Origin of the sequence: Ramlibacter sp. (assembly GCA_019635435.1) — a bacterium.
GTDB lineage: Bacteria > Pseudomonadota > Gammaproteobacteria > Burkholderiales > Burkholderiaceae_C > JAHBZM01.
The window spans coordinates 3,885,513-3,943,183 of the sequence record JAHBZM010000001.1 but is presented as its reverse complement, the minus strand read 5'-3'; the positions used below and the strand labels follow the sequence as shown (position 1 = coordinate 3,943,183).

The 57,671-nt window shown below is 66.1% G+C and carries 44 protein-coding genes (2 of these 44 cut by a window edge); 20 read left to right on the top strand and 24 right to left on the bottom strand.

Features of this window, described 5'->3' with window-relative positions:
- The 3 genes in view from KF796_18985 to KF796_18975 are tightly spaced (at most 38 nt apart) and all read right to left on the bottom strand, a layout consistent with a single transcriptional unit that may run on beyond the window.
- Positions 1–1,685, bottom strand: the 5' portion of a protein-coding gene (locus KF796_18985) for a hypothetical protein (protein MBX3588722.1). It extends 226 nt beyond the left edge of the window; the window shows 1,685 of its 1,911 coding nt (coding positions 1–1,685); its start codon is at positions 1,683–1,685; its stop codon lies off the left edge, out of view.
- A 38-nt stretch (positions 1,686–1,723) separates the two neighbouring features.
- The gene (locus tag KF796_18980) at positions 1,724–2,446 is read right to left on the bottom strand and encodes a VTT domain-containing protein (GenBank protein ID MBX3588721.1); all 723 of its coding nucleotides are present in this window, start codon (positions 2,444–2,446) and stop codon (positions 1,724–1,726) included.
- Entirely contained in the window at positions 2,446–4,293 is a 1,848-nt protein-coding gene (locus KF796_18975) for a TonB-dependent receptor (protein ID MBX3588720.1), read from the bottom strand. The genes KF796_18980 and KF796_18975 overlap by 1 nt, the downstream gene beginning before the upstream one ends.
- Positions 4,294–4,799: 506 nt before the next feature.
- Between KF796_18975 and urtA the strand changes: the two genes are divergently transcribed.
- The 5 genes from urtA (at position 4,800) to urtE (ending at position 10,709) form a co-directional block, all read left to right on the top strand.
- Positions 4,800–6,059, top strand: a complete 1,260-nt coding sequence (gene urtA / locus KF796_18970) for an urea ABC transporter substrate-binding protein (GenBank protein MBX3588719.1) — start codon at positions 4,800–4,802, stop codon at positions 6,057–6,059.
- 149 nt (positions 6,060–6,208) lie between these two features.
- Positions 6,209–7,780, top strand: coding sequence for an urea ABC transporter permease subunit UrtB (gene urtB, locus KF796_18965; GenBank protein ID MBX3588718.1), 1,572 nt, complete (start codon positions 6,209–6,211; stop codon positions 7,778–7,780).
- A complete protein-coding gene (gene urtC / locus KF796_18960; protein MBX3588717.1) occupies positions 7,777–8,886 on the top strand; it encodes an urea ABC transporter permease subunit UrtC in 1,110 nt (369 codons plus the stop codon). Before urtB ends, urtC begins: the two co-directional genes overlap by 4 nt.
- Positions 8,883–9,758 carry an urea ABC transporter ATP-binding protein UrtD gene (urtD, locus tag KF796_18955; GenBank protein MBX3588716.1) on the top strand — a complete coding sequence of 292 codons (876 nt, stop codon included), beginning with the start codon at positions 8,883–8,885 and terminating at the stop codon, positions 9,756–9,758. The genes urtC and urtD overlap by 4 nt, the downstream gene beginning before the upstream one ends.
- A 258-nt stretch (positions 9,759–10,016) precedes the next feature.
- Positions 10,017–10,709, top strand: coding sequence for an urea ABC transporter ATP-binding subunit UrtE (urtE, locus tag KF796_18950; GenBank protein ID MBX3588715.1), 693 nt, complete (start codon positions 10,017–10,019; stop codon positions 10,707–10,709).
- Positions 10,710–10,805: 96 nt separating this feature from the next.
- Here urtE and KF796_18945 read toward each other — a convergent pair whose 3' ends face one another.
- Positions 10,806–12,062 carry a tryptophan 7-halogenase gene (locus KF796_18945; protein MBX3588714.1) on the bottom strand — a complete coding sequence of 419 codons (1,257 nt, stop codon included), beginning with the start codon at positions 12,060–12,062 and terminating at the stop codon, positions 10,806–10,808.
- Between the two features lie 8 nt (positions 12,063–12,070).
- On the bottom strand, positions 12,071–13,978 hold the full coding sequence (locus KF796_18940; GenBank protein MBX3588713.1) for a LodA/GoxA family CTQ-dependent oxidase: 1,908 nt from the start codon (positions 13,976–13,978) through the stop codon (positions 12,071–12,073).
- Between the two features lie 180 nt (positions 13,979–14,158).
- Between KF796_18940 and KF796_18935 the strand changes: the two genes are divergently transcribed.
- Complete coding sequence (locus KF796_18935) at positions 14,159–14,761, top strand: gamma carbonic anhydrase family protein (GenBank protein ID MBX3588712.1); 603 nt, start codon at positions 14,159–14,161, stop codon at positions 14,759–14,761.
- Positions 14,762–14,855: 94 nt separating this feature from the next.
- Here the strand turns inward: KF796_18935 and KF796_18930 are convergent, their stop codons facing one another.
- From KF796_18930 to KF796_18920, 3 genes are all read right to left on the bottom strand, one after another.
- On the bottom strand, positions 14,856–15,578 hold the full coding sequence (locus KF796_18930; protein ID MBX3588711.1) for a haloacid dehalogenase type II: 723 nt from the start codon (positions 15,576–15,578) through the stop codon (positions 14,856–14,858).
- A 113-nt stretch (positions 15,579–15,691) separates the two neighbouring features.
- On the bottom strand, positions 15,692–17,203 hold the full coding sequence (locus tag KF796_18925) for a tripartite tricarboxylate transporter permease (GenBank protein ID MBX3588710.1): 1,512 nt from the start codon (positions 17,201–17,203) through the stop codon (positions 15,692–15,694).
- 13 nt (positions 17,204–17,216) lie between these two features.
- A complete protein-coding gene (locus tag KF796_18920; GenBank protein ID MBX3588709.1) occupies positions 17,217–17,705 on the bottom strand; it encodes a tripartite tricarboxylate transporter TctB family protein in 489 nt (162 codons plus the stop codon).
- A 148-nt stretch (positions 17,706–17,853) separates the two neighbouring features.
- On the opposite strand from KF796_18920, the gene KF796_18915 reads away from it, so the two are divergent.
- Entirely contained in the window at positions 17,854–18,552 is a 699-nt protein-coding gene (locus tag KF796_18915) for a response regulator transcription factor (GenBank protein MBX3588708.1), read from the top strand.
- The gene (locus KF796_18910; GenBank protein MBX3588707.1) at positions 18,542–19,963 is read left to right on the top strand and encodes a sensor histidine kinase; all 1,422 of its coding nucleotides are present in this window, start codon (positions 18,542–18,544) and stop codon (positions 19,961–19,963) included. Before KF796_18915 ends, KF796_18910 begins: the two co-directional genes overlap by 11 nt.
- A 5-nt stretch (positions 19,964–19,968) precedes the next feature.
- Here the strand turns inward: KF796_18910 and KF796_18905 are convergent, their stop codons facing one another.
- The 4 genes from KF796_18905 to KF796_18890 are packed head-to-tail and all read right to left on the bottom strand — an operon-like array spanning position 19,969 to position 23,474.
- A complete protein-coding gene (locus KF796_18905; GenBank protein ID MBX3588706.1) occupies positions 19,969–20,799 on the bottom strand; it encodes an urease accessory protein UreD in 831 nt (276 codons plus the stop codon).
- A 4-nt stretch (positions 20,800–20,803) separates the two neighbouring features.
- Complete coding sequence (locus tag KF796_18900) at positions 20,804–21,574, bottom strand: ABC transporter permease (GenBank protein MBX3588705.1); 771 nt, start codon at positions 21,572–21,574, stop codon at positions 20,804–20,806.
- Positions 21,571–22,389 (bottom strand): ABC transporter ATP-binding protein, encoded by an 819-nt coding sequence (locus KF796_18895; GenBank protein MBX3588704.1) that lies wholly within the window; start codon positions 22,387–22,389, stop codon positions 21,571–21,573. Before KF796_18895 ends, KF796_18900 begins: the two co-directional genes overlap by 4 nt.
- A gap of 47 nt (positions 22,390–22,436) precedes the next feature.
- Positions 22,437–23,474: an ABC transporter substrate-binding protein gene (locus KF796_18890; protein ID MBX3588703.1), complete on the bottom strand. Its 1,038-nt coding sequence runs from the start codon at positions 23,472–23,474 to the stop codon at positions 22,437–22,439.
- 875 nt (positions 23,475–24,349) lie between these two features.
- Between KF796_18890 and KF796_18885 the strand changes: the two genes are divergently transcribed.
- The gene (locus KF796_18885; GenBank protein ID MBX3588702.1) at positions 24,350–28,753 is read left to right on the top strand and encodes a hypothetical protein; all 4,404 of its coding nucleotides are present in this window, start codon (positions 24,350–24,352) and stop codon (positions 28,751–28,753) included.
- A gap of 20 nt (positions 28,754–28,773) precedes the next feature.
- Positions 28,774–29,229 (top strand): hypothetical protein, encoded by a 456-nt coding sequence (locus tag KF796_18880; GenBank protein MBX3588701.1) that lies wholly within the window; start codon positions 28,774–28,776, stop codon positions 29,227–29,229.
- Between the two features lie 140 nt (positions 29,230–29,369).
- On the opposite strand, the gene KF796_18875 is transcribed toward KF796_18880, so the two are convergent.
- Positions 29,370–29,936 carry an ORF6N domain-containing protein gene (locus tag KF796_18875; GenBank protein ID MBX3588700.1) on the bottom strand — a complete coding sequence of 189 codons (567 nt, stop codon included), beginning with the start codon at positions 29,934–29,936 and terminating at the stop codon, positions 29,370–29,372.
- Positions 29,937–30,792: 856 nt separating this feature from the next.
- On the opposite strand from KF796_18875, the gene KF796_18870 reads away from it, so the two are divergent.
- The 3 genes from KF796_18870 (at position 30,793) to KF796_18860 (ending at position 33,264) form a co-directional block, all read left to right on the top strand.
- Positions 30,793–31,155, top strand: a complete 363-nt coding sequence (locus KF796_18870; protein ID MBX3588699.1) for a hypothetical protein — start codon at positions 30,793–30,795, stop codon at positions 31,153–31,155.
- Positions 31,156–31,519: 364 nt separating this feature from the next.
- Positions 31,520–32,977 carry a hypothetical protein gene (locus KF796_18865; GenBank protein MBX3588698.1) on the top strand — a complete coding sequence of 486 codons (1,458 nt, stop codon included), beginning with the start codon at positions 31,520–31,522 and terminating at the stop codon, positions 32,975–32,977.
- A gap of 14 nt (positions 32,978–32,991) precedes the next feature.
- Positions 32,992–33,264, top strand: a complete 273-nt coding sequence (locus tag KF796_18860; GenBank protein MBX3588697.1) for a hypothetical protein — start codon at positions 32,992–32,994, stop codon at positions 33,262–33,264.
- A gap of 172 nt (positions 33,265–33,436) precedes the next feature.
- Here the strand turns inward: KF796_18860 and KF796_18855 are convergent, their stop codons facing one another.
- Together KF796_18855 and KF796_18850 are read right to left on the bottom strand one after the other, a co-directional pair.
- The gene (locus KF796_18855; protein ID MBX3588696.1) at positions 33,437–34,519 is read right to left on the bottom strand and encodes an ionic transporter y4hA; all 1,083 of its coding nucleotides are present in this window, start codon (positions 34,517–34,519) and stop codon (positions 33,437–33,439) included.
- Positions 34,520–34,521: 2 nt separating this feature from the next.
- Positions 34,522–36,582 carry an acyltransferase gene (locus tag KF796_18850; protein ID MBX3588695.1) on the bottom strand — a complete coding sequence of 687 codons (2,061 nt, stop codon included), beginning with the start codon at positions 36,580–36,582 and terminating at the stop codon, positions 34,522–34,524.
- A gap of 188 nt (positions 36,583–36,770) precedes the next feature.
- On the opposite strand from KF796_18850, the gene KF796_18845 reads away from it, so the two are divergent.
- A complete protein-coding gene (locus KF796_18845) occupies positions 36,771–38,423 on the top strand; it encodes an FAD-dependent oxidoreductase (GenBank protein MBX3588694.1) in 1,653 nt (550 codons plus the stop codon).
- Here the strand turns inward: KF796_18845 and KF796_18840 are convergent.
- The 4 genes from KF796_18840 to gcl all read right to left on the bottom strand — a co-directional run bounded on the left by KF796_18840 (position 38,416) and on the right by gcl (position 44,377).
- Positions 38,416–40,713, bottom strand: a complete 2,298-nt coding sequence (locus tag KF796_18840) for an NADP-dependent malic enzyme (protein ID MBX3588693.1) — start codon at positions 40,711–40,713, stop codon at positions 38,416–38,418. The two genes, KF796_18845 and KF796_18840, sit on opposite strands and share 8 nt — an antisense overlap.
- A 132-nt stretch (positions 40,714–40,845) precedes the next feature.
- Entirely contained in the window at positions 40,846–41,748 is a 903-nt protein-coding gene (locus tag KF796_18835; GenBank protein ID MBX3588692.1) for a 2-hydroxy-3-oxopropionate reductase, read from the bottom strand.
- 25 nt (positions 41,749–41,773) lie between these two features.
- The gene (gene hyi / locus KF796_18830; GenBank protein MBX3588691.1) at positions 41,774–42,550 is read right to left on the bottom strand and encodes a hydroxypyruvate isomerase; all 777 of its coding nucleotides are present in this window, start codon (positions 42,548–42,550) and stop codon (positions 41,774–41,776) included.
- Positions 42,551–42,586: 36 nt separating this feature from the next.
- Entirely contained in the window at positions 42,587–44,377 is a 1,791-nt protein-coding gene (gene gcl / locus KF796_18825; GenBank protein MBX3588690.1) for a glyoxylate carboligase, read from the bottom strand.
- 105 nt (positions 44,378–44,482) lie between these two features.
- Here gcl and KF796_18820 point away from each other — a divergent pair, with 105 nt between their 5' ends.
- Positions 44,483–45,397 carry a LysR family transcriptional regulator gene (locus tag KF796_18820; protein ID MBX3588689.1) on the top strand — a complete coding sequence of 305 codons (915 nt, stop codon included), beginning with the start codon at positions 44,483–44,485 and terminating at the stop codon, positions 45,395–45,397.
- A 12-nt stretch (positions 45,398–45,409) separates the two neighbouring features.
- Here the strand turns inward: KF796_18820 and KF796_18815 are convergent, their stop codons facing one another.
- The gene (locus KF796_18815; GenBank protein ID MBX3588688.1) at positions 45,410–46,891 is read right to left on the bottom strand and encodes a purine permease; all 1,482 of its coding nucleotides are present in this window, start codon (positions 46,889–46,891) and stop codon (positions 45,410–45,412) included.
- A gap of 161 nt (positions 46,892–47,052) precedes the next feature.
- Between KF796_18815 and KF796_18810 the strand changes: the two genes are divergently transcribed.
- Entirely contained in the window at positions 47,053–49,440 is a 2,388-nt protein-coding gene (locus KF796_18810; GenBank protein ID MBX3588687.1) for an ATP-dependent DNA helicase, read from the top strand.
- Here the strand turns inward: KF796_18810 and KF796_18805 are convergent.
- The 4 genes from KF796_18805 to KF796_18790 form a co-directional block, all read right to left on the bottom strand.
- A complete protein-coding gene (locus KF796_18805; protein MBX3588686.1) occupies positions 49,406–50,629 on the bottom strand; it encodes an ArgE/DapE family deacylase in 1,224 nt (407 codons plus the stop codon). The two genes, KF796_18810 and KF796_18805, sit on opposite strands and share 35 nt — an antisense overlap.
- A 7-nt stretch (positions 50,630–50,636) precedes the next feature.
- The gene (uraD, locus tag KF796_18800) at positions 50,637–52,418 is read right to left on the bottom strand and encodes a 2-oxo-4-hydroxy-4-carboxy-5-ureidoimidazoline decarboxylase (GenBank protein MBX3588685.1); all 1,782 of its coding nucleotides are present in this window, start codon (positions 52,416–52,418) and stop codon (positions 50,637–50,639) included.
- Positions 52,415–53,374, bottom strand: a complete 960-nt coding sequence (gene puuE, locus KF796_18795; GenBank protein ID MBX3588684.1) for an allantoinase PuuE — start codon at positions 53,372–53,374, stop codon at positions 52,415–52,417. Before puuE ends, uraD begins: the two co-directional genes overlap by 4 nt.
- Positions 53,375–53,478: 104 nt before the next feature.
- Positions 53,479–54,153: a GntR family transcriptional regulator gene (locus KF796_18790; protein MBX3588683.1), complete on the bottom strand. Its 675-nt coding sequence runs from the start codon at positions 54,151–54,153 to the stop codon at positions 53,479–53,481.
- Positions 54,154–54,847: 694 nt separating this feature from the next.
- On the opposite strand from KF796_18790, the gene uraH reads away from it, so the two are divergent.
- The 4 genes from uraH to KF796_18770 form a co-directional block, all read left to right on the top strand.
- Entirely contained in the window at positions 54,848–55,201 is a 354-nt protein-coding gene (uraH, locus tag KF796_18785) for a hydroxyisourate hydrolase (GenBank protein MBX3588682.1), read from the top strand.
- Positions 55,202–55,236: 35 nt separating this feature from the next.
- Positions 55,237–56,037, top strand: a complete 801-nt coding sequence (xdhC, locus tag KF796_18780) for a xanthine dehydrogenase accessory protein XdhC (protein MBX3588681.1) — start codon at positions 55,237–55,239, stop codon at positions 56,035–56,037.
- A gap of 146 nt (positions 56,038–56,183) precedes the next feature.
- Entirely contained in the window at positions 56,184–57,431 is a 1,248-nt protein-coding gene (locus KF796_18775) for a urate hydroxylase PuuD (protein ID MBX3588680.1), read from the top strand.
- Positions 57,432–57,473: 42 nt separating this feature from the next.
- Positions 57,474–57,671, top strand: partial view of an isocitrate lyase/phosphoenolpyruvate mutase family protein gene (locus KF796_18770; protein MBX3588679.1) — the 5' end (the start) only. Its footprint extends 630 nt past the window's final position; only the first 198 of its 828 coding nucleotides appear in the window; the start codon lies at positions 57,474–57,476; its stop codon lies off the right edge, out of view.

Here is a 57,671-nt window from a genome sequence, read left to right as displayed (position 1 = left end):
GCGTTGGGGTTGGCCGGGTCCAGGCCAAAAGCCAGCAGGAGCAGGCCCGCGTGGCTCACCACGGAGGTGTAGTCGCCCAGGTTCAGGAACCGGTTCATGACCGGATACAGGTTGGCGTATTGCTGGAAGATCGGCTGCAGGTCGTTCCAGGTCACCGGATTGGCCGGGGTGAAGCCACTCCACAGCAGGACGCTGATGAAGTTCCACTGGTTCACCGGGCCCGAGTACTGCGGGTCGGCGAGAGCCGGGCGAATGCCGTACACCTGACCGTCGATGCCATAGTCCTGGCCGTTGTTGAACCAGCGGGGGGTTCCCGGGTCGCTGGCGTCCAGCACCAGCGTGGCGCGGCCCGTCGCATCGGTCAGGGCCGTGGTGTTGAAGCTCAGGGCGTCGGCGGGTGTGGCAACGGGGGGGCTGGGACATACATAGGGGAAGCCGCTGCCGGGCTGGAGCTGCGACGGATCGGCGCTGAAACTCACGGCAGCCCCTGCCAGCGGTTCGCCCCATTGCATGGCCACCACCGGAATCGCCACGGTGTCCCCCGGGCTGAGGCGGTAGACAAAGGTGTCGGCCCGCACAAAGGTGCCACTGTCCCATTCGCTGATGGCCACCGATGCGTTGCCTGTCAGCACCAGGGGCGACCCGCCAACGGCCTGCAGCTGCGCCGGCTTCAGGGGCAGGGCCACAATGCCCGCGGTCCGGCTGTACCACTGGGCGTCGCTGGCGTAGCCGCCGCTGCCCTGTGACGGGATGGTGCCCAGCGGCACCACGCTGCCCGCGGGGCTGCCGGGCAGGGCGATGGGGTCATAGACACCCAGCGTCAGCGGCCCCAGGTCATTGAGCTGTCCGCCCGGTGACGAGGTGGTGAGCGCATTGCCCAGGTCCAGGTAGATGCACCCGGCCGTGCTGTCCACCACCCCCGCGCAGAAATTGATGCCACCCACGGGCGTGAAGAAATTGCCCCCGGCCGCGGCCGAGGCCATGAACTGGCGGCCCATCAGCAGGTGCCGGGGCTCCGTTTCGGTTGCCGGGCCGATGGTGCCCACGATGCGGCCGCACATGAAATCGGGCGAGGTGAAGTCCATGTTCAACCCGTCCACGTTGAACTTGATCGACAGTCGCCCGGTGGCAGCCGCCGCCTTCAGCGCGACCAGGAACGGCGAGGCCGACACGTCACCCCATTCAAGACGGGTCAGCACCGACTGGTACATGGCGCCCGCGCCGATGTCGCCGCCCGCGCCCGAGCCTGTGGCCCGGTCCCAGATGTCGGCAAATGCCGCGGGCTCGAAGTCGCTGCGCAGCAGGGTGTTGCCGCTGGCATCGGCAATCCGGACCTGGAGCCCCCAGATTTCGGAGACCAGTTGCTGCTCGCTGTCCAGGTCGACCAGCTTGGCGGGCACCTGCCCGTCCGAATCGGCCACGATGCATTGCAACACCGGGTCGCTGCCCGATACCGCGCCCGAAGGCAGCCATGCCGACGTGACCTGGCAGCCCAGAAAGCGCCACGCTGCGTCACCTTGCGGGTTAAACCACCCGTTGGGCGGCAACATGTGGTTGCCTTCCATCTTCTGGTAGTCGGGCTTGAAGGAGGCGTTGTCAAAATGCCCCGGGTCGTTGTTGACCGTCGACACATTGGCCTGGAACTGGCCGGCGAAATGCAGGCGCATGGAGTTGAGGTAGCTCATGTCGGTCTCGCTGTGGGGAAGGTGAGGGGTCGGTGGGGTTATGGGCAAGGGTCTGGCGCGGCGGGCCCGCCGCGCGAACGAAGGCGCCGCACGACAAGCCGGTGAACGCCCCAGGTCAACACGGGCAGCGCCGTGGTGGCGACCAGCGTGGCGGCGAGACCTGGCGCGTTCAATCCCAGCCAGGTGCTGCCCGCGTACAGTGCCGCGGTGCCGCACGACGACAGGCCGGCCATCAACAGCGCCTGAGGCGCTGGCACGCGCCAGACGCCTGCCAGCAGCGCGCTCATTTCGGCAAGCAACGGCAACGGCCGCGCGACCACGATCCACCACAGCGCCTGGTGCCGCGCGCGCTGGCGAACGCCGTCCCACAGCGGCTGCCCGACCCAATGGCGCAGGCGCTGTTCCGGCACGCTCCGGCCGAGGGCATAGCCAAAGGCAAAGGAGAGGGTCAGGCCGAGCGCGATGCTGGCACCGCCCCATACCGGTCCCAGCGCCCAGCACAAGGCCATGCCCACCACGCTGCCGGGAACGGGCAGCAAGACGTCGGCCACCAGCAGGGCGATGCCCACGGCGGCAATCCATGCGGCCTGATCCGGACGCCCCAGCCAGACGGAAGCCGAGCGGTCCATGGCGTCGCCCCACAGCGCGAATGGCACGAGGATGCACAGCATGAGAAACGCCAATCCGGCGCCCAGGCGCAGCCAGGGCCCGGCACGGCCGGGAAAGGGGTTGGTGGGGGGCAGGCGCTGGCTTGAGGTCATCACAGCGTCCAGTCAAGGCCCAGGCGCAGGCGACGGCCCGCAACGGGCGTGCCAATCGTCTCGGCGCTGCGGCTGTTGGTCAGGTTGTCAACGGCCAGGGTGGCCATGGGGCGTCCCATGGCCGCGCCCAGCGGCATGCGGGCCAAGACGTCCAGCGTGTTGGCCGCTGGCAGCCACTGGTCGCCCGTGGGAATGGACGAGTCCAGCCGGCGGCCCGTGTGGCGGGCCAGCACCGTGAGTTCGCGCCGCGGTCCCCAGGGCAGGGAGAGCCTCGCATTCCACTGGCTGTGCGGCCGCTGGCGCAGGGTGATGGCGCCGCTGGGGTCGCGCACCCGCATCCAGGCGCCATCGAGTTGCAGTTGCCAGCCGTTGGCCCAGGTTCTGCCGGTGCGCCATTCGAGGCCGTCCGCGTTGATGCGGGCGCGGTTGACCAGTTGCGGTGGCGGGCCGGCGTCGAAGTCGATCAGGTCCCTGTAGCGTGCACTGAACAGCGTGATCCGCGTTGGCCAGGCCGACTCGGCGGGGCTCGCGTAGTACAGCTCACGGTGGGTGGCGCGCTCGGTCCGCAGCTGCGGGTTGCCGACCAGCGGATGGCCCAGCGCATAAAAGCTCGGGGCTTTGGCTGCCCGTGACAGGGAGGCGCCCCATTCGCCCCACCGGCCCAGCGTGTGCTGAACCGACAGCATGGGGTGGGTGGAGGGACCGCCGTCGCTGCGGCTCTCATGGCGCAGGCCGCCCTGCAGTGCCCAGTCGCTCCACTGGTAGCGCGCTTCGGCCATGAGGCTGGTGGTTCTCCGGCGCTGGGAGAAACTGGCGGGCAGGGCAAAGCCCCCGAACTGGATCTGGCTGTCCAGATCGCCACTTTCCTGCTGATGCTGCAGGCCCAGCGTCACCAGCCAGTCCTGCCCGACCGGGGGCATCCACAGCGCCTGCAGTTCATGGCGACGGTAGCGGGTTTGCGTGTTCATGGCCGGCAGGCCCGCCGGGTCGCGCAGGCCCGGTGCCACGCCCGGCGTGGCCTCGTCACCATCGCGCGACAAGGTGGTTGCCTGCAACCCCACCTGACCGGAGTCAATTGTGTTGAAGACCCCGCGGGCCGTTAGCTGGTGGGCATTGGCGCTGCGCGACTCCAGCGTCCGGCGCACCGCCAATTGCGGGCCGCCGCTGTCGTCGGGAAACGCAAGGTTGAGGCTGCTGGACAGGCGCGCGGCGAGGGTGACAGAACCCCGCCGCTCCAGCGCCTGCTCCCAGGCGCCGTTGACGCTTTGCGTGCGGTTGAATCCCTGGGATGCGTCGCCCTCCTCACGGTGGCTGACACTGCCGCGCAGCTGCTGGCCGGCAAAGCCGGCCTGGGCTGACCACAGGCGCGAGCCACCGGAGGCCACACCCGCGTAGCCTGTGCCTGGCGCGCGGCGCGTGAAGATGTGGATCAGGCCCGCCAGGGCCTGCCCATGCACCACGCTGACGTTGCCGCGCACGATCTCGATCCGCTCGACATCGCCGGTGGACAGCGTGTTCAGGTCCACGGCACTGCCGCGTGAGGACAGGGGATCGTTCTGCCGTACATGGTCGATCAGCACCACCACGTGGCTCGGATCGGCGCCGCGCAGGTAGATCGAGCCGTAGCCGCCGCTGCGCGGGCTGCGGTCCACGACCACGCCGGCCTGGCGCGCCAGAACCTGAGCCACACTCATGCCTCCAAGGGCCGCGAGTTCGTCCCGGGTCAATACGGTCACATGCTGGCTTGCCGCCGCCGCCGTGACCGGCAGCGAACTGGCGCTGATTTGCACCGTGGGCAGGCTTGGAATCGGCTGGGCGGCGGCCGTGGCGAGGAAGAAAGGGGTCATCCACGCCGGGCTGCGGGTCCAGGACCCTGCCAGCCACGGCGTGTGACCGCAACGATGGGCCCTCCAGCCCTCCCCCCTCTTTGGCGCTTGCTTCACCCGCAGCTCCAGTTACCTTGTGTGACGAGTTGGATTGTCTGGAGCCGTTTGCGTGGCATCAACCTGTCAAGCCTGACAGTGGCCCCCCTGCCAAGCCGCGGAAGAAGCCGGTGCAAAGGCATGGACAACAGGCGGGATTCCGTAAAAGTCTTTTGAAATCAAAGGCTTGCTCCTGGTGTCCGCGCCAGGGGGCTGGACTGCGCAAATTACCAGTCGGCCCCGCATGGCGTCGGGGCCGGGCTCAAAAAAAGATACGTCCGAGCGGCGCAGCTGCATACGCCATGCGGCGTATTCCCCGGGCTTGGGGTTCTCCCTAGGATCAAACCGTCCGCATCAGAGGCGTTCCGCAAGGGGCGGGGATGGGGCGATTTCAGGTTTGTCTCAGGTTTTGTCTCACTGGAGAAGCACACATGCAACGTCGTTTTACTCTCAAGGCGCTTACCGCCGCCGTCGCCCTGGCAGGCCTGTCGGTCGTGCCAGCCCATGCCGCCGACACCATCAAGGTGGGCGTGCTGCACAGCCTGTCGGGCACCATGGCCATTTCGGAAACGGTCCTCAAGGACACGGTGCTGATGGCCATTGACGAAATCAACGCCAAGGGTGGCGTGATGGGCAAGAAGCTCGAGCCCGTGGTCGTCGACCCGGCCTCCAACTGGCCGCTGTTTGCCGAAAAGACCAAGCAGCTGCTCACGCAGGACAAGGTCGCCGTGATCTTCGGCTGCTGGACCAGCGTGTCGCGCAAGTCGGTGCTGCCGGTGGTCGAAGAGCTCAACGGCCTGCTGTTCTATCCCGTTCAGTACGAGGGTGAGGAGCTGTCCAAGAACGTGTTCTACACGGGCGCAGCCCCCAACCAGCAGGCCATCCCCGCGGTGGACTACCTGATGAGCAAGGACGGCGGCGCCGCCAAGCGCTGGGTCCTGCTGGGCACCGACTACGTCTACCCCCGCACCACCAACAAGATCCTGCGCGCCTACCTCAAGAGCAAGGGCGTGAAGGAAAGCGACATCGACGAGAAGTACACCCCGTTCGGCCATTCTGACTACCAGACCATCGTGGCTGACATCAAGAAGTTCAGCGCCGGTGGCAAGACCGCCGTGGTGTCCACCATCAACGGTGACTCCAACGTGCCCTTCTACAAGGAACTGGGCAACGCCGGCCTGAAGGCCAAGGACGTGCCGGTGGTTGCTTTCTCGGTGGGCGAGGAAGAACTGCGCGGCGTGGACACCAAGCCGCTGGTGGGCCACCTGGCCGCCTGGAACTACTTCATGAGCATCAAGAACCCGACCAACGACGAGTTCATCAAGAAGTGGTCTGCCTATGCCAAGGCCAAGAAGCTGCCCGGCTCTGACAAGCCCCTGACCAACGACCCGATGGAAGCCACCTGGATCGGCATCCACATGTGGAAACAGGCGGTCGAGAAGGCCAAGTCCACGGACGTGGACAAGGTCATCGCCGCCATGGCCGGCCAGACCTTCAAGGCTCCCTCGGGCATCGTGAGCAAGATGGACGAGAAGAACCACCACCTGCACAAGTCGGTGTTCATCGGCGAAGTCAAGGCCGACGGCCAGTTCAACGTGGTGTGGAAGACGCCGGGCCCGGTCAAGGCCAAGCCCTGGTCTCCGTACATCGAAGGCAACGACAAGAAGCCTGACGAGCCAGCGAAGAAGTAAGACACCCCCCGATGCGGCCTTTGGCCGCCTCCCCCCACTGGGGGGCGGCGCGGCCGCTTGGGGCGGCCCGGCGCGGCGCGCCCCCGAAAGGGGCGGGGCACGGTGCTTGCATGGTGAACAGCGGGTCTGTTCACCCTACAGGTTCCTACATGATCAAGCGATTCGTTTTACTGGCCGCTCTGTGTGCGGCGGCTGCGGCCCATGCGCTGACGGCGGATGAGGCCAAGGCCATCGCCATCGGCGAGACCGACGCCCGCATTGCCGCGCTCAACAAGGCGGTGGAGTCGGCCGACGACAAGACCGCTGCCTTCATCCAGGCGATGGTGGACGATGCCGTCAAGGTGGCCGGTGGCCAGGTGCTGATCGTGGTGGACGACAAGGCCACCGACCCGGTGACCGGTGCCGGCGTGGCCCTGCCCGACACGGCGGAAGACGTGATCAACAACAACCGCATGCGGGGGGAGCTTGACACCGCGATGGCGTCGCTGCGCCTGTTCTCCAAGGACGAGAAGTTGCGGCGCGCGGCGGTGCAGACGCTGCAAAGCGAAGCCGACGAATCGCGCCTGCCGCTGATCGAGAAGGCCTACGCCGCCGAAACCAACGCCCAGATCAAGTCGCAGCTCGGCCTGGTCCGCGCCGCCGCGCTGCTGGGCAGCGCCGACAAATCCCGCCGGCTTGCGGCCGCGCAGCTGCTCGCGTCCAGCGGCGACCCGAGCACCAAGACCGTGTTGCTTGAGCGGATCCGTTCGGAAGCCGACCCCGAGGTCAAGAGCGCCCTGCAGGCTTCGCTGCGTGCCGTCGAGGCCACGCTGGCCTGGGGCGACCGCCTGGGCGCCGCGTTCTCGGGCATCAGCCTTGGCTCCATCCTGCTGCTCGTGGCGCTGGGCCTGGCCATCACCTATGGCCTGATGGGCGTGATCAACATGGCCCATGGCGAGCTGATGATGATTGGGGCCTACGCCACCTATGTGATGCAGGGCCTGTTCCAGAAATACCTGCCCGGGGCCTTTGACTGGTACCTGGTCGCAGCGGTTCCGGCGGCCTTCCTGGCGTCCGCGCTGATGGGCGCGGCGCTGGAGCGCAGCGTCATCCGCTTCCTGTATGGCCGCCCGCTTGAAACACTGCTGGCCACCTGGGGCATCAGCCTGATGCTGCAGCAACTGGTGCGCTCCATCTTTGGCGCCCAGAACGTGGGAGTGGAAAACCCGGTGTGGATGAGTGGTGGCGTGGCGGTGATGGGCAACCTGCAACTGCCGTGGAACCGCATCGTGATCATCGGCTTCGCGTTCGCGGTGCTGCTGGGCATGGCCTTCCTCATCAGCAAGACGCGGCTGGGCCTGTTCGTGCGCGGCGTCACCCAGAACCGGCCCATTGCCTCGTGCATGGGCGTCAACACCGCGCGGGTCGATACCTACGCCTTCGCGCTGGGCTCCGGCATTGCGGGGCTGGCCGGCTGCGCGCTGAGCCAGGTGGGCAATGTGGGACCAGACCTCGGGCAGGGCTACATCGTCGATTCGTTCATGGTGGTGGTGCTGGGCGGCGTGGGCCAACTCGCTGGCACGGTGTACGCGGCCATGGGGCTGGGCGTGCTCAACAAGCTGCTGGAAGGCTGGGCCGGCGCCGTGCTCGCCAAGATCGCGGTGCTGGTGTTCATCATCATCTTCATCCAGAAGCGTCCGCAAGGCATCTTCGCGATGAAGGGCCGGAGTGCCGAAGCATGAGCATCATGGTCTCACTCCCTTCCCGTCCCGCCGTGCTGTCGCGCACCGGCTGGAGCGCCTTCGTGGTCGCGCTGATCATGGTGTGCGCAGTCGCGCCGCTGCTCAACCTGGTGGTGCCGCAGGGCAGCGTGTTCCACATGAGCGACTACGCCGTGGCGCTGGTCGGCAAGATCATGTGCTACGCCATCTGCGCGCTGGCCATGGACCTGATCTGGGGCTACACCGGCATCCTGAGCCTGGGCCATGGCCTGTTCTTCGCGCTGGGCGGCTACGTCATGGGCATGTACCTGATGCGCCAGATCGGGCGTGACGGCAACTACAAGAGCGACCTGCCCGACTTCATGGTCTTCCTCGACTGGAAGGAGCTGCCCTGGCACTGGGCGCTGTCCGACAGCTTCATTGCCACGCTGATCCTGATCGTGGCCGTGCCGGGCATCGTGGCCTTCGTGTTTGGCTACTTTGCTTTCCGCTCGCGGATCAAGGGCGTGTACTTCTCCATCATCACGCAGGCCATGACTTTCGCGGCCATGCTGCTGTTCTTCCGCAATGAAACCGGCTTTGGCGGCAACAACGGCTTCACCGACTTCAAGCGCATCCTGGGCATTGCCATCGCCACGCCGTCGATGCGCATGGTGCTGTTCGTGCTCACGGGCCTGACGCTGCTGGGCTTCTTCCTGTTCGCGCGCTGGCTGGTGGCCAGCAAATTCGGCCGCGTGCTGCAGGCCATCCGCGATGCGGAAAGCCGCGTCATGTTCAGCGGCTACAACCCCATTGGCTACAAGCTCACCATCTGGGTCATCTCGGCCATCATGTGCGGCGTGGCCGGCGCGCTCTATGTGCCGCAGGTGGGCATCATCAACCCGAGCGAGATGAGCCCCGCCAATTCGATCGAGATCGCGATCTGGGCCGCGGTTGGCGGGCGCGCCTCGCTGATCGGGCCGATCGTGGGCGCCTTCATCGTCAATGGCGCCAAGAGCTGGCTCACCGTGACGGCGCCGGAGTACTGGCTGTATTTCCTGGGCGCGCTGTTCATCGGCGTGACGCTGTTCCTGCCGCAGGGCGTGGTGGGGCTGGTCCGCAAGCTGCGCAAGGGGAACCCCGAATGACCCCCGACCTGCTCGAGGAAGGCGCTCGCCGCGCCCAGGCGCATGTCGCCCGGGCCGAGGCCGGCAAGACCGAGTCCGGCGGCCGCGCGGCCGGATTCTCGCGGCTGGCCACGCCGGGCGAGGTGGACGTCACCCATGGCCGCATCCTGTACCTTGAGGACGTGAGCGTGAGCTTTGACGGCTTCAAGGCCATCAACAAGCTGAGCCTGGACATTGCGCCAGGCGAGCTGCGCTGCATCATCGGCCCCAACGGCGCGGGCAAGACCACGATGATGGACATCATCACCGGCAAGACCCGGCCCGACGAGGGCACGGTTTTCTTTGGCTCCACCATCGACCTGTTGCGCTACAAGGAGGCCGAGATCGCCCAGATGGGCATTGGCCGCAAGTTCCAGAAGCCCACGGTGTTCGAGCAGCTCACGGTGTTTGAAAACCTGGAGCTGGCGCTCAAGACCAACAAGGGTGTTCAGTCCTCGCTGGTCTTCCGGCTCGACAGCGCGCAGAGCGACCGGCTGGCCGAGATCCTGCACACCATCCACCTGTCCGACAGCGTGACCCGCCTGGCGGGCAACCTGAGCCACGGCCAGAAGCAGTGGCTGGAAATCGGCATGCTGCTGATGCAGGACCCGAAACTGCTGCTGCTCGATGAACCCGTGGCGGGCATGACCGACGAGGAAACCGCGCGCACGGCGGAGCTCTTCCTCACGCTCAAGGGCAAGCACTCACTGATGGTGGTCGAGCACGACATGAGCTTCATCAAGACCATTTCCGAGATCGTGACCGTGCTGTGCGACGGGTCGGTGCTCGCGCAGGGCACGCTGGACCAGGTCCAGGCCGACGAACGCGTGATTGAGGTGTACCTTGGACGGTGACGCTTTCATGGCTGCATCTGGCGGGTTTGGCTTGGCGCTCGCTGCTTCGCGCCAGGCGGTGTCCGGCGGGGGCTCACACTGTGGCGGTCTGCGCTTTGCGCAGACTACGCTGCGGTGCTCGGCACAGGGCCGCGCCGCAAAACTCGCTGCGCGCTACGCGCTACGCTCAAACAACTGCGGCGAGCTAGTCAACGAAGCGCGCTGCGCGCGCCGACCCTGCGCACACGCCTTTGCCGCACAGCACGGGAGTGAATAGTGATGCTGACCGTCAAGAACATCAACCAGTACTACGGTGGCTCGCACATCCTGCGGAACGTGAGCCTGGAGGCCCACCTGGGCAAGGTCACGGTGCTGTTGGGGCGCAACGGGGTGGGCAAGACCACGCTGCTCAAGAGCCTGATGGGGCTGGTGCCGATCAAGACCGGCAGCATCGAGTTTGACGGCAAGGCGATCCAGGGCGCGACGCCCTATGAGCGGGCCCGGGCCGGCATCGGCTTTGTGCCGCAGGGCCGCGAGATTTTCGCGCGCCTGACCGTGGAGGAAAACCTGCGCATGGGGCTGGCCTACAAGAGCGCCAGCACGCCCATTCCCGCGGAGCTGTACGAGCTGTTCCCGGTGCTCAAGCAGATGCTGAACCGCCGTGGCGGCGATCTCTCGGGCGGGCAGCAGCAGCAGCTTGCGATTGCGCGCGCGCTGGCGGCCAGGCCCAAGCTGCTGATTCTTGATGAGCCCACCGAGGGCATCCAGCCCAGCATCATCAAGGACATTGGCCGCGTGATCCGCATGCTGGCCGATCGCGGCGACATGGCCATCCTGCTGGTGGAGCAGTACTACGATTTTGCCGAGGAACTGGCCGACGACTACCTGGTGATGGAGCGTGGCGAGTTCATCGCGCGCGGCGCCGGCAAGGACATGGAGGCGCACGGCGTGCGCGGGCTGGTGGCCATCTGACGGGTGGGCCGCGGTAGGTATCTGCCTACCTGCGCTTGCGGACCTTTCGCGCAATCCGGTGGTTGAGTGGGGCTTAAGGTGAAGCCATTCATCAACTCACCACTGGAGATTCACATGCCCATCATTGCCTGGCTTCTTGGCGTTCCCCTCAGCGTTGTCCTGATCCTCATGCTGCTCGGCGTGTTCTGACCGCGCGGGCCGGCGTCGCCGCCAGAAGCTGCTGCCCTGCCAGCGGTTTTCCAGCGCGTAGTAGCGCGCCAGGTTGGCACGGTAGACGCCGGCAATGTGGGCGGCATGCCCGGCCCATTCAGGCAGGGCATGCGCATCACCTGCCAGGTGGCGCGTCGCTGTGGCCGCCGCTGCCAGCCCCATGTACAGGCCATTCATGAGCCCCTGCGAGGCCAGCGGGTCGAACGCCAGCGCAGCGTCGCCGACCGCGAGCCAGTCGTCACCCGCAGCGCGGCGGGCGCGCTGGCTGTGTGCCGGGGCGATGTGCAGTTGCAGTCCGCCGTGGCCCGCTCCCTCGTAGCGGGGCCCGTCGGCCAGTGGCTGTTGATATCCGGTGCAACGTTCACGTATCAACTGCGTTTGCAGCGCACGGGCGATCAGCGCCTGTGCGTTGCCACAGGCCCGGGCCTCGGGCAAGTCGCTGTCGGTGTGCCATGCGAGCACACTGCCGCCGGACGGCAGGTCCGCGCTGTACCACCAGCCATCGGCGTCCGCTTCGATCAGCGTGGTGCCGGGGCGCGCGGCGGGCCCCGGCGGGTGTGGCGGCAGCCAGGCGTACAGGCAGACCAGCCGGTCCATGCGCACGATGTCGCCCCCGGCCTGGCGCACCAGACGCGCGGCGCGGCCGGTCGCGTCCACCAGCAGGCGGCACAGCACCTCTCGCGGCCCGTCGGGCGTTTGCAGCAGGCAGCGCCAGCGGTTCGCACCCATCGAGGCGCGATGCATGTCACGCAACTCAGACGGGTACAGCCCCACCGCGCCGCGCAGCACGGCCTGCTGGAGCAGCAGGGCATCGAAGCGGGCGCGGTCCAGATGCCAGCCGGGGCCGTGAGGGTCGAACACGGCATCGTGGCAGCTTTCGTCAGGCCCGCCCCACAGCGACACGCGCGACCACGCGGGCCGGTGGCCCTGGGCCTTGAAGGCGTCCCACAACCCCAGATCGGCCAGCAGGGTGCGGGCGGCCGCGGGCAGGGATTCACCAATGCGCGGGCCGCACGGAACGGCCCGGCCCGCCAGGCCCACACGGCAGTGCGGCGCCAGGGCCAGCGCCGTGGCCGCACCAGCGGGGCCGGCGCCCACCACCAGAACGTCCAGGGTCAGTGGCACTGCGCGGGCCGATGCCATGTGCGGGCTCAGCGCAGGTTGGCCGGGTGCGCGTGAAAGCGCAGCAGCGCCTCGTTCTCGGCGTCAAACGGCTCGGGCGTGTGCGGCAGCGCGGCGGCCCCTGTCTTGAGCAGCCCGTGGCTGGGCGCGATGCGGTTCTCGACCTGCATGACGGGCGGGAAATCGGGATCACCGGGCAGGCCGGGGCGCTCTTCGAGCACCCCCATGTCGCCAAAATTCGCAACCATGTTGTTGATCTGGCTCATGTAGCCGTCCGGCCCCAGGGTGCGGAACCAGGAGGCACGGCGGTTGAATGCCGCGAGCCGCTCCTCGCGCGGCAGCGCGGTGTTCATCACGGCCTGGTAATCGTCCTCGGTCAGCACCTGGTTGGGCACCCGCGCGGGCCAGAAGCTGGGCACATAGGGGTCGTAGCGCGGGCCGTAACCCGCGTAGTAGCCGCTGCGGCAACTGGCGGTGTCGGTCTGCCAGGGCACGGCCATCCAGCGGGTCAGGTCGCCCGCGGACTGCGCATAGAGCGGGCCGCTCACGGCGGTGGCAATGGCCGGGGTCAGCTGCGCGCCGTAGTCGGGCAGGGGGGGCGTGCCGGGGGGCGCCTCGCGAATGCGAAACGGCGCCCGGTACATGCTTGCGTGGCGCATGGGCCAGGTGATTTCGCAACCCGGGTGGAAGGCATCGGCCAGGCAGAAGCTCATGGCGGCGTGGTCCAGGGTGCCGGGCTGGGCTTGCAGGGGCACGGCTTCGATGCAGTCGGGCGCAGCGGCGTCGGGCTGCCAGTCGGCATCAAAGTCGCCCTCGGCCCAGAGGCTGAGCAGGCGCAGCTGGGTGTCGGTGAGCGCGGCGTGCTGGCGGGGCGTGTCGGCGGGCGGCACGTCCATGGCGTCGCCATACATCCAGGGCCAGGGCAGCGGCGAGCGGCCATCGCGTTCAAACTGCCGGAAGGCGTTGGCCACCTGCTGGCGCTGCTCCTGCCAGGTGGTGCCCGGGCTGGCCAGCCGGGCGATCCATTCGGCGTTGTCAGCGCTGGCCGGGCCGCCCCAGCCAAACTGCGCGGCGAAACCCTTGTTGGCCCATTGCAGGCCGCTTTGGCGCGTGAGAATGGGCAGGATGTCGCGGCTGAATGACACGCGGGCCGGAAAGGCCCGCATGCCGGACTGCACATACACGTCCTGCATCAGGTCAGCCATGGTGCGCACCGAGCGCAGGCCCGGGCCGTAGTTGGCGGGGGCCACCACCACCCAGGCGCTGTCCACGGGCAGGGCCACGCCGTCGATGGTCACGCTCGCGTGCACGGGCCCGTCGGCGGTGTCGTCGTGCCAGCCGTCGTTGTTGGCAAAGGTGGTGGCGGGCTTGCCGTCCACCGAGGCGGAGTGGCCATGGCCGCCCAGCACCAGCAGACGGCCGGCTTCGTCGGTGCGCAGCTCGCCCAGGTAGACCGGCGTGCCGGCAAAGCAGCCGCTGCCAAACTGGTAGGGCGTGCCGCTCTGGTTCGCGCCTGAAATGCTGCGCGCACCGGGCAGGATGGCCAGGCTTGCGCGGTCTTTCACGCTGGCATTGCGCAGCAGGCTGGGCTGGGCCATGGCGGGGTTGGCGGCCTCGGGGATGTCCAGCGCGATCTGGAACTCATACCAGGCTGCCTTCTTGTTGGCCAGCTCCACCGTCCATTCAATGCGGGCTTCGGCGGCGGTGAGCTCGCGCACCACCTCGCCGGCGGCGTTGTAGCCGTAAACGCGGAACCGCGCCGCCTCGCGCTTCAAGGCGCCGCCGGGGTCGCGCAGGGCGCCGGGGGCCATGGGGGGCGGGTCCATGACCTCGGGGCCGATGTAGTAGCCGTCGGCGCTGTTGCCCACGCGGGCCACGCCGATGCCGGGGTGGATGGCCGCGCGAACGATGGTGGTGTCGGGACGGGGGGTGGTCATGTGAAGTCTCCCTTGCTGAAAGTGGGTTGCCGGGGGGCGGTTGGCTCGGGTTATAGCAAGGGGTGGCGCGCGGCGCATCCTCCAACTGGACGAGGGTACGCCGGTGTTGGGCGATGCGGGGACGCCGTGCCGGGAAGCGATGAGGGAATAATGGGCGGCGTCCTTTTGACTGGAGTCTTCATGCTGATGTCCCATGCCGGCGAAACGCCCCGCGTCGATCCCACGGCGTTTGTCGCGCCCAATGCCATGGTGTGCGGCAACGTCAGCCTCGGGCCGGGCTGCCGCATCATGTACGGCGCCCAGGTGATCGCCGAAAGCGGCAGCATCCAGCTCGGGCGCAACGTGATCGTGATGGAGAACGCCGTGCTGCGCAGCTCGGCCGAGCACCCGCTGGTGGTGGGCGACCACTGCCTGATCGGCCCGCAGGCCCATGTGGTGGGCTGCACGGTGGAGGACGAAGTGTTCATTGCCACCGGGGCCTCGGTGTTTCATGGCGCGCGGCTGGGCCGGGGCAGCGAGGTGCGCATCAACGCCGTGGTGCACATCCGCAGCGTGGTGGCGCCCGGCGCGTTCGTGCCGATTGGCTGGGTGGCCGTGGGCGAACCCGCCGCCATCCTGCCTCCCAACGAACACGACCGGATCTGGGCCCTGCAGGCGCCGCTGAACTTTCCGCTCACGGTGTACGGGCTGGACCGCAGTGAAGCCAGCATGCAGGCCATCACACAGGGGCTGTCGCGGCGGCTGGCCTCGCACCATGTGGCCCCGGAGCCGCCGCCACCCTGATATTTTTGACCGTTCAGGGTCAAAAGTGCCTGGAGTCCAGACGGGGCGGCCTTGTTATGCTACATAAACCATAGCGAGCGGCTCGGCAACCGGGTCAGCAACCCAGCAGATCGGCCAGTGCCGTGAGGCTGCCGGCGTGCAGGTCGTTCCCGGGCTGGGGCGAGACATCCTTGGGCCTGGCGGCGCCAAACTCCAGCGGACGCTCGATGTAGGCCGTGCGCAGGCCGCAGGCCCGTGCACCCGCCAGATCGTCGTGGTGGGCGGCGACCAGCATCACCTGCCCGGGCGGCAGGTCAAACACCCGGGCCACGCCCAGGTAGGTGGCGGGGTCGGGCTTGTAGGCCCGGAACACTTCCGCGCTCAGCACGCAGTCCCAGGGCAGGCCGGCCCGCTTGGCCATGTCGGTCAGCAGGCCGATGTTGCCGTTGGACAGCGAACAGATGGTGAACTTGCTCTTGAGCCGCGTCAGGCCTTGCACGCTGTCGGGCCACGGGTCCAGCCGGTGCCACACGCGGTTGAGGTCGCGGCGCTGGGCCTCATCCAGCGCCTGCAGGCCGAAGTCGGGCAGGATCTGGTCCAGGATCATGCGGTGCAGGTCGTCGATCAGCGTCCAGCCGAGTTCGCCGCTCATCACCCGGGCCATGGCCGGCTTGTAGCCCGCCCGCCAGGCCAGTGCAAATGCGGCGCCGTCCACGCCGGGAAAGCGCGCCTGGACTTCGCGCTGGATGCTGCCGTGCCAGTCGACCACGGTGCCGAAGATGTCAAAGGCCAGCACCTGGACGGTGCCGGGGATGTTGTCTGTGGGGGGCTGCGTCATGGCGCCATGGTAGGGGATCGCGGCGTCACGGCAAAAAAAGAGGGCCGGCACCTGTGACAGTGCCGGCCCAAGGCCGGGAGGGATGAACCCGGCGTACTCAGACTTCCACTAACTCACTCTTCCACAAACGCCACTTCACGACCTTTCTTGACCGCGGGCAGCAGCACAATCAGCAGCAGCGCGGCCGCACCGGCAAGCAGCCCGGCCGACAGCGGACGCGTGACGAACACGCTCCAGTCGCCGCGCGACAGCAGCATGGCGCGGCGCAGGTTCTCTTCCATCATCGGGCCCAGGATGAACCCCAGCAGCAGCGGCGCGGGTTCGCAGCCGAGCTTGACAAACAGGTAGCCGATGAAGCCGAACAGGCCCACCATCCAGACGTCAAAGGTGTTGTTGTTGGTGGTGTAGACCCCCACCGCGCAGAACAGCACGATGGCCGGGAACAGCCAGCGGTAGGGCACGGTGAGCAGCTTGATCCAGATGCCGATCAGCGGCAGGTTCAGGATCACCAGCATCAGGTTGCCGATCCACATGGACGCGATCAGGCCCCAGAACAGCTCGGGGTTGCTGGTCATGACCTGGGGGCCGGGCTGGATGTTGTGGATGGTCATGGCGCCGACCATCAACGCCATCACGGCGTTGGGTGGAATGCCCAGCGTGAGCAGCGGGATGAACGAGGTCTGCGAGCCCGCGTTGTTGGCCGACTCGGGCGAGGCCACGCCGCGGATATTGCCCTTGCCAAACGGGATCTCGCCGGGCTTGTTCTTGATCTTCTTTTCCACGGTGTAGGCCGCGAACGAGGCCAGCAAAGCGCCGCCGCCGGGCAGGATGCCCAGCACCGAACCCAGCGCCGTGCCGCGCAGGATGGCCGGCGTCATGTCCTTGAAGTCCTGCTTGGTGGGCCACAGGCCCTGGACCTTGGCCGTGAAGACCTCGCGCTGGTCTTCGGGTTGCGACAGGTTGCTGATGATCTCGCCGTAGCCGAACACACCCATGGCGATCACCACAAAGCCGATGCCATCAGTGAGTTCAGGGATGTCGAACGCATAGCGTGCCACGCCCGAGTTCACGTCGGTGCCCACCAGGCCCAGCAGCAGGCCCAGCACGATCATCGAAATGGCCTTGATCAGCGAGCCCGAGGCCAGCACCACGGCACCGATCAGGCCCAGGATCATCAGCGAGAAGTATTCGGCTGGACCAAATTTGAAGGCCACCTCGGTCAGCGGCGCGGCAAAGGCCGCGAGGATCAGCGTGCCCACGCAGCCCGCAAAGAACGAGCCCAGGCCCGCGGCCGCCAGCGCCGGCCCGGCGCGGCCCTGGCGCGCCATCTGGTAGCCGTCAATGCAGGTCACCACCGACGACGACTCGCCCGGCAGATTGACCAGGATGGCCGTGGTCGAGCCACCATATTGCGCGCCGTAGTAAATGCCGGCCAGCATGATCAGCGCCGACACCGGCGGCAGCGCGTAGGTGGCCGGCAGCAGCATGGCGATGGTGGCCACGGGGCCGATGCCCGGCAGCACGCCGATCAGCGTGCCCAGCAGGCAGCCGATAAAGGCATACAGCAGGTTGATGGGGGTGAACGCGACGCCGAAGCCGGTCGCGAGGTTGGCGATCAAATCCATGGAAAAGGTCTCCTCAGCCGCTGATGAACGTGGGCCAGACGGGAATCTGAAGCTTGAGCATCAGGACAAAGGCCACATAGCTGCCGCCGGCCAGAATCGCCGCCAGGACCAGCACCTCCTTGAGCTTGAAACTGTCGCCGGCCAGGCTGGCCAGCAGCGTGAGGCCGAAGATCGCGATCACCAGCCCCATGGCCGGCAGCCCTACGCTGGGCAGGCCGCCGATCAGCACGCCGAACGCTAGGTTGGCGGCGATCACGTAGGCCAGCGGCTTCCAGGCCCAGGCGCCAATCGGGTCGCCGTCCTCGGTCTCGACCACCAGGGCGCGGAACATGATGGCGGCGCCCAGCAACGCCAGCACCACCCCCAGCAGCAACGGGAAATACCCCGGGCCCATGCGGGCGCCCTCGCCCACGGTGTAGGTGGTGGCGCCGCCGGCAAAGGCGGCGCCGATGGCGCTGAACATGACGCCCGAGAAGAAATCTTTCTGGCTCTTGATTTTCATGACAAGGTGGGGAGGAACAGGAGCCCCGTTTATCGGCCCCCGGCACTGACCGCTGGCTGACCGCGGCACTACGCAATAACGCCAATCGGGTTGCCCCGCAGGGGGTATCGCTGGGCCCGCGGGCGGTCCATGCCGCAAAATCACCCTCATGCGAATCCTTCTGGTGGAAGACGACCGGGTGCTGCGCGACGTCATGGTCCGCAGCCTGGGTGACGCTGGCCACCGCGTGGACGTGGCCGAGACCGTGGAGCAGGCCGAGCATTTCTGGCGCGTGCAGCCGTTCGATGCCGTGCTGCTGGACCTGAACCTGCCGCAGTCAGGCGCGCCGCACAGCGGCCTGGGCAGCGGCTTGCGCGCGCTGCGCAGCGCGCGTGCGCGCGGCGACCGCACGCCGGTGCTGATCCTGACCGCGCGCAACCGCACCGAGGAGCGCATTGCCGGCCTGGACGCCGGGGCCGATGACTACCTGGGCAAGCCGTTTGACCTGGACGAGGTCGAGGCGCGGCTGCGCGCGCTGGAGCGCCGGACCCAGGGCACGGACGACCAGACCGTCATGGGCGCGCTGCGGCTGGACCGCAAGGCGCGCCGCTTCCAGTGGCAAGGGCAGCCGCTGGACCTGCCCGCGCGCGAGTTCGAGGTGCTGTGGGAACTCATGACCCCGCCCGGGCGGGTGGTCAGCAAGCGCACGCTCTCGCAAAAGCTCTCGGAGTTTGACGAGGCGCTGGGCGACAACGCGCTGGAAGCCTTCATTTCGCGCCTGCGCAAAAAGCTGGCGGGCACCGGCGCGCGCATCCGCACGCTGCGCGGGTTGGGCTATGTGATGGAAGCCGAATCAGATGCCGCCTGAGCCGCCACCGGGCGCGCCACTGCCCGTGGCCAAGCCCACGCTGCGGGCGCACCTGCTGCGCCACGTGATGCTCCCGCTGGCCCTGACCTGGGCGGTGGGCACCACGGTGGCGCTGGCCGTGGCGAGCTATTTCACGCAGCAGGCCTTTGACCGTTCGCTGCTGGACGACGCCTACCTGATGGCCTCCAACGTGCGGTTTGAGGGGGAAGGCATGACACTGGCACTCACCCCGCACGAGGTGCGCACCGTGCTGTTCGACCAGACCGAGGCCGTTTACTTCGCGCTGCATGACGCCAAGGGCCACCTGATTGCCGGCAACGAGGGCCTGCACGCGCCGCCGCCGGTGGGTGCCGCGGCCTACCGCTTTTCCTATGTGAGCTTCAAGGGCCGCAACCTGCGCGCGGTGACCCTGCACCGCGACCAGCCCGCACCCTTCAGCGTGGTCATGGCGCAGACCACGCTCACGCGGCGCGGCCTGCTGCAGCGGCTGCTGGTGTACTCGGTGGCGCCCCAGATCGTGCTGCTGCTGCTGCTGGCCGCCTGGCTGCGCCGCGCCATTGCGCGCGACATGCAGCCGCTGGTGGACCTGCAGCAGGCCGTGCAGCTGCGCGACGCGCACGACCTGATGCCCGTGCCCGTGGATGCCAGCACCAGCGACATCGAACACCTGGGCCGCGCGCTCAATGCGCTGCTGGACCGGCTGGCCCAAAGCGCGCGTGCCCAGCGCGAATTTGCCGGCAACGTGGCGCACGAGCTGCGCACGCCGCTGGCCGGCATCCGCGCGCTCGCGGCCTATGGCCTGAACCACAAGGAGGCCTCCGTCTGGCGCGAGCAGCTCGTGCAGATCGCGGGCAGCGAGGCCCGCGCGAGCCGGCTGGTGGACCAGCTGCTCGCACTGGCCCTGGCCAGCGAAGCCAAGGCCGGCATCCACCTGGGCCCGGTGGCACTGGATGAGGCCGTGCGCGAGGCCGTGCTGCGCTTTCTGCCGCGCGCCGACGCGGCCGGTGTGGACCTGGGCGCGCGCGGCGCCGAGGACCCGGTGACCGTGCGGGCGGCGCCCACGCTGCTCGAAGGCCTGCTCAACAACCTGATCGACAACGCCCTGCGTTACGGGCGCCCCACCGACGGCACGCCGCCCACGGTGACGGTGGCCATTGCCGTGCGGGGGCATGGGGTCCGCCTCTCGGTGATCGACAACGGCGCGGGCCTGCCGGCAGACACCGCCACCCAGCTGCAGCAGCGCTGGGCCCAGGGCGAACCGGGCATGCTGCTGCGCCAGGGCGCGGGCCTGGGGCTGGCCATCGTGGCCCAGTACGCCCAGCTCATGCACGCGCCCTTGCAGCTTGAACCCGGCCCCGGCGGCACGGGGCTGTGTGTCAGCGTGGTGTTGCAGCCGGCAGGCAGCGCCTGAGCGCGCTACATCGACCAGATGCGTGGCAAGGTGCCCGGCAGTTGCCACAGGCCATGGCGCCAGGCGCCGCGCACCGCGCGCAGCAACCCCATGGCCGGCTCCACCACCGGGGCCAGCACCCGGACGGCCACGGTGCGGGCATTGGGCGCCGTGGCGCCCGCGGTGGCGTGCAAGGCGTGGGACTCGATCACTTCGCGGGCCAGCGCCAGAGCCTGCTCGCGGCGCGCGCGCGTGAGGTCTTGCCCGGCCACGAAGAACAGGGTGGCCAGGCAGCGGTGTCCGGCCAGGCCCAGCGGGCTGTCCATCAGGCGCTGGTCGGCGGCGTTGATGCGGCCGCGTTCGAGCCAGACGCCGGGCACCTCGATCTGCTGCAAAAAGCTGCCGCGCTCAAACGGCAGCTGCGCGGCCGGCAGACCCAACGCGGTCACGTCCCAACCCAGCAGCTCGGCGCCCGGCGCCAGGTTCATGGTGAGCCGGTTTTCGGCCAGGCAGCCGCTGTAGCACAGCGCCTCCAGCGGCAGCCACTCCAGCCGCGCGCCGGCCGCCAGCGTCAGGTGGCTGCGCTGCACGGCCAGTTCGCCGTCGGAGCGGTAAAAGCGGCTGGCGCCCGGCGTGGTGACCAGGCCATGGGCGCCGGCACCGGCCGTGATGGCGATGTCCAGCACATCGCCGCCCACCAGTCCGCCCGGCGGGTGCACCAGCACGTTGTGGCAGACGGCATCGCCCTCGGGGTACAGGCTCTGCAAAATGCGCAGCGGCCCGTCGTGGCGAAAGCGCGCGGCGGTGCGGCCCTGGTCTGCCTGGTAGTCGATGCTCAGGTGCGCGTGCCAGGGCATGCCGTCAATGGCCCTGGCTGCCGCGGTGCGCCCACGCCGTGGTGCGCTTTTCGATGGCGCTGAACAGCTCGTACATGGCCATGGCCATGGCGCCAATGATCACCAGCCCGGCAAAGGCCAGCGGCAGGCGCTGCTGGGAGCCGGCGGTCTGCATCAGGTAGCCAATGCCGGAGTCGCCGGCCGTCATTTCGGCCAGCACCGTGCCCACAAACGCCAGGGTGATGGCGACCTTGAGCGAGCCATAGAAGTACGGCATGGAGCGCGGCAGCCCCACCTTCATCAGCACGTCCCAGCGCTTGGCGCCCAGCACGCGCAGCACGTCTTCGAGCTCGGGCTCCAGCGTGGCCAGCCCGGTGGCAATGTTCACCGTGATCGGAAAGAACGAGATCAGGAACGCCGTGAGAATGCCCGGCCCCAGGCCAATGCCGAACCACACCACCAGGATGGGCGTGATGGCCGCCTTGGGCACGGCGTTGAAGGCCGTCATGAGCGGGTAGAAGGCCGCGTAGGCCAGGCGTGACGAGCCCACCAGAAAGCCCAGCAACACGCCCACCACAATGGAAATGCCAAAGCCCAGCATGGTGACCCAGAAGGTTTTCCACGCGGCTTCGAGCAGCGGGCCCTTGAATTCGGCGAACTGCTTGGCGATTTCCCAGGGGCTGGGGAAGATGAATTCCGGCACGCTGAAGGCCATCACCCCGATCTGCCAGATGAGCAGCGTGACGACCAGCACGATGACGGGCGCCCAGCGCTCCAGGTTGCGGTTGTGGGTCATTGCACGGCCCCCGCGGCTTCGGCACCTTGTTTTCGCATGGCGCCAATATGCCCGCGCAGCTCGTGCACGACGTCGCTGAATTCCTTGGTGTAGGTCACCTCCAGCTCGCGCGGGCGCGGCAGCTCGATCTCGCGCTTGACCACAAAGCGCCCCGGGCTCTTGCTCATCACGTACACGGTGTCGGCCAGGAACACACTCTCACGAAGGTCGTGCGTGACCAGGATCACGTTGAATTTCTGCTCGGTCCACAGGTCGCGCAGGATGCACCACAGTTCTTCACGCGTGAAGGCGTCGAGCGCGCCAAACGGCTCGTCCAGCAGCAGCATTTTGGGTTCATGGATCAGCGCGCGGCAGATGCTGGCGCGCTGCTGCATGCCGCCCGAGAGCTGCCAGGGGAACTTGTCTTCATAGCCGCCCAGGCCCACCTTCTGCAGCAGCGTGCGGGCACGTTCTTCATATTCCTTGCGCCTGGCCTTGAAGCTGGAGCGATAAGGTTCGACGATTTCCAGCGGCAGCAGCACGTTGTCCACCGTGGTGCGCCAAGGCAGCAGGCTGGGCGCCTGGAAGGCCATGCCGCTGATCTTGAGCGGCCCGGTCACGGGCAGGCCGTCGATCAGGATCTTGCCCATCGACGGCATCTTCAGCCCGGTGGTGAGCTTCATGAAGGTGGACTTGCCACAACCCGAAGGCCCGACGATGGCGATGAACTCGCCCTGGCGCACCTGGAGGTCGATGGCCTCGACCGCAAAGTGGTTCTGGGCCAGCAACTCGTCGTTGTAGGCCAGCCAGACGTCGCGGAAATCTACAAAATTCATGGGCGCGTGTGTGGTGTTGTCCAGCAGCCGCAGGCCGCTTCGGGGGGTTACTTTTTCGCGGTGGGCAGCACGTTGAGTTCCGCTTTGCTGGGCAGGAAGGCCGGGTTCCACACCGTGTCGGCATTCACGCGCGTCTTGGTGTTGAACGCGTCCGACACCTGCGACGCCATCAGCGACAGGCGGCCTGGCACTACCTGGCCAAAGCCTTCGGCGCGAGCGTCGGGGCTGTTGACGACGGTGTCGATCGCCAGCTTGAGGCGGCGCGTTTCCAGCGCGGTGTTGATGATGCCATCGCGCGCCTTGACAGTTTCAATCGCGGCCTCAGGCTTGGCGATCACCTCTTTCATGCCCTTGGCAAAGGCCGAGAGGAAAGCCTTGACCGCGGCCGGGTTCTCCTTGATCAGCTTGGGCGAGGCAATGATCACATTGCCATAGAGCTTGACACCGTAGTCGGGGTAGGGCAGCACCACCACGTCCTCGGCCTTGACGCCGCGCGCCTCCAGGTTGAGCAGCGAGGTGAAGGTGAAGCCGGTGATGGCGTCCACGTCACCGCGGGCCAGCATGGTCTCGCGCAGCGGCGGGTCCATGGCCGTCCACTGCACGCCGCTGATGCTGTTGGCCTTGGCAAAAATCGGGAAGGCGCGGCGGCCCGCGTCAAACACCGGGGCGCCGAGCTTCTTGCCGTTCAGGTCGGCCGGGGTCTTGATGCCTGACTTCTTGAGCGCCATGACCGAGGCGGGCGTGTTGTTGTAGACCATCATCACCGCCACGGGCTTGTTGGGCGCGTCGGGGTTGTTGGCGTGGAACTCCATCAGCGCGGCCAGGTCGGCAAAGCCCATGTCGTAGGTGCCCGAAGCCACCCGCGTGACCGTGCCGCCCGAGCCGTTGCCCGCGTCAATCGACACGTCGAGCTTGGCGTCCTTGAAGTAACCCTTGGCGGCCGGCACCAGGAACAGGGCCGCCGGCCCCTCAAACCGCCAGTCGAGCTGGAACTTGATCGGCGTGGTCTGCGCGCTGGCAGTGCCAACAAAAGCGGCGGCAGCGGCCAGCGCCGCGGTGGTTTTGAGGAAGACGCGTTTTTTCATGGGGAAGGCTCCAGACAGAACAGGGAAATACAACCAAGGGGCTCAAAGCAAATTTGGTGCCTGTGGACTGCTGGGCGCACCAAGGGTGGGCGTATTTTGGGGCATCCGCGCTGGAGGCCCCCACAAATGAGGAATGGAGACAACCTGTTGCGTGGTTGAAGCATTGCCCTCAAATCAATTGACGAAATAAGTCGAACTGACTAGATTCTCGGCACCAAAAAGATTGAGGGGGGGGGCTCATGCCTGATTTTCTAAAGCGTTGCCTGCTGGGTTGCGTACGTCTGCTGTTCGTGTTGCTGGTTTCGCAGTCCGCTTTTGCACAGTGCCCGGGCTGCAATCCACCATCTGGTCATTCCGTCGATAGCTGCACCGCGAGTGATGGCCTTGGGTATTACGAAACTTTCAGCCGGCCTTCTTCCGGGTCGCTAGACGTTGCTTCGGTGATAAATCGGTCGTGCGTGCTCTACCAAGCGGCGCATCCCAATGTCATCTACGATCTTTGCAATCCCATCCTGCCCTCCACCCAGTACGGTAGATTTGGCGGACCATGGGGAGGATACCAAGCTGACGTTGCCTGGCACAAGGAGATTAACGGGGTAATTGTTGACAGTTATAGAGGGCCGTACGAATTCGCAACCTGCGGCTGCGCTGATTCGCGCAATCAGAACTTGGTGGGATTGGGCGTTGACGGACGGTGCTATTGCCTTTACGGACAGTTTTGGGATGACAGCATACGCGCCTGCGTTCCAACCCCTCCCCAGCCCCTTGTAATTGGACTGGTTGGCGGTAGCACCACCAAGGCGCTACCCGCAGGTGGAGCACTGCCCCAAGTGGCCACCGTCAAACAAAATGGCGCGGCCGTATCCGGAAAAGCGGTGACCATTGCCCTGAGCGGTGGAGGCAGCATCAGCGGAACGACCAATGCATCGGGCGAATACCGTTTCATATACCAGCCCCCGTCGCACAAAGCCGAAGCGCTTCTCACGGCATCCTGCAGCGGCTGCAGCAACACCGCCTCCAACAACATCACCGTGAGCGCGGCGAACCCGCCCGACATGTGCCCTGCCGACCCCGGCAGTCTGATCGGCAATCCCGTTTCGCCTTCAACCGGCGAGAAGTTGCAAACCGAATCCGACTACGCCGATGCTGGCGCCCATCCGCTGGACTGGACGCGTTACTACCGCAGCCTGGGCAATATCGGCGCCGTTTTGGGCCAGGGCTGGAGCCACGGCTATGCTGCGCAGATCAGCGGCGCCGACAACCAGCGCGTGGTGCGCCTGGGTGACGGCAGCAAGGTGGTGTTCCAGCGCACTGATGCCACCGCCGCCTGGGTTGCAGACAACGGCAGGGACGCCTTGACGCAGACCGCCCAAGGCTGGCAATTTACCCGCGCCAGCGACGAAAGCCGCTGGCAGCTGGACGCCACGGGCACTGTGCTGCAGAGCATCACCCAGCGCAACGGCTGGGTCACCAGCCTCAGCTACAACGGCCTGGGCCAGTTGGTCAGTGTCACCAACGCCTTTGGCCGCAGCCTGCAACTAGCGTACAACGCCCAGGGGCAGATCGCCAGCGTGACCGCACCCGGCGGGTACAGCGTCAGCTACCAATACGATGGCGCCTCGCGGTTGACCAGCGCCAGCTACCCGGGCAACGTGTTCAAGGCCTACGCCTATGAGAACCCGCAGTGGCCGGCGGCGCTGACCGGCATCAACGACGAAAGCGGCCAGCGGCTGGCCAGCTTTGCGTATGACACCGGTGGGCGCGTGACCAGCACCAGCCACGCCGGCGGTGCGCAGACCTACAGTGTCAATTACCCCAGCGCGCCGGACGCCAGCAGTGGCAGCCTGGTGGTCGGCACTGCGGTTGACCCCTCGATTTACCGTTCGACCGTGCAGGTTACCGACCCCTTGGGCAACGCCCAGACCTGGACCTACCAGGGCGGCGATGGCAGCATTCGCGTGCTGGGCGCGAGTGGCGCCTTCATGGGCGGGCAGGTGGCCAACCGCAGCTTTACCCCGGGCACCACCCTGCCCGCCAGTGAAACCGACTTCCTCGGCATCACCACCCTGTTCACCTGGGACGCTGCGCGCCGCCTCAAAACCGCGGAAACCAAAGCCGCCAGCCGCCCCGAAGCCCAAACCGTGCAGACCCAGTGGCACCCCGTGTTCCGCCTGCCCGTGCTGGTGACCGAGCCCGGCCGCACCACCGCCTACACCTATGACGCGCAGGGCAATAAGCTGAGCGAAACAGTCACCGACTCAGCCACCGGCCAGGCTCGCAACTGGGCCTGGACCTACACGCCCCAGGGCCTGGTGGCCAGCCACACCGACCCGCGCGGCGCCGTGTGGAGCTATACCTACGACGCCCAGGGCAACCGCCTGACCCAGACCAACCCGCTGGGCCACGTCACCGCCTGGCAATACGATGCGGCCGGCCGCCCCACCCAGCAGACCGAGCCCAACGGCCTCGTCACCACCTACAGCTACGACCTGCGCGGGCGCCTCACCAGCACCAGCCGTGGCGGTGAAACCAGCGCCTTCAGCTGGACCGCCACCGGCCTGCTCGCCAGCGCCAGCCAGCCCAACGGCCAGGCCATCAGCTACCAGTACGACGCGGCCCAGCGCCTCATTGGCGCCACCGACAACCGCGGCAACAGCGTGGCCTACACCCTGGACGCCATGGGCAACCGCACCCGCGAAGAAGTGCGCGACGCCGGCGGCGCCATTGCGCTGGTCACCAGCCGTGTCATCAACAGCCTGAACAAGGTCAGCGCCATCAGCGGCGCCGCGGGCCAGACCACGCAGCTGGGCTACGACGCCAACGGCGAGCCCATTGCCCAGACCGACCCGCTGAACCAGACCACCCGCCAGACCCTGGATGCGCTGCGCCGCCCCGTGGCCACCACCTTGCCCGACAACGCCGCCGCCACCCAGGCCTGGAACCAGCTCGACCAGCTCACCCGCGTCACCGACCCCAAGGGCGTGGCCACCCAGTACAGCCGCAACGCCTTTGGCGAAGTGATCAGCGAAACCAGCCCCGACATCGGCACCCAGAGCTACCAGCGCGATGCCGCGGGCGATGTCTCGGCCATGACGGACGCCAAGGGCCTCACCACCCAGATCACCCGCGACGCCCTGGGCCGCCCGGTGCAGGTCACGCGCGGTGCCCAGCACCAGACTGTCTACACCTGGGACCAGGGCCAGACCGGCACCCTGAGCCAGATCGAAGACCCTTCGGGCGTTACCAGCTACACCCGTGACGCGCTGGGCCGTATCCTCGCCAAAACCCAGACCGTCAACGACAACCCGGCCAACCCCGCCAGCTTCACCACCCGCTACAGCTACCAGGGCGGCGAGCTTGCCAGCATCGAGTACCCCAGCGGGCTCAAGCTGTTCTACCAGCGCAGCGCGGCCGGCCAGATCATCGGCATGAGCACCCAGCTGCCCGGCGGCACCGTCAAAAAGCCCAAGCCCGTCGTGCCCTTTGTCAGCAACCTGACCCACACCGCGCTGGGCCAGCCCAAGGCCTGGAACTGGGCCAATGGCGACAGCGCCGCGCGCAGCTTTGACAGCGACGGACGCATGACGGGCAATGAATTTGCCAGCTACGGCTACGACGCCGCCAGCCGCATCACCAGCCTGACCCAGAACCTGTGGGCCAGCAGCACCGCTACAGGCACCGTCACCCTCTACACAACACCTTTGAGCTGGACCGCCGGCTACGACAGCCGCAACCGCCTCACCAGCTTCAACCGCAACGGGGCTGAGACCCGCTACACCTACGACGCCAACAGCAACCGCCTCACCGCCATCGACAAAACCACCAGCGACACCGACCTGGACGGCGACTTTGACGACAGCGACTTCTCCAAATCCACCGCCCAGGCCCTGAACGTGGACCCGGCCAGCAACAAGCTGCTGGGCTTCACCCAGACCCTCACCAAGGTCAAGGGCACCCGAACCGTCAGCACCGTCAGCAGCAACGTCGCCTACAGCCTGGACGCCAACGGCGCCCTGACCAGCGACGGCCTGCGCGGCTTTGAGTACGACGAGGCCAACCGCCTGAGCAAGATCAGCATCGTCAAGGACGGCGAAGCCGCCAAGGTCAGGTACCTGCACAACGCCCTGGGCCAAAGAACCTTCAAGGGCGAGCCCGAGGCCGAGCAGACCCTGCCCAACGAAACCGAGCTGGGCCAGGACTTCATCAGCTGGCTCAAGAGCAACTTCAAGTGGCTGTTTGCCCAGGCCCAGGCCAACACCAGCATTGGCACGGGGTACACGTTTGCCGATGGACACCTGCCTGAATGGGCTGTGCTCGGTGAATACGACAACGGCTCAGCCGCCGGCAAGGGCCGCACAGAATACCTGTGGCTACCCACGGAGGATGGCCAAGCCATCCCAGTAGGGATGTTCAGAAACGGCAAATTCTTCGCCATCCACACCGACCACCTGGGCACGCCACGGATGGTGACCAATGAAGACAACAAGCCCGTGTGGCAGTGGCCCTACAGCGCCTTTGGCAACAACAAGCCGACCGGGGTGCTCAAAGCCACGCCCAACCCCAAGGCGGCTATCACCAATGTCCCAGTTCTATTGAAGGCGACGGCAGCCATCGAGATGAACCTGCGGTTCCCGGGGCAGTACGCGGATGACGAGGCGGGCAGTTTCTACAACTACCAGCGCAGCTACCTTGCCAGCCAGGGCAGGTACACGCAGAATGATCCGATTGGGTTGGCGGGGGGATTCAACAGGTTTGGGTATGTGGAGGGGAATCCTCTGAGCTATGCCGATCCAATGGGGTTGCAGGCGTTACCGATGCCGCCTGTAATACCGATTCCTGGTGTGCCAAATCCAACCTTGGGTGCGCAACGCGACTTGGTTGACAGGTTGAACCGGGCATTGAGAGACGATGACGGGACCACTTACCAAACCTACACGCGATACAACCCGCTGACTGGTGACTGCTACTCGGGCCGCACTTCGGGCACGGATACCCCGGAAAACAACGTGCGCAATCGTGGTTACGGGCAACCCTTGCTCAATGCAGAAGGATTCTTGCCGCCGGTGTTGGATCGGTCGTCCACGAACTACAACGCTATTCGCGGGCGTGAACAACAACTGATCGACGTGAATGGTGGTGCTCGTAGCAGTGGCGGAACCTCTAGAAACATGATCAATGGGATCAGTTCATTCAACCCCCGTGGTCCGTTCGTCTACATCCCAGCAGCCACTGCTGAATTTGGGGTGCCTGTGCCAGCTGGTAAATGCACTTGTCAATAAACTGAAGCCGCAGGCAACCAATGACTAATGATGACTATCAATTGTTGAAGATATTTTTTGATCACCACTTTGATTGGTACACGCCGAAATATCCGACAACCCCGCCGGGCCCGCCATCGCAGTTTTTAGAAAACATAGAAAAAGCTTCTCTAGCCAATGCGAAAAAGGGTTTGCAAATGGCGATCAACGACATTGTTGAAGAGACCGCAAACTGGACACCCGAGATGGTTGCCGCTGCCGATGCAAGGTTTGCAGCTGCAGGCACCTTCACCCTGAGCGAAGTCAGACGCCGCTACTCGAAGAAATACCTGCAAATCCTCAAGCGCGGGGTGATTCGTTCGGAGACAGAGTACTACTTGCTAAAAGGCATCCGGGACGGTGGCAGTATCGAATCTGGTGCCACAGAAGACCAGCAAATTGAAGTGCTGATGGCTGCGTTTGAAGCGAAGCTGATGCAGCATGGTGCTGAAAAATAAGTAGCTGTTTGCGCAATATCTACAGGCGCCAGCGGCAGCTTCTTTCTTTATCTAAACAAAAAAGCCACCCGCCACCCCTGCCAGCCGCTAAAGCTGTGGGGTTGCGGGTGGCTTCTTTTTAGCCGCTGAACGGTTGCGCGCTACGGGGTCTTCTTCACCTTGCTGGCCTTGCTGGCCGTGGGAGCTGGCTTGTCCTCAGGCGTGATGAACCCGATAGAGCGCTTGGGCGGCGGCGGGGGAGCTGCCAGCAGCTGGGCCAACGAATCGACCAGCTCGGCAATATGGCGCTCCAGCGTGTGCACCTTGTTGGCCAGCGCCTGATTGCTGGTCAGCATGCCGCGCAGCTCCACAAAGGCGCGCACCACATACACACTTAAAGCCGTGGCGCGCAGGCTGCCCAGCACCATCGAAGCCATGATGGCGCCGTGTTCGGTGAACGCCAGCGGCGCATAACGCCTGCCGCCGTGGCTGCCCTTCAAACTTGAGGTTGCAGATTGCAACCTCAAGTTGGCGAACTCCTCCTCGTTCAACTGGAACATGAAGTCCTCGGGAAAACGCTCGCGGTTGCGGTTGACCTGCCGATTGAAACGCAGAATGATCCGATTGGGTTGCGTGGGGGATTGAGTAGATTCGTCTACGCGGAAAGCAATGCCCTGACGATCATGGATTCGTTTGGCTTGCAAGTAGCTCCTGGAGCAAAACCGCATCGCCTCATAACTCCAAATTTGAATCCCAACGCGCCGCCTTTCACCATGCCAACGGTTGCCGGCTTTGGTTGCATTGGGATCCTGTGCGCGACAGGAGGAACCCACACTGATGAGACGGAGTTCAGTTTTGAAGCAACGCTCGGCGGTGGATTCGAGTTTTGCAGTCAACCCCCTCCGCCGCCTGAAACTTGCCCAAAACCAAGTCTTAATTTGCAGCCACCAGGGGCTCCAGTGCCCAAGAGATTCGGGGGAAATTTCTTCAGCCTTTCATTGAAAACCAATGGTCAAATCTGTGTGCGTGTCGGTGCATTTGCTTCACCGAGATTGCCGCTGCCAAGCATGGACTTGGGGAACCCGGATCGTCGGTAACGTGGAGTGATGAGAATGACTACAAGGGATCTTGTTCTGGCTGCTCTGGTGTTGGTTTCAGTGCTATCTGGTCTTTCATACACCAGTCTAGGTTGGAAGGCGAGATCCCATTTGAACGACAAAGCATCGGATTCTGATCGATCTATTGGCTGGCTCTTCTGGTGGTCGTTTTCACCTGAAATGTACGACGATCATGGAAAGAGGCTTTGTCGGCTCGGTCAGGTTCTGGCCATTCCACTGATAGCGCTTTACCCTGCTTGGTATTTCTTCCTCATCCGTTAGCGGGCATTGGTGTGTCTCATACAGAGGACCTTCTCTAATCCCACTTGGCTGCTGACTGAGCGGCCCCGGCTTTTGTGGATGAATACACGGGAACGTCTTGCGGATGCTGCGACGGGGTCGATTCCGTGCATGTTCAAAATTGGCAGTCAGTTGCTGGGGCGTTGGGCGACAACTGATGTTTGCAAGCTGATTTGCGAGTAGCACTATGGACAAGAAACCCTTCTATCTCACCTGTCCGAAGTGCGGCCATCATCGCTTTGTTCTGCCGATCGTCAAGACCTACCGATGTGCCTCTTGCAACTCGCAAGTGCGGGTTCGCAGCAAAGGCAGCTATCTGATCGAATCTGTGCTCTTGGCTCCGGCGTCTCTGCTTCTCTACTGGTCCGTCGCTGCTGTTCTGCAATCGCACGGGCTGGACCGCGATGCTAGTCAGGGGTGGGGAATCTTTGCCGCCTTCTTGATAACCCTGCCGGTCTATGTCGCGCTGCGGCCTTATTTGGTGGGATTAGAGTGCATAGAGCCAGCGGACGCCGCTCAGTCGAAGCAGGACCACGGGTCCGCAGGTTAGTGGCATATCAACGATGTGTCTGTGTTACGAGTCGGCACCATTCTTTTCCTGGCGGCCTTTCCACTCATGGCAATCAGAGTATTCGTGAGTTGAGGCTATTTGCCCATGTTGATGGTGATCCGCACGGGAACTGGCTGGGAATTGAGAGTCCGGGAATTGAGGGGCGGATTCGATTGCTCTATCCGCTACAACTTTCATAGCTAAAAGTGACCACCCAGCAGGGACTACAGTCCAATTTGCCTACAATCCCTCGCAGCCAATGAGCCCGACAACCATCGCCAGTCGAGCGCGCCGCAGATCGTGCCGCGTCGCGAGGCTGCATGTTCGAGGTTGCCACAGTGGCGCTGCAGGCCGGACTACCCCCTTGAGCTGGGCCATCGGCTACGACAGCCGCAACCGCCTCACCGCCATCGACAAAACCACCAGCGACACCGACCTGGACGGCGACTTTGACGACAGCGACTTCTCCAAATCCACCGCCCAGGCCCTGAGCCTGGACCCCGCCAGCAACAAGCTGCTGGGCTTCACCCAGACCCTCACCAAGGTCAAGGGCACCAAGACCGTCAGCACCGTGAGCAGCAACGTCGCCTACAGCCTGGATGCCAACGGCGCCCTGACCAGCGACGGCCTGCGCGGCTTTGAGTACGACAACGCCAACCGCCTGAGCAAGATCAGCATCGTCAAGGACGGCGAAGCCGCCAAGGTCAGGTACCTGCACAACGCCCTGGGCCAAAGAACCTTCAAGGGCGAGCCCGAGGCCGAGCAGACCCTGCCCAACGAAACCGAGCTGGGCCAGGACTTCATCAGCTGGCTCAAGAGCAACTTCAAGTGGCTGTTTGCCCAGGCCCAGGCCAATACCAGCATTGGCACCGGCTACACCTTCGCCGACGGCCACCTGCCCGAATGGGCTGTGCTGGGTGAATACGACAACGGCAGTGCAGCAGGCAAGGGCAGGACGGAATACATCTGGCTACCCACGGAGGATGGCCAAGCCATCCCGGTAGGGATGTTCAGAAACGGCAAATTCTTCGCCATCCACACAAACCACCTGGGCACGCCCCGGCTGGTGACCAATGAAGACAACAAGCCCGTGTGGCAGTGGCCCTACAGCGCCTTTGGCAACAACAAGCCGACCGGGGTGCTCAAAGCCACGCCCAACCCCAAGGCGGCTATCACCAATGTCCCAGTTCTATTGAAGGCGACGGCAGCCATCGAGATGAACCTGCGGTTCCCGGGGCAGTACGCGGATGACGAGGCGGGCAGTTTCTACAACTACCAGCGCAGCTACCTTGCCAGTCAGGGAAGGTACACGCAGAATGATCCGATTGGGTTGGCAGCCGGGTGGAATCGGTTTGGTTATGTTGAAGGAGACCCGCTGAGTCTCGTTGACCCGGAGGGCCTTGCACCGACCAAGGGGCTGGTTTGGCTCGTCAAAATCTGCAAGACGGGTATCAAGAAAATTCGACAGGTGAGTCCGGAAGAGGCTGCGAGGCTTGCGAAGCAAGGCAAGGACTTGGAAACCAATCGAAGCATGGCTAAGAAGGTTGCCAAGGCTGCCAGTGGAGGGAAAAAGCCAATCAAGGATCCGGTTCATCCTGACAGGACCACTGGGAGCACGGAAGGTCGCAAACCTCACTACCACCCCAACCCAAGAAGCGGATCGCACATCTTCTACAGCATGGCCACTGCACTAACGCTCGCGGGGCAGGTTGACTGTGACGACTGCACTCTTGGGTACATCGCAGAGGGCATGGATCTTTTCAACCCGCTGTCTCTGCCAAAAGATCTTATGGATCTGACCGGTATCGGAGTTCCGGATTGATTCAGGTCTATTGCGTGCAACTCGTAGGCGAACCCTTTCTCTTGGAACGAGAAGGAATTAAGGTCGAGTATGGGTTCTATCGTAATGAGTACGTCGCTGCCTGGTCTGAGGAAAAGGCGATTGCGGCTGCAAAGGCCAAGGCGCTACGCAAATTTTCGGGCCGATCGGCAGAAATGATCGAGGGCAGACCGATGACGTTGAAGGTCGAAGAAATCACTCAAGGAGTTCCGCCATGGAGGCTTCTTCGAAACGAAGGATTCATCCTGTTCCCGGTGGATTCAGAATAGTGAACCATCCCGGGTTTCTTGAAGTCGTTCTCAAGAACGTTGCGTGACCCGCATCCCAAACCGGCAACAGATGCCGACAGCGCGTCTTCCACTATTTGCTATAGATTGGATAGCAAATAGTGGCCGCCCCTCCTGGACTCCAGCCACTTTTTATTCAAAACCGCCCTCAAAATCATGGCACGATGGTCGTGAACAGGTACACCGCAAAAATCACCAGGTGCACCACGCCCTGCAGCACGGTGGTGCGGCCGGTGCCCAGCGAGAGGGTGGCCACCATGAGCGAGAGCACCAGCAGCACGATGGATTTGGTGTCGATGCCCAGGGCCAGCGTCCAGCCGGTGGCCAGGGAGACGATGGCCACGGTGGGGATGGTCAGGCCGATGCTGGCCAGGGCCGAGCCCAGCGCCAGGTTCAGGCTGGTCTGCAGCCGGTTGGCGCGGGCGGCGCGCACGGCGGCCAGGCCTTCGGGCATGAGCACCACGGCGGCAATGATGATGCCCACCAGCGCCGCGGGCGCACCCAGGGCCGCCACCACGCGCTCGATCAGCGGCGCCAGCGCCTTGCCCAGCAGCACCACGGCCACCAGCGAGGCCAGCAGCAGCGCGCCGCTGGCCAGCGCCGCGCGGGTGCTGGGCGGCGTGGCGTGGGTCTCCTTGCGCACATCGGCATCGGCCGGCAGGAAGTAGCCGCGGTGGCGCACCGTCTGCACCAGGATGAAGGTGCCATACAGCACCAGTGACACCACGGCAATGAAGGCCAGCTGCGGCGGGCTGTAGACGGGGCCCGGCAGGCTGGAGGTGAAGTTGGGCAGCACCAGCGTCAGAGTGACGATGGCGGCCAGCGTGGCCAGCGATGCGCTCACGCCCGACTGGGTAAAGGTCTGCTCGCCATGCCGGTGCGCGCCCACCAGCAGGCACAGGCCCATCATGCCGTTGAGGATGATCATCACGGCGGCAAACACGGTGTCGCGCGCCAGCGCGGCCGTGGCCTCGCCGCCGCTGAGCATGAGCGAGACGATCAGCGCCACCTCGATGATGGTGACCGACACCGCCAGCACCAGCGTGCCATAGGGCTCGCCCACGCGGTGGGCCACCACCTCGGCGTGGTGCACCGCGGCCTGCACGCAGCCCAGCAGCCCGGCCGCCATCAGCAGGGCATACCAGCCGCCCAGGCCCAGCAGCGTGCCGGCCAGCAGCAGCCAGCCGGCGGCGGGCGCGGCCAGGGTCCAGAGGGGTTGGGAGGCGGAGGTTTTCATGGCTACGGCTTCCTGATCGAATCCAGCGTGTCGCGCAGCACGGTATTGGCCTGGAAGCGGCTGCCGGCGACCGACAGATGGTTGTCGTCTGCATAGAGCAGGTTACCGTCTGCATCGAACGCCTGGCAGGTGCCGTTGGGGCAAAAACCGTTCAGGGACTGAATGACCTTGACGTTCTTGAGTTGACCCAGCATGGCCAGGTAGGCCTGTTGCCGCTTCATGACCTGGTCCAGGCTGACATCGCAGCTTCTTTTCTCCCACCGCAGCGGCCGTGGCAGGCAGGAGCGGGGGGACTCCAGCAGTTCCGGGTTTTCTGTCACGTAGGCAACCGACTTGCCCGCGTGTTGCAGCAGGTCCACGGTGCTTTGCAAAGACGGGCCGAACACCGCCAGGGGAATCAATGGCTTCTCAATGGCCTTGCCTTTGTTGCCCGGAGTGCGTTGGCCCGTCGTATAGGCCGGCCCGCGCGAAAAAATCAGCACATCACTGATGTCGGCCTTGTCTGCAACCGTGCGCAGGATCTGGTCAATCTGCAGCTTGCAGATTTCCTTGTCCCTTTCAGACGCGCCGTATTCCGCGCCCGTGAAGGGCGGGCAGCCACTGTTGGCAAGGAGCACGGTGTTCACGCCAGCGTCAGTCAATGCGGCGGCGATTCCTTCAAAGGCGGTGTGGGCGTGGCTGTCGCCAATGACCGCCACGGTCCTCCGGCCGCCGGCGTGGGTGTACCGGCAGTAGGGAAAGCGCGGCCGCTCCAGCCCGACATAGGCCAGGCACGCATTCTCAACTTCCGCAGTTCGCAGAAGCTGGTTCTGGTTCTGTTTGAACGATTTGACCGCGGGCCGTGACACGACGCCACCGTCGCGATAGACAAAGTAGCCCGACAGCCCGGCAACAGCCATCAAGAGGCACAACACCAGAACGCGGGATGACGGGCCTTTGGCATGCCGAACGGGTTTTTCAATCCATTGGTACGTCAGCTGTGCCAGCGCGAGCGCCACCAGGACGGCGGCAATGCGCACGGGCAGGCTCGGCGTGTCGCTGTCAATGATCCGCAGAAAAGACAAGGCGGGCCAATGCCAGAGATACAACGGGAAGCTGATCAGCCCGATCCACACCAGCACCTTGCCCGAAAGAATCTTTCGATTCAACCAGGCATGCTCGCCGGCCGAAAGCATCAACACGGTGCCCACCACGGGCAGCAGTGCGGCCAGGCCAGGAAAAGGCGAGCGCTTTGAAATCACCAGGAAACCCGCGGCCAGGAGAGCGGCGCCAATGAAAGAGCGCGACGTGTCCGATGTGAAAGGCCCCAGGCCACCCAGCAGGGAGGTGCTGAAGCGGCGTGCACGATCCTGAGCGGATGGCACAAGCGAAGGCTCGCGGCCCTTGACCGCGTGGAAATAGGCGAGCATCGATCCACACAGAAGTTCCCAGATGCGGGTTTGCGGCGAATAAAAGGTTGCCACCGGGTCGATGCGGATGGTGGCAAGGTTCATAAGGAACGACAGGGCGGCCAGAACAATGGAGGTCGCCAGCAGGCCCAGCCTTTGGCGCCATGCCAGCCACAGGGCGAGCGGCCAGAACAGATAGAACTGTTCTTCAACACCCAGGCTCCACAGGTGCAGCAGCGGCTTGGTCTCGGCTGCATTGTCGAAGTAACCGCTTTCGTTCCACAGCAGGAAGTTGGAAATGAAAGTGGCGCCGCCCGCAATGTGCTTGCCGAGTTGCTGGTACTCGTCTGCCAGCAATGCAAACCAGCCGAAGACGAGGCAGCTGGCCATCACAACCAGCAGCGCTGGAAAGATGCGCAGGATCCGGCGCGCATAGAACTCGCGGAAACTGAAAGAAGCCCGATTCAGGTTGCCGTAAATGATCAGGGAAATGAGGTAGCCGGAGATGACAAAGAAGATGTCGACCCCGATGAAACCGCCCCTGAACACCGAGGGGAAGGCATGAAACCCCACAACCGCCAGAACCGCAATGGCCCGCAAACCGTCAATGTCGCGGCGGTAGCGGGGGTGCCCCGCTGCGGCGGGGCCTGGGGATTCTGGAAAGTGGCCACTCATCTGACAGGTCTCGGGGCTGGAACAGGGGCGCTCAGCCAGGCCTCGAATGGGGTCACCGGCTTCTGGTGAACGAGTCTACTTGACGCTGCCGCGCTTCACGCCCGAGCCCCAAATTCCAGTGACATATCTCCATGGCGCTCTGCTCCCTCACGCCGAATAATCAAAGCCGGTTTTCACAAGGAGGCAACATGGCTGGCAAGAACAAATCCCCAACGGCTTCGCAGTGCGACATCGCCATCGTGGGCGGCGGTGTGTCGGGCGTCTACAGCGCCTGGCGGCTCAAGGCCCGATACCCGCGCAAGAAGATCGTGCTGATCGAGGGCTCGGACCACATCGGCGGGCGGCTGCTGTCGGTGGTGCCGCCGGGCATTCCCAACATGGTGGCCGAGCTGGGCGGCATGCGCATCCTGCCCAAGACCCAGCCGCTGATCGTGGCCCTGCTCAAGGAGCTCAACAAGGCGCTGCCCAAGAGCCAGGGCATCGAAACCTATCCGTTCCCGGTGGATCAGCCGCAAAACATTGCGTTTTTGCGGGGCACCCACCTGCGCCTGTCGGACTTCACGCAGGACCCCGACAAGGTGCCTTACCGGCTGTCGTTCCTGGAGCGGGGCAACAGCTCGGGCGTGATCATGGTCAACGCGATCGAGCAGATCGTGCCCGGCATCACCGCCAAGGGCCTGACCAACGAACAGCGCCACAAGATGGCGCGCGAGGCCAGCTTCGACGGCCAGCCGCTGTACCAGCTGGGCTTCTGGAACCTGCTGCTGCGCGTGATCACGGGCGAGGCCTACCAGCTGGGGCTGGACGCCGGTGGCTATGAAAGCGTGGTCTCCAACTGGAACGCGGCCGACGCCATTCCCTGGTTCCTGTCGGACTTTGGCATCGACCCTGAGTATTTCGGGTTCAAGAAGGGCTTTCAGCAGGTGCCGCTGGCGCTGGCCGAGCTGTTCAAGAAGCAGGGCGGCGAGATCCGGCTCGAGACGCGGTTGCAGGGCTTTGACCACAACGGCGGCCGATTCACGCTGACGCTGGGCGGCGGTGCCCGGCTGGTGGCCGACGCGCTGATCCTGGCCATGCCGCGCCGCTCGCTCGATCTGGTGGCCCCCAGCGCACCCCTGTTGCAGCAGGCCCCCGTGGCCAGGCTGATTGCCAGCGTCACGCCGCAGCCGCTGTTCAAGCTGTTCACCACCTATGCCAACCCCTGGTGGCGCGCCGCGGGCTACTACAACAACGCCAGGAAGGAATTTGTGCCCGTGGAAAGCGGCCGCACCGTCACCAGCTTGCCGGTGCGCCAGACCTATTACTGGCCCACCTCGGAAGGCAAGCCCGCCCAAAGCGGCCCGGCCATGCTGATGGCCAGCTATGACGACGGCTCCAACATCGGCTTCTGGGACGGCCTGCGCCCGCAGCGGCGCCAGGCCTGGCGCCAGGGGCTGGAGGTGCCGGTGCCGCGCCATCCTTTCGAGCCGGCGGCCACGCCGGCCCTGCTCAAGAGCGGCAAGAAGGGCGGCGATGCGGGTGCCTCCAGCACCTGGAGCCGCTACCAGGCCAGCGACGAGATGGTGGACGAAGTGGCGCGCCAGCTCGGCAGCATCCACGGCCTGAGCTACTCGCCCACCGTGGAGCAGGCCGCGTTCAGGGACTGGGGCGACGACCCGTTTGGCGGCGGCTGGAACAGCTGGAACATCGGCGTCAAGAGCTGGGAGGTCAAGGACCAGATCACCCAGCCGCTGGCCAGCGTGCCGCTGTTCATCTGCGGCGAGGCCTACTCCAACGCCCAGGGCTGGGTCGAGGGCGCGCTCGAGACGGCCGACATCATGCTCAAGAAGCTTCTCAAGTAGGCTGCTTCGCCTTGGCCACCGCCAGCGCCGTCATGTTGACCACGCGGCGCACGGTGGCCGAGGTGGTGAGCACATGGGCCGAGGCGGCCGCGCCCAGCAGCATGGGGCCCACCGTCACGCCATGGCCGCTGGTCATCTTGAGCACGTTGAACAGGATGTTGGCGGAGTCCAGGTTGGGGCAGATCAGCAGGTTGGCCTCGCCGCTGAGCGTGGTCTCGGGCAGGGAGGCGCGGCGGATGTCGTCAGACAGCGCGGCGTCGCCATGCATCTCGCCGTCGCACTCCACGTCGGGCGCCATCTGCACAAACAGGTCGCGCGCCAGCCGCATCTTGCGGGCCGAGGCCCGGCCCGACGAGCCGTAGTGCGAGTGCGAAAGAAAGGCCACCTTGGGCGGCAGGCCAAAGCGGCGCACTTCTTCGGCGGCCATCACCGCAATGCTGGCCAGCAGTTCGGCGCTGGGGTCTTCATTGACAAAGGTGTCGGCAATGAACAGGGTGCGGTTGTCCAGCATGAGCGCGTTGAGCGTGGCCAGGCCGGGGGCGCCACGCTGCACGCCCAGCACTTCCTGCAGGTGGTTCAGGTGGGCGTCAAACCGGCCCACCAGCCCGCACAGCATGGCGTCGGCGTCACCCAAGTGCACCATCAGCGCGGCAATCGTGGTGTTGGAGCGGCGCACCGCGGCCTTGGCGGCCTCGGGCGTGAAGCCGCGCCGGCCCATGAGCCGGTGGTAGGCCTCCCAGTAGGTGCGAAAGCGCGGGTCGTCCTCGGGGTTGACGTTCTGCACCTCCTGGCCCAGGCGGATGCGCAGCCCGGCCTTCTTGATGCGCATGTCAATCACCTCGGGCCGCCCGATCAGGATGGGCCGGGCCAGGCCTTCGTCCACGGCCAGCTGGGCGGCGCGCAGCACGCGCTCGTCCTCGCCCTCGGCATAGGCCACGCGCTTGGCGCTGGCGGTCTTGGCCGCGGCAAACACCGGCCGCATGAACATGCCGGTCTGGTAGACAAACCGTGACAGGCTCTGGCGGTAGGCCTCCAGGTCCTTGATGGGGCGGGTGGCCACGCCGGACTCCTCGGCGGCGCGCGCCACGGCGGGCGCGATGCGCAGGATCAGGCGCGAGTCAAAGGGCTTGGGGATGATGTAGTCGGCGCCAAAGGCCAGCTCCTGGCCGGCGTAGGCGGTGGCCACTTCCTCGCTGATGTCGGCCTTGGTCAGCTCGGCGATCTCGCGCACGCAGGCCAGCTTCATGGCCTCGGTGATCTTGGTGGCGCCGCAGTCCAGCGCGCCGCGGAAGATGTACGGAAAGCACAGCACGTTGTTGACCTGGTTCGGGTAGTCCGAACGGCCGGTGGCCATGATGCAGTCGGGCCGCACGGCTTTGGCCAGCTCAGGGCGGATCTCGGGCTCGGGGTTGGCCAGCGCCAGGATGATGGGCCGCTGCGCCATGGTCTGGACCATGGCCTGCGTGAGCACGCCAGGCGCCGAGCAGCCCAGGAACACGTCGGCCCCCTTCACCACGTCAGCCAGGGTGCGCGCCTCGGTGGTCTGGGCGTAACGCTGCTTGGACTCGTCAAAGCCGCCGGGGCGGCCGTGGTAGATCACGCCCCTGGAGTCCACGGCATGGATGTTTTTGGGCTGTGCGCCCAGGCCCACCATCACATCCAGGCAGGCAATGGCCGCGGCGCCGGCGCCCGACACGGCAATCTTCACGTCGCCGATCTGCTTGCCCACCAGCTCCAGGCCGTTGAGCAGTGCGGCCGACGAAATGATGGCCGTGCCATGCTGGTCGTCATGGAACACCGGGATGTTCATGCGCTCGCGCAGCTTCTTTTCCACATAGAAGCATTCAGGCGCCTTGATGTCTTCCAGGTTGATGCCGCCCAGCGTGGGCTCCATCGCGGCAATGATCTCGACCAGCCGGTCCGGGTCCTTTTCGGCCAGCTCGATGTCAAACACGTCGATGCCCGCAAACTTCTTGAACAGGCAGCCCTTGCCCTCCATCACCGGCTTGCTGGCCAGCGGGCCGATGTCGCCCAGGCCCAGCACGGCCGTGCCGTTGGTGATCACGCCCACCAGGTTGCCGCGCGAGGTGTATTCGGCCGCCAGCGACGGGTCGGCCTCGATGTCCAGGCAGGGGTAAGCCACGCCGGGTGAGTAAGCCAGCGAGAGGTCGCGCTGGTTGATCAGCGTCTTGGTGGGGGTGACGGAAATCTTGCCGCGGGTGGGTTCGCGGTGGTACTCGCGCGCGGCTTCGCGCAGGGCCTGCTCGGCCGGCGAGAGGGTCTTGTCCATGGCTGTCTCCTGCATTTCTGGATCCGCTCAAGCGTACTGCAAGCAGGAAGAGGGGAAGCCCCTGGAAACACAATCCTGTTTTGCCTTGCGGGGCTGCAATGGTCCCGCAAGGAGGCGGCGGCCCCCATGCCGTTACGGCATGACCTGATGCGCAGCCAGTGCTTCCACGGCCGTGACCAGGGCCGAATGGTCGGCCTGCCCGTGGCCCAGGGCCGCGCAGGCCTGCATGAGCTGGGCCACGCCTGCCGTCTGCGGCAAGGCCATGTGGAGGGTGCGCGCGCCCTGCAGTGCCAGGTTCAGGTCCTTCTGGTGCAGGGCCATGCGAAAGCCGGGCGCAAAGTTGCGCTGGATCATGCGCTCGCCGTGCACGTCCAGCACGCGGCTGGCCGCAAAGCCGCCCATCAGGGCCGTGCGCACGCGCGCCGGGTCGGCGCCCGCCTTGCTGGCGTACACCAGCGCTTCGCTCACGGCCGCAATGTTCAGCGCCACGATGATCTGGTTGGCCACCTTGCAGATCTGGCCCGCACCGGCCTCGCCCACCAGGGTGATGTTCTTGCCCATGCGTTCAAACAAGGGCCTCACGCGTTCAAACACCGCGGCATTGCCGCCCACCATGATGGTCAGGCTCGCGGCCTTGGCGCCCACCTCGCCGCCGGACACCGGCGCGTCGAGGTAGTCGGCGCCCACCTGGCGGATGCGCTGCGCGAAGTCGCGCGTGGCCAGGGGGTCGATCGAGCTCATGTCCACCACCACCTTGCCGCTCGAGCCCTTGAGTCCGGCGGCCACGCCGGCCGCGCCAAACAGCACCTTGTCCACGTCGGGTGTGTCGGGCAGCATGAGGAAGATGATGTCCGCGCGCTCGGCCACGCCCTGGGCCGTGGTGCACAGCGTGGCGCCACCCTCGGCCAGCGCCCGGGGCACCTTGCTGCGGGTGTTGACGAACAGGGTGTGGCCGGCCTGCAGCAGGTGCAGGGCCATGGGGCCGCCCATGAGGCCCAGGCCGATGAAGCCGAGTTTGAGTCCGGATTTGGTCATGTTGTTGGAGGTTCAGAGGGTGGGTTCAGGCCAGCGCCGCGCGCCAGCCCAGTCCTTCGGCGGTGCCGTTGCGGGGCTTGTACTCGCAGCCAATGTGGCCGCGCCAGCCCAGCGCGTCGATGTGCTGGAACAGCCAGCGGTAGTTGATCTCGCCCGTGCCGGGCTCGTGGCGCCCCGGGTTGTCAGCCAGCTGGATGTGGCCAATGCGCGCCAGGTGCCGCTGCAGCGTGGCGCCCAGCTCGCCTTCCATGCGCTGGGCATGGTAGATGTCGTACTGCACGAACAGGTTGTCGCTGCCGACCTCGTCGATCAGCGCCAGCGCCTGCGCGGTGTGGGTGAGAAAGAAACCCGGAATGTCAAAGTGGTTCACCGGCTCCACCAGCAGGCGGATGCCCGCGGCTTGCAACGCGGCGGCGGCGTAGCGCAGGTTGCCCACCAGCGTGATGTGCGCGTGCTCCCGCGCCACACCCGCGGGCAGCTTGCCCGCCAGGCAGTTGAGCTGCGGGCACTGCAGCGCCGTGGCGTAGTCAATCGCCTGCGCCACGCCGGCGCGGAACTCGGCCACGCGGTCGGGGTGGCAGGCTATGCCGCGCTCGCCCGCGTCCCAGTCGCCCGCGGGCAGGTTGTGCAGTACCTGGCGCAGGCCGTTGCTGCGCAGCGCGGCGGCCAGTTCGGCCTGGGGCCAGGCGTAGGGGAACAGGTATTCCACCGCATCAAAACCCGCGGCGCGGGCGGCGGCAAAGCGCTCCATGAAAGGCAGCTCCGTGAAGAGCATGCTGAGGTTGGCGGCGAACTTGGGCATTGGGGTGTTCCGATCGTCCTGAGTTTGTCGAAGGGCTCAATCCAGCAGGGCGGCCAGGGCCGTGGGGGCGTCTTCCATGCTTTCGGCCAGCGGCTCGAATTCGTGGATCGCGTTGATCTCGGTGCCCATGGCGATGTTGGTCACCCGCTCCAGGATCACCTCGATCACCACCGGCACCTGGAATTCCTTCATCCAGGCCTCGGCCTGGGCAATGGCGGGGCGCAGCTCTTCCTGGCGGTGCACGCGCAGCGCCTTGCAACCCAGGCCTTCCACCACCTTGAGGTGGTCCACGCCGTAGCCGCGCACGGCCACGTCCTCCTCGGGCGTGTTGATGTTGTCAAAGCCCAGCTGGACGCAGTAGTCCATCTCGAAGCCGCGCTGCGCCTGGCGGATCAGGCCCAGGTAGCTGTTGTTGACCACGATGTGCAGGTAGGGCAGCCTGAACTGCGCGCCCACGGCCAGCTCCTCGATCATGAACTGGAAGTCGTAGTCGCCCGACAGCGCCACGATCTGGCGCGCCGGGTCGGCGGCGCGCACGCCCAGCGCGGCGGGGATGGTCCAGCCCAGCGGGCCCGCCTGGCCGCAGTTGATCCAGTGGCGCGGCTTGTGCACATGCAGGAACTGCGCGGCGGCGATCTGGCTCAGGCCGATGGTGCTGACGTAGCAGGTGTTCTCGTCAAACGCGCGGTTCATGCACTGGTACACGCGCTGGGGCTTCATGGGCACGCTGTCGAAGTTGGTCTTGCGCAGCATCGTGGCCTTGCGTTCGCGGCACTGGCCGGCCCAGCGGCTGCGGTCCTTGAGGCGGCCCTGGGCCTTGAGTTCGGTGGCCACCTGCACAAACAGCTCAAGCGCGGCTTTGGCATCGGACACGATGCCGTAGTCGGGCGCAAAGACCCGGCCGATCTGCGTGGGTTCGATGTCCACATGCACGAAGCTGCGGCCCTCGGTGTACACCTCCACCGAACCGGTGTGCCGGTTGGCCCAGCGGTTGCCGATGCCCAGCACAAAGTCAGAAGCCAGCAGCGTTGCGTTGCCGTAGCGGTGGCTGGTCTGCAGGCCGCACATGCCCGCCATCAGCGGGTGGTGGTCCGGAATGCTGCCCCAACCCATGAGTGTTGGAATCACGGGCACCCCCGTGAGCTCGGCGAACTGCACCAGCAGGTCTGACGCGTCGGCGTTGATGATGCCACCGCCCGCGACGATCAGCGGCCGCTGCGCCTGGTCGAGCATCGCCAGCGCCTTTTCAATCTGGGCGCGGGTGGCCGCGGGCTTGTAGACCGGCAGCGGTGAGTAGGTGTCGGGATCGAACTCGATCTCGGCCATCTGCACGTCAAACGGCAGGTCAATCAGCACTGGCCCGGGGCGGCCCGAGCGCATCAGGTGAAAGGCCTGCTGGAAGGCGCGTGGCACCTGCGCGGGTTCACGCACCGTCACGCTCCATTTGGTCACTGGTTTGGCAATGCTCTCGATGTCCACCGCCTGGAAGTCTTCCTTGTGCAGGCGCGCGCGTGGCGCCTGGCCGGTGATGCAGAGAATGGGAATGGAGTCGGCCTGCGCCGAGTACAGGCCGGTGATCATGTCGGTGCCCGCCGGCCCGCTGGTGCCGATGCACACGCCAATGTTGCCGGCCACGGCGCGGGTATAGCCCTCGGCCATGTGGGAGGCCCCCTCCACATGGCGCGCCAGGATGTGGCTGATGCTGCCCTGCTGGCGCAGCGCCGCATACAGCGGGTTGATGGCCGCGCCCGGAATGCCAAAGGCCTGTGTGACGCCTTCCTTTTCCAGCACCCAGACGGCGGCTTCGATTGCCTTCATTCTTGCCATGACTGACTCCTTGTGTTCGAGTCACGACTGTAGGAATCAACGCGTCATTGAAGAAGAGGGCTGCGGGCCATAACATTCATTCCACTGAGGAATAGGTGGAATGCGATGGACCGTTTGCAGGCCATGGAGATGTTTGTGCGCGTGGTGGAGACCGGCAGCTTTTCCAAAGCGGCGCGGGAGTTCGCGACCACCCAGCCCACGGTGACCAAGCAGGTCGCCGCCACCGAGGCGCGCCTCAAGGTGCGGCTGCTGAACCGCAACACGCGCGGCGTGAGCCTGACCGAGCCCGGTGCCCTGTACTACGAAAAGTGCAAGCTGATCGTGCGCGAAGCCGAAGAGGCCGACAACGTGGTGCGGGTGCGCCAGAGCCAGGCGCAGGGGCTGCTGCGCATTGGCACCTCGGTGGCCTTTGGCCGCCGCGTGGTGGTGCCGCTGGCGCTGGAGTTCATGGCCCGGCACCCACAGGTGCAGGTGGACCTGGGCTTTGAAGACCGCTACACCGATCTGGTGGCCCAGGGCATGGACGTGGCGGTGCGCATGGGCAAGCTGGCGGACTCGGCGCTGGGCGCGCGCTTTCTGGGCATGAACCCCTGGGTGCTGGTGGCCGCGCCCAGATACCTGCGCAAGCTGGGCACGCCACGGCGCCCGCAGGACCTGAGCGGGCACAACGCGCTGATCTACAGCAGTGTGCAGGGCGACGACGTCTGGCGCCTGTTCAGCCCGCGCGGCGAGCCGGTGACCGTTCCGGTGACGGGGCGGCTGCGCTCCAACAACCTGTCGGCTGTGCTCGCCGCCGCGCGCGCGGGCCTGGGCGTTGCGGCGCTGCCGCGTTATGTGGCCGGCGACTCACTGGCGTCGGGCCATGTGGTGGAGGTGCTCAAGGACCACGCGCTGCCCGAGCAGGAAATCCATGCCGTGTTCCCCTCGCCCAAGCTGGTGCCCGGGAAGGTACAAGCCTTCATTGCGTTCCTGCAGGGGCGCTTTGGCGCGCGCTGGTGGGAGACGCTGCCCCGCGCCTGAAGCGTGGCCACATCAGTGGGCGTCCGCCTCCCGGGCGGCGGCGACAGCGGCGGCGCTGTCGCCATGCGCGCCGTTGAAATACAGGTTGAGCAGCACGGCGCTGAGCGACGCGAGCAGGATGCCCGACTCGATCAGCGGATGCAGGCCGTGCGGCAGCCATTGCTTGAAGTTGGGCGCCACCAGCGGAACCATGCCCACGCCAATCGAAATGGCCACGATGAACAGGTTGTTGCGGTTGGACTTGAAGTCCACATTGGCCAGGATGCGGATGCCCGTGGCCGCCACCATGCCAAACATCACGATGCCGGCGCCGCCCAGCACAAAGGTGGGCAGCGACTCCACCAGGGCGGCCATCTTGGGCAGCAGGCCCAGCACCATGAGGATCACGCCGCCCGCCACGCAGACAAAGCGGCTCTTGACGCCCGTGACCCCCACCAGGCCCACGTTCTGCGAGAAGCTGGTGTACGGGAAGGTGTTGAAGATGCCACCAATCAGCGTGCCCAGGCCGTCGGTGCGCAGGCCGCGCGCGAGGTCGGGCTGCGCCACCTTGCGCCCGGTCATCTCGCCCAGCGCGAGGAACATGCCGGTGGACTCGATCATCACCACGATCATCACGAGGGTCATGGTCAGGATCAGGATGGGGTCGAACACCGGCGTGGCGATCTCGAACGGCAGCACCACATCGAACCAGCCGGCCCTGGCCACCTTGTCGAAGCTCATGAGCCCGGCCGCGGCCGCGATCACGCCACCCATGACGATGCCCAGCAGCACCGAGATGTTGGCAAGGAAGCCCCTGGCGTACTTGGCGATGAGCAGGATGGACGCCAGCACCACGGCCGCGATGCCCACGTGCGCCAGGGGGGCGTAGCGGGGGTTGGGCACCGTGCCCACCAGGGCCAGGCCCTTGGGCACCGCGGGCACGGCGCCACTGGCGGCCAGGCTGTCCACGCTGGCCAGCCACTGCGCATGCTCGGGGCTGACCACGCTGGGGGCCGTGGAGCCGAAGGGGTTGCCAAAAATCCAGTTGATGCCGATGCGCATCAGGCTGATCCCGATCACGGCAATGATGGTGCCCGTGACCACGGGGGGAAAGAAGCGCAGCATGCGGCTGACCAGCGGCGCGATGAGGATCGAGATGATGCCCGCGCCGATGATGGCGCCGAAAATCAGCCCTGCGCCCTCCACGCCCGGGTGGCTGTTGGCCATGGCCACCATGGGGGCGACCGAGGCAAAGGTCACGCCCATCATCACCGGCAGCTTGATGCCGAACCACTGCGTGGCACCCAGCGACTGGATCAGCGTGACCAGGCCACAGCAGAACAGGTCGGCCGAGATCAGCATGGCCACCTGCTCGGGGCTGAGCTTGAGCGCGCGCCCCACGATCAGCGGCACCGCCACGGCGCCGGCGTACATCACCAGCACATGTTGCAGGCCCAGGGCCGTGAGCCGGCCCGCGGGCAGCCGCTCGTCGACAGGGTGGACAGAAGAAATCATGGACACTCCAGTTTTGTGGACGTTGATGTTTACCAAACTGTATACACATCGGCGGCCCGGGTGAATAGACCGCGACCCTGATCCCGCGGTGCCCGCGCGGGTGGCTCAGTTTTGACCGGTGTACAGGTAATGGCCGTGCGGCGGGCGTACCATGGCGCGCCATGAACCCGGTTGACGATCTTCCTGCCCCCGCCTGCACCGTGGCCGTGCGCGCGCTGTGCGAGCTGGTGGCCCGCCAGGGGGATCTGGACCTGCGGTTCACGCCGGCCCCCACGGCGCTGCAGGGCCAGGAGGGGCATGCCCTGGTGGCCCAGCGGCGCGGGCCTGCCTATGAGACGGAAGTGAGCCTGTCGGGCGACTACCAGTGGCTGCATGTGCGGGGCCGCGCCGATGGCTACGACGCGCTGCGCAATGAACTCGAGGAGGTCAAGACCTTTCGCGGCCGGGTGGACGCCATTGCCTGGAACCACCGGGCCCTGCACTGGGCCCAGCTCAAGGTCTATGGCTGGCTGATGTGCCAGGCGCGCGGCCTGTCGTCCATCACCCTGACCTTGGTGTACTTTGACGTGGTCACCCAGACCGAGCACCCGCTCAGCGAGGAACTCGACGCGCCTGAACTGCAGCAGTTCTTCGAATCCATCTGCAGCCGCTATCTGGTCTGGGCGCAGAAGGACCTGCAGCACCGCGCCGGGCGCGACGCCGCGTTGCAGGCGCTGGAATTCCCGCAAAAGCCCTTCCGGCCCGGCCAGCGCGATATGGCGGCCGGTGTCTACCGCGCCTGCGTTCAGTCCCGGCCCTTGCTGGTGCAGGCGCCCACGGGCATTGGCAAGACGCTGGGCACGCTGTTCCCGGCCCTGCGGGCCATGCCGGTGCGTGGCACCGACAAGCTGTTCTTCCTCACGGCCAAGACCCCGGGCCGGCAGGTCGCGCTCGAATCCCTGGGCCGCGTGATGGCCACGGGCAGCCGCTTCCCCCTGCGCGTGCTGGAGCTGGTGGCCAGGGACAAGGCCTGCGAGCACAAGGACAAGGCCTGCCACGGCCAGTCCTGCCCGCTGGCCCGGGGTTTTTACGATCGCCTGCCCGCCGCGCGCGAGGCCGCCGCGCAGGCCCGCTGGCTGGACCAGTCGGCGCTGCGGCGCGTGGCACTGGACCATCAGGTCTGCCCTTATTACCTGGGCCACGACATGGTGCGCTGGAGCGATGTGGTGGTGGGCGACTACAACTACTACTTTGACCGCTCGGCCATGCTCTATGCGCTGACGGTGGAGTCGGGCTGGCGCGTCAGTGTGCTGGTGGACGAAGCGCACAACCTCTACAGCCGCGCCTGCGCCATGTACAGCGCGGAACTCAGCCAGGCCGAGGCGGTGGCGGTGCGCCCGCAGGTGCCGGCGCTGATCCGTGCCCGGCTGGACGAGTGGATCAACCAGTGGCAGCTTTTGCTCGATGCCCGGCAGCGCGCCGAGCCGGGCAAAACATGGCAGGTGCTGGACGAACTGCCCGACCACTGGACGCGGGCGCTGCAGAAACTCAACAGCACCATCGGTGAGTACCTCAATGACCACCCGACCGAAACGCATGGCGCGTTGCTGCCGTTTTACTTCCGCACGCTGTCCTTTGCGGCGCTGGCGGCGGACGCGGGCGAGCATTCACTGTGCGAGCTGAGCAGCCTGCAGCCGCCAGCCGGCCAGGCCGTGCCGGCGGCCCTGGCGCAACTGCAACTGCCAGGCGCGCAAGGCCTGGATGATGGTGCGGACTGCCCCGGCACGCTGACCCTGCGCAACATCGTGCCGGCGCCCTTTCTGGCGCAGCGCCTCAAGGCGGCCGACGCCATGATCCTGTTCTCGGCCACGCTCAACCCGAGCGACTACTACATGGACCTGCTGGGCCTGCCGGACAGCACGCAGCGGCTGGACATTCCGTCGCCGTTCCGGCCCGAGCAACTGAGCGTGCGCGTGGTCCCGGTGTCGACACGGCGTGACGACCGGGCCGGTTCGCTGGACGCGCTGGTGCAGGCCGTGGGCGTGCACTACAAGCGTGAACCCGGCAACTACATCGCGTTCTTCAGCAGCTTTGACTACATGGAGATGGCGCAGCGCGCACTGCAGGCGCGCTGGCCCGAACTGCCCGTGTGGTCGCAGGCGCGGCAGATGGACGAGGCCAGCCGAGCGCGCTGGCTGGAGCGCTTTGAAGCCCAGGGCCAGGGCATTGGCTTTGCCGTGCTGGGTGGGGTGTTTGGCGAGGGCGTTGATCTGCCGGGCCGGCGCCTGGTGGGCGCCTTCATTGCCACGCTGGGGTTGCCCCAGTTTGACGAGGTCAACCGCACCATCAGCGAGCGCATGCAGGCCCGCTTTGGCCGCGGCCATGAATACACCTATGTGTTCCCCGGCATGCAGAAGGTGGTGCAGGCGGCGGGCCGCGTGATCCGCACCGAGACCGACACCGGCACTGTGCTGCTGCTGGACGAGCGCTACCTGGAGCGGCGTTACCGCGCGCTGCTGCCCGACTGGTGGCGCATCACGTCAGCAGCTGTGCCAGCGTCCGTGCAATGACCTTGGTGGCACGGCGCAGGTCCTGCAGGTCCAGCCGCTCGTCGGCGCGCTTGGCGTGGCTTTCCAGCACCGTGCGGGGGCCGGCACCGTAGATCACACCCGGAATGCCGGCCTCGGCGTACAGCCGCACATCGGTGTACAGCGGGGTGCCCATCGCGGGAATGGGTTCGCCAAACACCTGCTGGCCATGCTTCTGGATGGCCGCCACCAGCGGCTGGTTGCCGGGCAGCGGCTTCATGGCGTTGGCCAGCAGCAGGCGCCGGATGTCCACGCTGATGCCGGGGCAGCGCGTGGTGGCCTCGGCAATGACCTGGCGAATGGTGGCCTCCGCCTCGGCCGGGTTCTCTTCAGGGATCATGCGGCGGTCGAGCTTGAAGCTGACCGTGCCCGGCACCACGTTGGTGTTGGTGCCGCCCTCGATGCGGCCCACGTTGAGGTACGGGTGGTTGATGCCCTCGACCTTCGAGCTCACCTTCCTGTACAGCGCGTTCTGCGCATACAGCGCGTTGAGGATCTGCACCGCGCCCTGCAGCGCGTCCACGCCGGTGTCGGGCACGGCCGCATGGGCCATCTTGCCGTGCACGGTGACTTCCATCTGCAGGCAGCCGTTGTGGGCGGTGACCACCTCGTAGCTGAAGCCCGCGGCAATCATCAGGTCGGGCCGGGTCAGCCCGTTCCTGAGCAGCCAGCCCGGACCCATCTCGCCGCCGAACTCCTCGTCGTAGGTGAAGTGCAGTTCCACGCCGCCCTTCAGGGGCAGCCGCAGCGACTCCAGCGCGCGCACCGCGAAGGTGAAGGTTGCAAAGTCGCACTTGCTCACCGCGGTGGCGCGGCCATACATCTTGCCGTCCACGATCTCGGCGCCGTAGGGGTCGTGGGTCCAGCCCTCGCCGGGCGGCACCACATCGCCATGGGCATTGAGCGCGATGGTCGGGCCGTCGCCATAGCGGCGGCGCACGATCAGGTTGGTGATGGACGCGAGGCCATAGGCCTTGACGTCGGCTTCGGGAACCGGGTGCTTCTCGGCTTCAAAGCCAAAGGGCATGAGCAGTTCGGCCGTGCGTTCGGCATGGGGCGCGTTGTTGCCCGGCGGCGTGTCGGTGGGCACGCGCACCAGTTCCTGCAGGAAGCGCACCTCTTCGTCAAAGTGGGCGTCGACCCAGGCGTCGAGTTGTTCGTCGTGGTTCATGGAGGGGTCAGTTCGGTTCCGTGGCCAGGTGGTCAAGCAAATGCTGGAAGGATTCCACCGCGAGCTGCATGTCGTCGCAGGTGGTGCTCTCCAGCGGGTTGTGGCTGATGCCGGCGTTCTGGCCGCGCACAAAGAGCATGGCCTGGGGCATCACCTCGTGCAGCTTCATGGCGTCGTGGCCCGCGCCGCTGGGCATGCGGAACAGCGGCACGCCCACGGCCTCGACCGCGCGCTCCCAGCGCTTTTGCCATGCGGGCGCGCTGGGCGCCGCGGCGGCGCGCATGGTTTCTTCCACACTGTGGCTCACGCCGCGCCGTTCGCAGAGGGCCGCCAGCTCGGCCAGCACGTCGGCCGTGAGGGCGTCGCGCTGCGCGTCGGTGGGGGCGCGCAGGTCCAGCGTGAACTGACAGCGGCCGGGCACCACATTGGTGGAGCCGCCCGGCACGTTCCAGATGCCGATGGTGCCCACCGAGTCGCCGTCGGCGGCGGCGCGCTTTTCAATGAAGAGCGACAGCTCGGCCACGGCCGCGGCCGCGTCACGCCGCCGGTCCATGGGCGTGGTGCCGGCGTGGCTGGCCATGCCCACCACCTCGCACAGGTAGCGCACTCCGCCGTTGATCGAGGTCACGATGCCCAGCGGCAGGTCCATTTCGTTGAGCACCGGCCCCTGCTCGATGTGCACCTCCACAAAGCCGATGTAGTCGGCCGGCTTGCGCTGGACGGCGGCAATGGCATCCAGGGTGGCGGGCAGGCCCGCGTGCTGCATGGCCGCGCGCATGGTGATGCCGTCAGCATCCTTCTGGTCCAGCCAGGCCGGGTTGAACTGGCCGATGAGCGCGCCCGAGCCCAGAAAGGTGGCCTTGTAGCGCTGGCCTTCTTCCTCGGCAAAGCCGATCACCTCAAAGTCAAACGGCAGGCGCCGGCCCTGCTGCGCCAGCGCCTTGACGCAGGCCATGGGCGTGAAGATGCCCAGCCGCCCGTCGTATTTGCCGCCGTTGCGCACGGTGTCGTAGTGGCTGCCGGTCATGAGGGTCCTGGCGCCCGCCCGCGCGGCCTTGTAGCGGCCCACCACATTGCCCACGGCATCGATGCCCACCTCGTCAAAGCCGCAGTCGCGCATGTTGGCTGCGATCTGCGCCGCGCAGGCGCGGTGCGCGTCGGTCAGGTAGGTCACGGTGAGCTGGCCCTTTTCGGCAAAGCCCGGGTCGCTGTGCCGCGCCAGTTGCTCCTGCCAGTCCCAGACCTGCTGGCCCAGCGCCGGTGTCACGCCAAACTTGTCGTTGAGCCGGATCTCGGCAATGCGGTGGATGTTGCGCAGCGCCTCGGCCTGCTCGAAGTCCGGGTGGTTGGCCAGGCGCCGCGCAAAGGTGTCAATGATGGCCTGGCGCGACAGGCCCGTGCCCCGGGGCCCGCGCACGGCCAGGATGAACGGGAAGCCGAACTTGGCGTTGTAGTCGGCATTGAGCTGCTGGATGCGCGCAAACTCGTCGGGCGTGCAGTCGGTCAGGCCGGCCTTGCCCTGTTCATGGGTGGACTCGGCGGTCAGGGTCCTGGCCACCATGGCCTTGCCGGCCAGCTCGGGGTGGACGCGGATCAGCGCCAGTTGGCGCTCGGGGCCGGCATCGGCCACGATGCGCGCCATGACATGCTTGAGCTGCGCCAGCGACCGGAAGGGGCGGTGGGCGAGCGCGGCTTCCGCAATCCAGGGCGAGTGTTCATACAGGCCGTCCAGCGCCTGCAGGGCGTCATCGGCCGTGGCCGTGTTGAAGGTTGTGAGCGTGAGGGTCATGCCGTTTCCTGAAAGGGGTGGACCTGCTTCCAGTGGCGCGCAATGTCGATGCGGCGGCACACCCAGACGCGGTCGTGCTTTGCGATGTGGTCCAGAAAGCGCTGCAGCGCCGCCATGCGGCCCGGCCGGCCGAGCAGGCGGCAGTGCATGCCGATGCTCAGCATCCTGGGTGTGTCGGTGCCTTCGGCGTAGAGCACGTCAAAGCTGTCGCGCAGGTAGATGAAAAAGTCTTCGGCCTGCGCGAACCCCTGGGGCAGCGAGAAGCGCATGTCGTTGGTGTCCAGCGTGTAGGGCACGACCAGGTGCGGCACCACGGCGCCGTCGGTCTTTTTCACCTTCATCCAGAAGGGCAGGTCGTCACCGTAGTAGTCGCTGTCGTACTCAAAGCCGCCGTAGTCCGCGACCAGCCGGCGGGTGCGCGGGCTGTCGCGGCCGGTGTACCAGCCCAGCGCCCGCTGGCCGGTGAGCTGTTCGATGGCCTGCATGCCCAGGCGCATGTGCTCGCGCTCGGTGGCTTCGTCGGTGGTCTGGTAATGGACCCAGCGCCAGCCGTGGCAGGCGATTTCGTGGCCGAGCTCAACGAAGGCACGGGTGAGCTCGGGGTGGCGCTGCAGCGCCATGCCCACGCCAAACACCGTGAGCGGCAGGCCGCGCTTTTCAAACTCGCGCAGGATGCGCCAGACGCCGGCACGCGAGCCGTATTCGTAGATGCCCTCCATGCTCAGGTGGCGGTCGGGGTAGCTCGCGGGGTTGAACATCTCCGACAGGAACTGTTCCGAGCCGGCGTCGCCATGCAGCACGGCGTTCTCGCCGCCTTCTTCGTAGTTGAGCACGAACTGCACGGCAATGCGGGCCTGGCCGGGCCACTGCGCCTGGGGCGGGTTGCGGCCATAGCCCACGAGGTCACGGGGGTAGGGCAGGGTCGAGTCGTACACAGCGTCAGGAGAAGAGGGCATGGCGTTTTCCTGTGGGGGCCACCGCGAAACCGGCTTTGCCGGGCCGCTGGTGACGCCCCCTTGAGGGGGAGGCGTCGCAGGCGCTTCGGGGGTGGGCTTTCATGTCAGGCGAGCGCCATCGAGATGTCGTTGGTGGGGACCTGGCGGTCGAATGTGAGCGCGGCTTCCACATGCTGAAGGTGTTCGTCCATCAGGCGCACGGCGCGCTCCTCGTCGCGCGCGGCCAGGGCCTTGACGATCTCGGCGTGCTCGTCGTTGGAGTGCTCGGCGGCGCTGGCGGTCTGGTACATCAGCGTGATCAGCGCGCAGCGCGAGATCAGCTCGCCCAGCATCTGGGCCAAGACCTCGTTGCCCATGAGCTCGGCCATGCGCACGTGGAAGTCGCCCAGCAGCTCGGTGCGCCCGGGCACGTCGTCCTTTTCCACCGCGGCCTTTTCCTGGGCCACATGCTCCTTGAGCGCGCGGATCTTGGCGGGCGTGACCTCGCGCACAAAGGCGCGCGTCATTTCCGCCTCCAGCATGCGGCGCACCGCAAACACCTGGCGCGCCTCGGCGGCCGAGGGCGCGGCCACAAAGGCGCCGCGCGCCGGCTCGAGCCGGATCAGCCGGTTCTGCGCGAGCTGGAACAGGGCCTGGCGCACCAGCGTGCGCGAGACGCCAAAGTGGTCGGCCAGCTTCTGCTCGGCCAGCTTGGTGCCCGGCTGCAGGCGGTGGTCAACGATGGCGCGGGTCAGTGACTCGACAATGAAACTCGTGGTGGAGGATTCCATGCGCGGCATGATAGCCTGAAATCCAAAAAGTGTATACACTTCTGTCGACTGATATGGCTGTTCTCTCTTGTCCTCCTTTTTCTGGCTCGGGTTCTTGCCGGGAGTGCTTTGCGTTTGCGCTCGCGCTTCGCGGCAGGGGCTGGGTGGCGGCGGCTCACACTGGGGCGGTGGGCGCTGTGCGCCCACTTCGCTGCGATGCTCGGCCCAGGGTCGCACCGCAGAACTCGCTGCGTGCGCTTTGCGCACTCCGCTCAAACAGCTGCGGTGAGTCAGATGACGAAGCGGGCTGCGCCCGCCGACCCTGCGCCTGCGCTTCTCGCCGCCCCAGAGATCGCCTCCGCCGCCCAGCCCCTGCCGCGAAGCGGGGAAGTGGCGTGCCACCTGTGGGCGTGCCAACCCTTTCTCAGCAAAGGCGTGTGCGCCCGGGCTGGGGTGCGCCTCTGGCGCGCCGAGTAGCGCAGGGCGGGCGGCCGCGCGCGCAGCGCGCTTCGTCATCTGACTCGTCGTGGTTGTTTGAGCGCAGCGCGCAAGGCGCGCGTAGCGAGTTCCACGACGGGCCGCCAGCCCGAGCAACGCAGGGCAGTCACCGCAACGCGGTGACCGCGCCAGTGAAGCATCCCAGCCCGGGCGCACACGCCTTTGCCGCGCGGAATAACCCGAGCTGCAAGTCACCCACAAACCAATTGCAGACCAAGGAACCAAGATGGGATTGAGCACACATGTCCTGGACACCGCCCACGGCTGCCCGGCCGCCGGCATGGCGGTCGCGCTGTACACCACCGAGGGCGACCGCGCCACGCTGGTCAAGCAGTTCGTGCTGAATGCCGATGGCCGCAACCCCGATGGCCCGCTGTACGACAACGCCAGCCTCAAGACCGGCACCTACCGCCTGGTGTTCGAGGTGGCCGCGTATTTCCGCGGGCGCGGCGTGGCGTTGCCCGAGCCGCCGTTTCTGGACCGCGTGAGCATTGACTTTGGCGTGGCCCATGCCGACCAGCACTACCACGTGCCCCTGGTCTGCACGCCCTGGACCTACAGCACCTACCGCGGCTCCTGAGCCCCGCTGCCGTGAGCCATCGTCACCTCCACCAGCTGTTGCAGGCCCTGCAGGCCGGGCCCGTGGTGCTGGTCACGGTGCAGGCCGTGCAGGGGTCGGGCCCGCGCGAGGTGGGGGCGTGGATGGCCGTCACGGCCGGCGAGGTGATCAACACCATTGGCGGCGGCCATCTGGAATTCCAGGCCATCGATGAAGCGCGGCAGATGCAACCTGGCGCCGCTGCCGGTCTGCGGCGCTACCCGTTGGGCCCCAGCCTGGGCCAGTGCTGCGGCGGTGTGGTGCATTTGCGCTTTGAGTGGGTCACACCGGCCGACGTGCCAGCGCTGCAGGCGCGGCTGCTCGCCGACCTGGCACCGGTGGCGCTGTTTGGCGGTGGCCATGTGGGCCAGGCGCTGGTGCACCTGCTGGGCACCCTGCCGCTGGCCGTGGCCTGGGTGGACAGCCGCGACGAGATCTTCCCCGCCAACGTCCCGCTGAACGTGCGCTGCGAGCACTCCGACCCGGTGCAGGCTGCGGTGGCCGACCTGGCCCCGGGCTCGCGCGTGCTCATCATGAGCTTCAGCCACGCCGAAGACCTGGACGTGGTGGCGGCCTGCCTGCAGCGCCAGCGCACGGCGGGTGACCTGCCCTACATCGGCCTGATCGGCAGCAAGACCAAGTGGGCCACCTTCCGCCACCGGCTCGAGGCCCGGGGCTTTTCAGAGGCTGAACTGGCCTGGGTGACCAGCCCCATTGGCCTGCCCGGCATCACGGGCAAGCAGCCCGAGGTGATCGCGGTCAGCGTGGCGGCACAGTTGTTGCTGGCCCTGCAGACCCCCGTCACGGGAAAACCCTGAACCTCAAGGCTGGCATGACCCCATCAAAGTGTATACACTCCGGTAGACAGGTCGCAGCGGAGCCGGGCAACATCATCGTTCCCTTGTTCGCGGCCCAATTTCTGCTCAGAGCGCCCGCAGTGGTGAGCAGGTTTCAAGGTTGAGACATGGAAAGCTACCTCCTCGACTGGGCCAACCTGCTGCTGCGCTGGGTCCACGTCATCACCGCCATCGCCTGGGTCGGCTCGTCGTTCTACTTCGTCTTTCTGGACAGCAGCCTCACGCCGCCGGTGGATGACGACCTGAAGAAGCAGGGCGTCAGCGGCGAGCTCTGGGCCGTGCACGGCGGCGGGTTCTACCACCCGGTCAAGTTCAATGTGTCGCCGCCCAGGCTGCCCGAGCACCTGCACTGGTTCTTCTGGGAGAGCTACAGCACCTGGATCAGTGGCTTTGCGCTGTTCACGGTGTCCTACCTCTGGAACGCCAGCACCTACCTGATCGACAAGTCGCTCATGAACTGGTCGCCCGGCGCGGCCATCAGCGTGGCGGTGGCCTTTCTGGTGGTGTTCTGGATGCTGTACGACGCCATCTGCCAGTTCTTCGGCCAGAAGAAAAATGGCGACGCCATCGTGGGCGCGCTGGTGCTGGTGCTGGTGTGCGTGGCGGCCTGGCTGGCCTGCCACTGGTTTGCCGGGCGCGCGGCCTTTTTGCTGATGGGCGCGATGATCGCCACCAGCATGAGCGCCAATGTGTTCTTCTGGATCATTCCGGGGCAGAAGAAGGTCATTGCCGCGATCAAGGCCGGCCAGCCGGTGGACCCGGTCCATGGCCAGCGCGGCAAGCAGCGCAGCGTGCACAACACCTACTTCACGCTGCCGGTGCTGTTTGCCATGCTCAGCAACCACTACAGCTTCACCTACAGCCATCCGCAGAACTGGCTGGTGCTGATCCTCATGATGTTTGCCGGCGCGGCCATCCGCCAGTTCTTTGTGATGCGCCACGGCTGGAAGCTGGGGCGCAACAAGCACCCGCTGCCCTACGCGCTGGTGGGCCTGGCGGTGATCGTGGGCGTGATCGTGTGGCTGCAGCCCGCGCCCGTGGCGCCGCGCGCCGCCAGCGCGTCTGCTACCAATTCTGTAGCTGACAGTGGCCGCCCGGCAAGGACTCCAGGCCATTCTGACTATGAATCGGTGAAAAAAGTGCTGGCCCAGCGCTGCTACATGTGCCACGGCGAGCAGGTGCAGATGAAGAACGTGCGGCTGGACTCGCCCGAGGCCCTCAAGCTGCATGCCCAGGCGGTCTACCAGCAGGCCGTGGTCACCAAGGTCATGCCCATGAACAACGCCACGGGCATCACTGACGAAGAGCGGGCCCTGATCGGGCAGTGGTTTCAGGACGGGGCCAAGGTTCAGTGAGGGCGGGCGCGCTAAAGTGACGTTCCCCCAAGGAACGCGCCCATGACCGCCACCCCCCAATCCAAAGCCCAGCGCCTGCAGGCCCTGCACCAATCCGGCAACGCCTTCATCATCCCCAACGCCTGGGACGCCGGTTCGGCCCGGCTGCTGGCGGGGCTGGGCTTTGAGGCGCTGGCCACGTCCAGCGGCGCGGCGGCCATGGCGCTGGGCCGGCGTGACGGGCAGATCACGCGGGCCGAG

Excerpts from the sequence above, each read along its gene's own strand:
- KF796_18980 (MBX3588721.1), bottom strand. The coding sequence starts at position 2,446 with ATGACCTCAAGCCAGCGCCTGCCCCCCACCAACCCCTTTCCCGGCCGT.
- KF796_18975 (MBX3588720.1), bottom strand. The coding sequence starts at position 4,293 with ATGACCCCTTTCTTCCTCGCCACGGCCGCCGCCCAGCCGATTCCAAGC.
- urtA (MBX3588719.1), top strand. The coding sequence starts at position 4,800 with ATGCAACGTCGTTTTACTCTCAAGGCGCTTACCGCCGCCGTCGCCCTG.
- urtB (MBX3588718.1), top strand. The coding sequence starts at position 6,209 with ATGATCAAGCGATTCGTTTTACTGGCCGCTCTGTGTGCGGCGGCTGCG.
- urtC (MBX3588717.1), top strand. The coding sequence starts at position 7,777 with ATGAGCATCATGGTCTCACTCCCTTCCCGTCCCGCCGTGCTGTCGCGC.
- urtD (MBX3588716.1), top strand. The coding sequence starts at position 8,883 with ATGACCCCCGACCTGCTCGAGGAAGGCGCTCGCCGCGCCCAGGCGCAT.
- urtE (MBX3588715.1), top strand. The coding sequence starts at position 10,017 with ATGCTGACCGTCAAGAACATCAACCAGTACTACGGTGGCTCGCACATC.
- KF796_18945 (MBX3588714.1), bottom strand. The coding sequence starts at position 12,062 with ATGGCATCGGCCCGCGCAGTGCCACTGACCCTGGACGTTCTGGTGGTG.
- KF796_18940 (MBX3588713.1), bottom strand. The coding sequence starts at position 13,978 with ATGACCACCCCCCGTCCCGACACCACCATCGTTCGCGCGGCCATCCAC.
- KF796_18935 (MBX3588712.1), top strand. The coding sequence starts at position 14,159 with ATGCTGATGTCCCATGCCGGCGAAACGCCCCGCGTCGATCCCACGGCG.
- KF796_18930 (MBX3588711.1), bottom strand. The coding sequence starts at position 15,578 with ATGACGCAGCCCCCCACAGACAACATCCCCGGCACCGTCCAGGTGCTG.
- KF796_18925 (MBX3588710.1), bottom strand. The coding sequence starts at position 17,203 with ATGGATTTGATCGCCAACCTCGCGACCGGCTTCGGCGTCGCGTTCACC.
- KF796_18920 (MBX3588709.1), bottom strand. The coding sequence starts at position 17,705 with ATGAAAATCAAGAGCCAGAAAGATTTCTTCTCGGGCGTCATGTTCAGC.
- KF796_18915 (MBX3588708.1), top strand. The coding sequence starts at position 17,854 with ATGCGAATCCTTCTGGTGGAAGACGACCGGGTGCTGCGCGACGTCATG.
- KF796_18910 (MBX3588707.1), top strand. The coding sequence starts at position 18,542 with ATGCCGCCTGAGCCGCCACCGGGCGCGCCACTGCCCGTGGCCAAGCCC.
- KF796_18905 (MBX3588706.1), bottom strand. The coding sequence starts at position 20,799 with ATGCCCTGGCACGCGCACCTGAGCATCGACTACCAGGCAGACCAGGGC.
- KF796_18900 (MBX3588705.1), bottom strand. The coding sequence starts at position 21,574 with ATGACCCACAACCGCAACCTGGAGCGCTGGGCGCCCGTCATCGTGCTG.
- KF796_18895 (MBX3588704.1), bottom strand. The coding sequence starts at position 22,389 with ATGAATTTTGTAGATTTCCGCGACGTCTGGCTGGCCTACAACGACGAG.
- KF796_18890 (MBX3588703.1), bottom strand. The coding sequence starts at position 23,474 with ATGAAAAAACGCGTCTTCCTCAAAACCACCGCGGCGCTGGCCGCTGCC.
- KF796_18880 (MBX3588701.1), top strand. The coding sequence starts at position 28,774 with ATGACTAATGATGACTATCAATTGTTGAAGATATTTTTTGATCACCAC.
- KF796_18875 (MBX3588700.1), bottom strand. The coding sequence starts at position 29,936 with ATGCGGTTTTGCTCCAGGAGCTACTTGCAAGCCAAACGAATCCATGAT.
- KF796_18870 (MBX3588699.1), top strand. The coding sequence starts at position 30,793 with ATGGACAAGAAACCCTTCTATCTCACCTGTCCGAAGTGCGGCCATCAT.
- KF796_18855 (MBX3588696.1), bottom strand. The coding sequence starts at position 34,519 with ATGAAAACCTCCGCCTCCCAACCCCTCTGGACCCTGGCCGCGCCCGCC.
- KF796_18850 (MBX3588695.1), bottom strand. The coding sequence starts at position 36,582 with ATGAGTGGCCACTTTCCAGAATCCCCAGGCCCCGCCGCAGCGGGGCAC.
- KF796_18845 (MBX3588694.1), top strand. The coding sequence starts at position 36,771 with ATGGCTGGCAAGAACAAATCCCCAACGGCTTCGCAGTGCGACATCGCC.
- KF796_18840 (MBX3588693.1), bottom strand. The coding sequence starts at position 40,713 with ATGGACAAGACCCTCTCGCCGGCCGAGCAGGCCCTGCGCGAAGCCGCG.
- KF796_18835 (MBX3588692.1), bottom strand. The coding sequence starts at position 41,748 with ATGACCAAATCCGGACTCAAACTCGGCTTCATCGGCCTGGGCCTCATG.
- hyi (MBX3588691.1), bottom strand. The coding sequence starts at position 42,550 with ATGCCCAAGTTCGCCGCCAACCTCAGCATGCTCTTCACGGAGCTGCCT.
- gcl (MBX3588690.1), bottom strand. The coding sequence starts at position 44,377 with ATGGCAAGAATGAAGGCAATCGAAGCCGCCGTCTGGGTGCTGGAAAAG.
- KF796_18820 (MBX3588689.1), top strand. The coding sequence starts at position 44,483 with ATGGACCGTTTGCAGGCCATGGAGATGTTTGTGCGCGTGGTGGAGACC.
- KF796_18815 (MBX3588688.1), bottom strand. The coding sequence starts at position 46,891 with ATGATTTCTTCTGTCCACCCTGTCGACGAGCGGCTGCCCGCGGGCCGG.
- KF796_18810 (MBX3588687.1), top strand. The coding sequence starts at position 47,053 with ATGAACCCGGTTGACGATCTTCCTGCCCCCGCCTGCACCGTGGCCGTG.
- KF796_18805 (MBX3588686.1), bottom strand. The coding sequence starts at position 50,629 with ATGAACCACGACGAACAACTCGACGCCTGGGTCGACGCCCACTTTGAC.
- uraD (MBX3588685.1), bottom strand. The coding sequence starts at position 52,418 with ATGACCCTCACGCTCACAACCTTCAACACGGCCACGGCCGATGACGCC.
- puuE (MBX3588684.1), bottom strand. The coding sequence starts at position 53,374 with ATGCCCTCTTCTCCTGACGCTGTGTACGACTCGACCCTGCCCTACCCC.
- KF796_18790 (MBX3588683.1), bottom strand. The coding sequence starts at position 54,153 with ATGCCGCGCATGGAATCCTCCACCACGAGTTTCATTGTCGAGTCACTG.
- uraH (MBX3588682.1), top strand. The coding sequence starts at position 54,848 with ATGGGATTGAGCACACATGTCCTGGACACCGCCCACGGCTGCCCGGCC.
- KF796_18775 (MBX3588680.1), top strand. The coding sequence starts at position 56,184 with ATGGAAAGCTACCTCCTCGACTGGGCCAACCTGCTGCTGCGCTGGGTC.